Genomic DNA, 57177 nt, shown 5'->3' on the forward strand with positions numbered 1-57177 from the left:
ATGACAATGGAACAGGATCGCTGGTCACGCGTGAAGGGTCGGTTGCGCTCGAGCGTTGGCGAGGACGTCTACACGAGCTGGTTTGCACGCATGGATCTGGAAGGCGTGCAGGACGAGAGCGTGCGGCTGTCGGTGCCGACGCGGTTCCTGAAGAGCTGGATCCAGGCCCATTATGCCGAGCGCGTGCTGTCGTGCTGGCAGGCCGAGATGCCGGAAGTGCATCGCATCGACCTCACGGTGCGGTCCGCCGTGCGTCCGACGGCGCAGCCGAAGGAGGCGCCCGCGCCGGTCGAGGCGCGCCGCGCGCCGACACCGGAATTGCGCTCGACCGCGACCGCACCGGTCTCGGCCAATCACGACGCGCTCGGCGGCTCGCCGCTCGATCCGCGCCTGACCTTCGCGAGCTTCGTCGTCGGCCGCTCCAACACGCTGGCCCATGCGGCCGCGCGCCAGGTCGCCGAAGGACGTCGCGGCGACCCCGTGATGTTCAACCCACTCTACATCCATGCCGGCGTCGGCCTCGGCAAGACGCATCTGTTGCAGGCGGTGACCTGGGCCGGCAATTCCGGCAACGAGCGCAAGGTGCTGTATCTCACGGCGGAAAAATTCATGTACGGCTTCGTCGCCGCGCTGAAGACGCAGACGGCGCTGGCTTTCAAGGAAGCGCTGCGCGGCATCGACGTGCTGGTGATCGACGACCTCCAGTTCCTGCAGGGCAAGTCGACGCAGGCCGAGTTCTGCCACACGCTGAACGCGCTGATCGACGCCGGCCGCCAGGTCGTGATCGCGGCCGACCGTCCGCCGTCCGATCTCGAAAGCCTGGATGATCGCGTGCGCTCGCGGCTCGCCGGCGGGCTCGTGGTCGAGATGGGCTCGCTCGGCGAGGAGCTGCGCCACGGCATCCTGAAATCGCGCGTCGCGGCGGCCCGCGCCCATCACGCCACGTTCGAGGTGCCCGAGGAGGTGCTGCACTATCTGGCGCGCACCATCACCCATAACGGCCGCGACCTCGAAGGCGCGATCAACCGCCTGCTCGCGCATTCCAAGCTCAACAACCGGCCGGTGACGCTGGAGATGGCCGAGCACGAGGTGCGCGACCTGGTGCGGCCGCAGGAGCCCAAGCGGATCAAGATCGAGGACATCCAGCGCGTGGTGGCACGGCAATATAATGTCAGCCGCTCCGACCTGCTGTCCTCGCGCCGCACCGCCAACGTGGTGCGCCCGCGCCAGGTGGCGATGTATCTCGCCAAGACGCTGACCCTGCGTTCGCTGCCCGAGATCGGCCGCCGTTTCGGCGGACGCGACCACACCACGGTGCTGCACGCGGTGCGCAAGATCGAGGCGCTGGTCTCCAAGGACACCGCTTTGTCCGAGGAAGTGGAATCGCTGAAGCGCCAGCTTCAGGAATAAAGGCCTAGGGCTCCCGCCCTGCTCCCGCCGCCCCGGCTTGCCTGGGCGGCGGCCTTCGTTTGGGGCGGTAAATCGTGGGGAACTGGCCCCGATCCCTTGAATCGCCGGGGCATCCGCGGCACCTTGCGCGACCCAGGCGGCTTTGGTCATATCGGCAGGAATGATCCGGCCTTGCGGGGTCTTCGATGCCGTGGCGCGCGTCCCGCCGCCCGGCCTTCTCAACGCTGTGTTTTCCTTGGGGATCGGGCGAGTAGTGCAATGAAGGTTACGGTCGAACGCGCGCAATTGCTGAAGTCGCTGGGCCATGTCCACCGCGTGGTCGAGCGCCGCAACACGATCCCGATCCTCGGCAACGTGCTGGTGCGCGCCGAGAACGCGAAATTGTCGCTGAAGGCGACCGACCTCGACCTCGAGGTGACCGAGACGCTGCCGGCGGAAACCGCGACCGCGGGCTCCACCACGGTGCCGGCGCACATGTTCTACGACATCGTGCGCAAGCTGCCGGACGGCTCGCAGATCGTGCTGGAGGCCGATGGCGACCGCGCGGTGCTGGCAATCCGCGCCGGCCGCTCGCGCTTCACGCTGCAGACGCTGCCGGAGAATGATTTCCCCGATCTGGCGGCCGGCGACATGTCGCACTCGTTCTCGCTCGCCGCCAAGGACGTCAAGCGGCTGATCGACCGCACGCAGTTCGCGATCTCGACCGAAGAGACGCGCTATTACCTCAACGGCATCTATCTGCATGCCGCCGGCACGGCAAAGGCCGCCACCCTGCGCGGTGTCGCCACCGACGGCCACCGCCTCGCTCAGCTCGACCTGGTGCAGCCCAAGGGCGCCGAGGGCATGCCCGGCGTGATCGTGCCGCGCAAGACGGTCGGCGAGGTGCAGCGCCTGATCGAGGACACCGAGGCCGAGATGACGATCGAGCTGTCGCAGGCCAAGATCCGCTTCACCATCGGCAACGTCGTGCTGACCTCGAAACTGATCGACGGCACCTTCCCCGATTACGGCCGCGTCATCCCGCAGAACAACGACAAGGAGCTCGTGGTCGACAAGAAGGATTTCGAGAACGCGGTCGACCGCGTCTCGACGATTTCGAGCGAGCGCGGCCGCGCGGTCAAGCTGTCGCTGTCGGCGGGCAAGCTGGTGCTGTCGGTGACCAACCCGGATTCCGGCAGCGCGACCGAAGAGCTCGAGGTCGAATACGCCTCCGACGCCCTCGATATCGGCTTCAACTCCCGCTATCTGCTCGACATCGCCGCCCAGATCGAAGGCGACGTCGCAACGCTTCGCCTCGCCGACCCCGGCTCGCCGACGCTGGTGCAGGACCGCGACGACAAGAGCGCGCTGTATGTGCTGATGCCGATGCGGGTGTGAGGATATTTCCCCTCTCGTCATGGCCGGGCTTGACCCGGCCATCCATCAAACAAGATGACTTATTGGGTGTATATCCTCGCCAGCAAGCCCGGTGGAACACTCTACATCGGCGTCACCAACAATCTGGTCAGACGCGTCTACGAGCACCGGGAAGGGCTGGCGGACGGCTTCACCAAACGCTACGGGGTGAAGATCTTGGTCTATTTCGAGGCGCACGACACGATCGCCGCTGCCCTCCAGCGCGAAAAGAACATGAAACACTGGTCGCGCGAGTGGAAGATCGATCTGATCGTGAAGAGCAATCCCGCGTGGCAAGACCTATATGATGAAATTGCCCGCTGACGCGGGCGATGGATTGCCGGGTCAAGCCCGGCAATGACGAGCTATCATGACCCCCTCCCGCATTCATCGCCTGACGCTGACGCATTTCCGCAATTATCGGGCGGCGGGGCTCGAGACGGCGGCTGACCTGGTGGCACTGGTCGGGCCGAACGGGGCGGGCAAGACCAATTGCATCGAGGCGATCTCGTTCCTGTCGCCGGGCCGCGGCCTGCGCCGCGCGACGCTCGAAGACGTCGCCGACAACCAGGGCGACGGGTCCTGGGCGGTGTCGGCGCAGGTCGAGGGCGCGCTGGGGCTGGCCACGCTCGGCACCGGCATCGATGCGCCGCGCGCGGACGCCCCGGTGAGCCGGCGCTGCCGCATCGACCGCGAGCCGGTGGGTTCGGCCAGCGCATTCGGCGATCACATCCGCATGGTGTGGCTGACGCCGGCGATGGACGGGCTGTTCATGGGCGCGGCCTCGGAGCGCCGGCGCTTCTTCGATCGTCTCGTGCTCGCCATCGACAGCGAGCATTCCAGCCGGATCAACGCGCTCGAGCGCTCCTTGCGCTCGCGCAACCGCCTCTTGGAGACGCGCAATTACGACGACCATTGGTGCGACGCGATCGAGCGCGAGACCGCCGAGCTCGCAGTCGCGGTGGCGGCCACGCGCGGCCAGACCGCGGCAAGGCTGACCGGCATGCTCAACGCGCGCGCGCAAGCCTCCGCATTTCCGTCCGCGCAAATCGCGCTCGACGGCTGGATGGAGAACGCACTGCTGACGGAGACCGCGACCTCGGTCGAGGACCGCTACCGCCAGATCCTGCGCGACAACCGCCCGCGCGATGCGATCGCCGGCCGCACCACGGACGGCCCGCATCTCACCGACCTCGCGGTCCTCTATGCGCCGAAGAGCATGCCGGCGCGCGATGCCTCGACCGGCGAACAGAAGGCGCTCCTGATCGGCCTCGTGCTGGCGCATGCGAGCCTGGTCGCCGAGATGACCGGCATCGTGCCGCTGCTGCTGCTCGACGAGGTGGTTGCGCATCTCGATCCGAACCGCCGGGCGGCGCTGTTCGATGAGCTGAAGAAGCTCGGCGCGCAGGTGTGGCTGACCGGTGCGGATCCCGCCGCCTTCGCCGAGATCGGCGCAGGGGGCGAAGTGTTTGACGTCGAGAGCGGACGAGTCTCGGCCCGCAGCTAGGCCGCCGCATTGAACCCGCTTGTTTGCGGCCACGACTAGCTGCTTGTGGCTGCAAGAGGCGGCCATCGCGCAGGATTTCACAACTGGCGCGATATCCTTGGAGCATGAGCATGGCGACGGTGGGGCGTGGGGCGCAAGCTCCGGCACGATGGCAACTCATTGCGTGCGGCCTTGCTCTCCTCGCAAGCTGCCTGCTCGCGGCAAGCGCCGGCGCCTTCGTGTCGAACCTGCCGCCGCTGTTCCCGGCCGCGCTGACGCTGGATCCCGCGGCCAGGCTCCCCGCACCGACCCGCTATAGCTATCGGGGGATCCACACCACCGTGATGCCCGGCATCGAGGCGCCGCTCCGGACCAGGTTAGAGGCCCGCGTGCCTGCGGCGCTCAGTGACGTGCTCGCGTTCTATCGGACCGAGCTTGGAAAGCTCGGCTGGCAGGAGCAGCAGGATGACGCGGTGGTCGGCGCCGATCACGCGCGCCTCGCCTTCGTCTCCCCGATCGGGCCGGCAGCGCTGGAGCTCGACCGCAAGGAGGGCAGCACCGCGGTGCAGCTCGTGCAGAAGAATTCGCAGGCCGCGACCCGCGCCAACGTCCTGCCTGAACCCGGCCAGGCCAAGCTGGTGTTCAGCAATATCGGCGAGAACGAAGCCGTGCTCACGATCAACCAGCGGGCCATCCCGCGCCCCGCCGGCGCCAACGCCGTCGCGCTGGACCTTGTGCCCGGCACATACAGCTACGGACTAAGCGTGCCGGGCCATCCGGCCAGAACGAGCATGCTCGCGGTCGCAGCCGGCGATACCTGGGAGCTCACGATCGGGCGCGACGGCGAGGCGTGGCCACCGCTGCAGCTGTACTGAGCCGCTGTTCGGCCATGGCTGTTGAACCTGGCCGGTTCCTGCCGCGACTTCTGGTCTGAGGCCGCGCCGATGGGGGCGTCGCCTGCAAATGCGCGGGCATGACGACCCCGCGCCAATCCAGGAGCTTGACGATGTCGATGATCCCGCGCGGGACGCAAGTCCCGGCACGATGGCGGCTGCTGGCCTGCGGCCTTGCCCTGGTGGCGAGCTGCAGAATCGCGGCTGCCGCGGACGGCGGTATCGTCGATGTCCACGCGCTGCCGAAGCTCGAGGGCGCGGTGGAGGACACCTCGCGGTCCGAATCCTGGCGCCTCGAATATCGCACGCCGACGGCGGAAGCGGTGACGGCGCCGGCGTTGAAAAAGCTCCTCGGCGCCGACGGCTGGGTGCCCTATCTGCGGCCGCTCGACGAAAAGAGCACGACGCTGAATTTCAAGAAGGGACGTCAGGGCCTGTTGGTTCATTTCACGCAGGGCCTCGGCCGCCCGGATCAATCCATGGTCACCTACGCCTCCGACCGGATCTACGGCAACGTGCCGTTCCCTGACGGCGCGACCGACATCATGTTCGATGGCACGAGGCCTTATCTCGGCTGCATCGCGCCCACCGCGCTCGATGCGACGTCGGATTTCTTTGGCCGCGAGATGGCTGCGATCGGCTGGCAGAAGCTCACGGCGGAGACCGCCGCACGCTGGACCAGCAATCTGGATGAGACCATCCCCAACGGTCTGCGCGCGTATTACGCGCACCCTGATGACCAGGAGACCGGCTTCTCCAAGCAGAAGCCGGTGATGCTGACGCTGACCCGCCGTGACGATGGCCGCACCAATGTCGAAATCCGGGTCGCGCCGTTCGCGCTGCCGGAGGTGCTGGAGGCCGACAGCGAGATGGCCGGCCTGCCGCGGCCCAAGCCGACCAAATCCGCGCGGAGCCTCGGCAGCGCCAGCTCCAACAAGCGCGAGATCTCGGCCGCCGCGATGGCCGAGCTGCCCGCCGTGCTCGCCTTCTACCAGCGCGAGCTCGCCGCACGCGGCTGGCAGGAGGACGGCAGCGCGCCGCTCGCACCCGGCGACGAGGTGGCGATCAAGATCTCCAACCCCGATGAAACCGGCGTGCTGCGGCTCGGCCGCAAATATGATTTCACCATGGTCAGCCTCACCGCGCAGGTGAAGGACTCCGCGCTCGCCGCCCGCGCCAAAGCGAAGAAGGAGGCCGACGCGAAGTTCCTCGGCGATGCGCTTGGTGCGGCTCAGCAGCTCATCGCCGCTGACGAGGCGAGGCGCAAGGCGCAGGCCACCTCCCTGTCCGATGCGCCGCTCCGTGCGCTCGCCGACAGCAACACGCCAGTGCCGCTGCCCGAGAGCGCCGAAGGCGTGAAATTCGAAGGCGGCGACGGCCATCTCGAATTCTCATCCACCTCGAGCGTCAAGGCGCTTACCGCATTCTATCGCGCATCGCTCAAGCCCACCGGCTGGAAGGAGCAGCCTTCCGTCATCAGCCAACCCAACATGGCGGTGTTGGAATTTTCCAAGGGCGGCAAGTCGATCTCGATGACCGTGATGCAGATGGGACCGAAGGTGAATGTGAGCGCCAGCGGATCGGGCCTGGTGATGGCCGCGGCCAGGCCGGCGGCCGTCCCGGAGGTGCAGGCCAAATCCGCCGAGCCGCTGAAGCCGGATCCCGAATCCCCGCTGCCGGTGCCGACGCAGCGCTCGTCGAAATCGCTCGCCACCTCGAAGATGCCGGGCAGCGAGACGCCGGTCCGCCGCGAGCTGGAGGCCAGCATCCCCGCTTCGCTCGACGAGGTCCTCGCCTTCTACCGTGCGGAGCTTGCAAAGCTCGGCTGGCAGGAAAAGACCGGCGGCGCGGCCGCGTCCGCGGAACGCGCGCAGATCGACTTCACCTCGCCGCAAGGTCCCGCCGTGCTCAAGCTCGGCCGCGCCAAGGGCGAGACCATTGTCAATCTGGCGCAGAAGAACGCGGATGCCGCGGCCAAGGCCGACATCATGCCGAAGGCCGGACAGGCCCGGGTGATGATGGGCAACATGGGCGACAAGGAAGCCTCGCTCACGATCAACAAGCAAACCGTCAAGATCGCTGCCGGCGCCGGCGGCCCGCAATCACCGAAAGGCCCGATGCTCGACCTTCCGCCGGGCAAATACCAGTACGCGCTGCGCCTGCCCGGACGCCCGGCCCGCACCGAGACCCTCACCGTTGTCGCCGGCGAGGCCTGGGGCCTGCTGGTGGGCCCGAGCGGCGACGTGCTGCCGCTGCAGATGTACTGATCTCATGTCCGCGGGTGTATGGGCCTCGTTGAACCCGTCCGGTTCGTGGGGCGACTAGTCGTCGAGAAGGCGGCGGCGACCGTGTCGCAGCCGCTGCATCGCGCAGAGATCGCGGTATTCCTGGAGAGTGGGCATGACGACGGCAAGGCACGGGGCGAAGGTCCCGGCACGGTGGCGGCTGTTGATGTGCGGCCTCGCGCTTCTTGCAGGCTGCTCGCAGGAGCCCCTGACCGCAGCAGATCCCCACGCCGACATGCCCGTGCCGACGCGAGCCAGTCACTCCAGCTTCAGCACCATGCGCGCGTCCGGCATCGATGTCCCGTTCCGACGCGAGCTCAAAGCCCATGTACCCGCAGAGCTCAGCGAAGTCCTGGCGTTCTACCGCACAGAACTCGGAAAGCGCGGCTGGCAGGAGAGGCCTGATGGCGCGATGGTCGCCGCCGATCACGCGCGGCTCGTCTTCGCCTCCCCGAAGGGGCCGGGCACGCTGACGCTCGACCGCGTCAAAAGCGAGACCACAATCGACCTCGTGCAACGAAATACCGAGGTTGCGGCCAAGGCCAACTTCCTGCCGATCGCAGGACACGCGCGGCTGATCTTCGGTTATCTCGTACCTGATGTGGCCTCGCTCGCGATCAACGGCCAGACCATCGAGATCGCGGGCGGCGTCAACCATCCGCAAACGCTGGATCTGCCGCCCGGCACATACTCCTACGCGCTGCTGGTGTCGGGCCATCGGGTGCACACGGACACCATCACCGTGGCCGCCGGCGAGGCCTGGTCCCTCAGTTTGGGGGACGACGATAAGAAGCCGGACCAGATCTACTGAACCCGATGGCCCGTTCCGGGGCAGCACGGCGCCTTCGGAACAGGCATCCACGTCACCGCAAAAACCACGCCTTCCGCGGCCGAAAACCGCCCACGAATCGGGCTTTTTGCAGCGCCCGAAATCGCCCGGCAAAAGCCTTGAAAACTTGCCGAAAAACCCTATCTGCTCAAAGGGTTGCCGGGAGATACTTTGCGCTAGGCGCAAGCGGTCTTTCATGGCACAAATAGCCTCGCAAATCAGCGCCTTTTGCGCCGCTGATTCGGGCGACATCTCGAAGGCCTCTCATGACAGAACCTGCTCGGCAGCACGCTGCCGAAAACGAGCCCTCCAACGCGAGCGATTACGGCGCGGAATCGATCCGCGTGCTCAAGGGTCTCGACGCCGTCCGCAAGCGCCCTGGCATGTATATCGGCGATACCGACGACGGCTCGGGCCTGCACCACATGGTCTATGAGGTCGTCGACAACGCGATCGACGAGGCGCTCGCCGGCCATGCCACGCGTGTTGACGTCATCCTCAATGCCGACAATTCCGTCACCGTGCGCGACGACGGCCGCGGCATTCCCGTCGACATCCACAAGGGCGAAGGCATCTCGGCGGCCGAGGTCATCATGACCCAGCTGCACGCCGGCGGTAAGTTCGACCAGAACTCCTACAAGGTTTCCGGCGGCCTGCACGGCGTCGGCGTCTCCGTCGTCAACGCGCTGTCGAGCAAGCTCGGCTTGCGCATCTGGCGCGACAACAAGGAGCATTACATCGAGTTCGCCCATGGCGATGCCGTGGCGCCGCTGAAGGTCGTCGGCGACGCCCCGGGCAAGCGCGGCACCGAGGTGACGTTCCTGGCCTCGACCGAGACCTTCAAGAACATCGAATATGATTTCGCTACCCTCGAGCATCGGCTGCGCGAGCTCGCCTTCCTCAATTCCGGCGTCAACATTGCGCTCTCCGACATGCGCCACGCGGTCGAGAAGCGCGAGGAGATGTACTATTCCGGCGGCGTCGAGGAGTTCGTCAAATATCTCGACCGCAACAAGAAGGCGCTGGTGCCCGCCCCGATCATGGTGCGCTCGGAAGCCAACGGCATCGGCGTCGAGGCGGCGCTGTGGTGGAACGACAGCTACCACGAGAACGTGCTGTGCTTCACCAACAACATCCCGCAGCGTGACGGCGGCACCCATCTGGCCGGCTTCCGCGGCGCGCTGACGCGCCAGGTCAACGGCTATGCCGAGGCCAATGCCAAGAAGGAAAAGATCGCGCTGACCGGCGACGATTGCCGCGAAGGTCTCACCGCCGTGCTCTCGGTGAAGGTGCCGGACCCGAAATTCTCGTCGCAGACCAAGGACAAGCTGGTGTCCTCGGAAGTGCGCCCCGTGGTCGAGAACGTCCTCAACGAGGCGCTCCAGGCCTGGTTCGAGGAGCACCCGAGCGAAGCCAAGATGATCGTCGGCAAGGTGATCCAGGCCGCGGCGGCCCGTGAAGCTGCGCGAAAAGCGCGCGAGCTGACGCGCAAGAGCCCGCTCTCGGTCTCCTCGCTGCCCGGCAAGCTCGCCGACTGCCAGGAAAAGGATCCGGCCAAGTCCGAGCTCTTCATCGTCGAGGGCGACTCCGCAGGCGGCAGCGCCAAGCAGGGCCGCAACCGCGAATTCCAGGCGGTTCTGCCATTGCGCGGCAAGATCCTCAACGTCGAGCGCGTGCGTCCCGACAAGATGCTGTCGAGCGAGCAGATCGGCACGCTGATCACCGCGCTCGGCACCGGCATCAGCGACGAGTTCTCGGTCGAGAAGCTGCGCTATCACAAGATCATCGTGATGACGGACGCCGACGTCGACGGCGCCCACATCCGAACGCTGCTGCTGACGTTCTTCTACCGGCAGATGCGCGACATCATCGACGGCGGCTATCTCTACATCGCCCAGCCGCCGCTCTATAAGGTCTCACGCGGCAAGTCCGAGCAATACCTGAAGGACGAGCGCGCGCTGGAAGATTATCTGATCGACGCCGGCCTCGACGACTGCGTGTACATCCCCGGCACCGGCGGCGACCGCTCCGGGCGCGATCTGCGCGCGCTGGTCGACGACGCCCGAATCGTCCGCAGCATCCTGCGCAACCTGCACAGCCGCTATAACCGCAAGGTGGTCGAGCAGGCCGCCATCACCGGCGTGCTGAACAAGGAAATCTACGGCGATCCCGAGAAGGCGGCGGCCGCTGCGCAATACATCGCGAGCCGGCTGGACAACCAGGCCGAAGAGGTCGAGCGCGGCTGGGTCGGACAATTCGTCGAGGGCCAGGGTTTCCTGTTCGAGCGCACCGTGCGCGGCGTCAAGGAAGCCGCCGTCATCGACGACGCGCTGCTCGGCTCCGCCGAGGCCCGCAAGCTCGACGAGTACACGACCAGGCTCCAGGACGTCTATGCCCGCTCCGGCAAGCTGCGGCGCAAGGATACAGAGCACATGGTCCATGGTCCGGTCGATCTGTTCGAGGCCGTGACCGACGCGGGCCGCAAGGGCATCACCCTGCAACGCTACAAAGGCCTCGGCGAGATGAATCCGGAGCAGCTCTGGGAAACGACGCTGGACACCGAGGCGCGCTCGCTGCTGCAGGTGAAGGTCAAGGAGGTCGACGAGGCCGACGACATCTTCACCAAGCTGATGGGCGACGTGGTCGAGCCGCGCCGCGATTTCATCCAGGAACATTCGCTGAGCGCGACGATCGATATTTGATCGCCTCTCAAGCTCGTAGCTCTCGGTGCCAGCCAAGCACTCGCTGCACCTCTCCCGCTTGCGGGAGGTCGACACGCTCGCAGAGCGTGGCGGGTGAGGGCTTTCTCCTCTAGGGGATTGTCCCATTGCGGAGACACCCTCTCCCCCGCCCTCCCCCGCAAGCGCAGGGCTATCGCATATGACTTCTAGCGGCGGCCGGTGCGCACGCCTCGTCCTTCGAGACGGCGCTGGCGCGCCTCCTCAGGATGAGGCTCATCAGCGTCAGTGCCTCTTGAACTGTAGCCACGCACTCCGTCCTCATCCTGAGGAGCCCGCCTCAAGCGGGCGTCTCGAAGGATGGCCGCGGGGAAGGGCTCTCAAATGCGATTGCCCTGCCCGCAAGCGGGGGAGGGAGCGCACCGCCGTCCTGGCTACGAGCCCCACTGCACTCTAGGCCGCTCCTGAACCTCCCCACCCGCCATCGCGACGAAATGGCATGAACCCGCAAGGCCCATTCCGGCCGGGAAGTGTCGCGCCATGACCGCCTCTGCTACGACCAGCTCCGCTGCGCCCTCACGCCGCCTCGGCATCATCGGCAGCATCGTCGGTGTGCTGGCACTGATGGCGGCTGTGCTGCCGCATTGGGTCGTGCCGATCGTGTTTCCGCCGCCGCCGGCGGACAAGGTGATCGTCGACACCGGACACCGCATCAAGGACCGCATCGTCGCGAAGGTGAAGGGCGTGGAGTATCAGGCTCCGAAGGTCGAGAAATCGGCCGGACGAAGCTGGAGTGAAACCGCATCGGTCACGGCAATCTCGCTCGGCCTGCTCGCCATCCTGCTCTCGGTGCTCTCCCTGATCTTCCGGGAGGAGCGGCTCCTTGCCGCTGTCGCCGCCACACTCGGCACCGGCGCCATCGCCATCGAAATCTCCTTCTTCATGATGGGGGCCCTGATCCTGATCGCGATCCTCTACGTGATCGGGAATATCATCGGGCTGTTTTGAGGGGCGCTTTGACGGGTGCGGGTCCCAGCCTGCACAATTGCTCCCGCGGTCAAATCTCTGTAGCTTCCGCCCGAAACAGCCCACCCAACAGGACAGCGAGAACCCCGTGGCGCCCATCCAATACATCGTCGAGGGCGGTCACCGGCTCTCGGGCTCGATCGAGCCGTCCGGCAACAAGAATTCGGCGCTGCCGATCATCGCCGCCGCACTGCTGACCGAGCACCCGGTCGTGCTGGAGAACGTGCCGCGAATCCGTGACACCGAGACGCTGGTCGAGCTGGTCCGCTCGGTCGGCGCGTCGGCGGAATGGTCCGCGCGCAACACGCTTCACATCCACGCCAAGAGCATCCGTGCCGCCGATCTCGACCCCGAGCTGTGCGTGCGCATCCGCGCCTCGATCCTGCTCGCCGGGCCCCTGCTCGCCCGCTGCGGCGAGGTGATGCTGCCGCCGCCGGGCGGCGACGTCATCGGCCGCCGGCGACTGGACACGCATGTGCTCGCGCTGGAGCAGCTCGGCGCAAAGGTCACCGCGACCGACCGGCTCGAATTCCGCGCGCCCAAGCTCGCGGGCGCGGACGTATTCCTGGACGAGCCGAGCGTCACCGCGACCGAGAACGCGCTGGTCGCGGCGGTCGCCGCCGACGGCACCACCTATTTGCGCAACGCGGCCTCCGAGCCGCATGTGCAGGACCTCGCCAATTTCCTGGTCGCGCTCGGCGCCAGGATCGAAGGCATCGGCACCAACACCATGATCATCCATGGTCCAGCGACGCTCGGCGGAGCCACCTACCGGATCCAGCCCGACCATATCGAGGTCGGCTCGCTGATAGGGCTCGCCGCCGTGACGCGCTCGCCCTTGCGCATCACGCGCGCGGGCGTCGAGCATCTGCGCTCGATCCGCATGGGCTTCGAGCGGCTCGGCATCGTCTGCCGCATCGAGGGCGACGACCTCATCGTGCCCTCCAACCAGACATTGAAAATCCAGGACGATTTCGGCGGCCATGTGCCCAAGCTCGAGGACCAGCCCTGGCCGGCCTTCCCGGCCGACCTGATGTCGATCGCGATCGTCACCGCCACGCAATGCGAGGGCGTGATCCTGATGTTCGAGAAGATGTTCGAATCCAGGATGTTCTTCGTCGACAAGCTGATCGCGATGGGCGCGCGCATCGTGCTGTGCGATCCGCACCGCGCCATCATCGCCGGCCCCAGCCGCCTGCACGGCGCGACGATGACCTCGCCCGACATCCGCGCCGGCATGGCGATGCTGCTCGCGGCCGTCTGCGCCGAGGGCACCTCGACCATCAACAATGCCGACCAGATCGAGCGCGGCTATGAGCGCATCGAGGAACGGCTGAACGCGCTGGGTGCGAAGATCAAGCGCGTGCCGGAGCGGAAGGGCTGAGGCGTTCTCTCCGCGCCCCAGTATCGTAGGGTGGGCAAAGCGAAGCGTGCCCACCGCCTTATGTTGCGGTGTTGGGTAGGATGGTGGGCACGGCGCAAGCGCGCCTTTGCCCACCCTACGAGTCCGGGGTCCCGGCTCGCGCTTCGCGCGTCCGGGACACGAGCCATGTTTTCGTCGCGCGGCTGTGCTATTGAGCGCCATGCTCGACACCGTCCAACATCATGCGCAGCCGCATGCCGGCGTGCCGCCGAATCACCTTGCCGAAGAATTCGTCGAGACGCTGCGCCTCGCCGTGCCGATGATGCTGACCCAGCTCGGGCAGATCGCGATGATCACCACCGATCTCGCGATGATCGGCCGGCTCGGCGAGGAGGCGGTGGCGGCGGCGGCGCTGGCCCATACGGTCTATTTCGTCAGCTTCACGTTCGGGCTCGGATTGACCTCGGCAGTGTCGCCGCTGGCGGCGCAGGCGTTCGGCGCCGGCGACGTCAGGCGCATTCGCCGCTCGTTGCGCGTCGGTCTGTGGGCCGCGCTGCTGATCTCGCTGCCGATGATGGCCTCGCCGCTCTATGGCGAGCAGATTTTGCTCGCGCTGGGTCAAATGCCGCGAGCCGCCGCGCTGGCGCAGCACTATTTGAACGGCCTCGCCTGGGGCATCGCGCCGGCGCTCGGATTCATCGCGCTGCGCGGCATGATGAGCGCTGTGAACCGGCCGCAGGCGCCGCTGTGGATCACACTGGCGGCGATCCCGGTCAATGCCGCGCTGGTCTACGCGCTGATCCACGGCCTGTTCGGCCTGCCGGAGCTCGGCCTGTTCGGCGCGGGGCTTGCGACCACGCTGGTCAATCTCGGCACCTTTATCGCCGCACTCGCGATCGCCGGATTGCGCAAGCCGTTTGCGGACTATCGTCCGCTCGCCCGCCTGTGGCGGATCGACTGGCCGTTGATGCGCCAGCTGATCGCGATCGGTGCGCCGATCTCGTTTTCCCTGCTGCTGGAATATGGTCTGTTCTCCTCGGCGGCGCTGCTGATGGGACTGATCTCGACCGCCGCGATTGCCGCGCATCAGATCGCGCTCCAGGTCACCGCCGTGCTGTTCATGGTGCCGCTCGGCATCGGCATGGCGGCGACGGTGCGGGTCGGTCACGCCTACGGCCGCAAGGATCCGGCGGCGGTGAAGCGCGCAGGGCTCGTCGCAGCCGTGCTCGGCGTCGCGCTGGTCTCCGCGCTGACGATCGCCATCGTGATCGGTCGCTATCAGCTCGGCCGGCTGTTTTTCGGCAGCGGCAGCGAAAGCGCGGCAACGGTCGAGCTGACGGCAACGCTGCTGCTGGTCGGGGCCAGCTTCTTCATCGCCGACGGCCTGCAGACCATCATGGGCGGCGCGCTGCGCGGCATCAATGACACAAGGATGACGCTGCTATTCGCCGCGATCGGCTATTGGGGCGTCGCCTTTCCCATCGGCTGGATGCTGGCGTTCCACACAGGGCTCGGCGCGGTCGGCGTCTGGATCGGATTCTCGGTCGGCACGTTCGTCTATGCCGGGCTGTTGATCTTGCGCTTCCGGATGCTGGCGCGCAAACTGGCGGAATGATCGGGATGGTCCGCGAAGTCGCGCCTGAGGTCGATGCCAATGCGCTGCTCGCCGGCGCGCAGTTCATCGACGCGTTTCGCGTGGACGTCGGCGCTGCGGCGGTGAATGCCCGCGAAGCCTGCACCAGGATGGTGCTGCACGGGCCGCGCTGGATCGACGCGCTGCTGCGCCTGCGCAACATTCTGGTGAGGCCGTTCGGGCTGAAGTCCTCCGGCGAAGGCGAGCCGGCGCCGGGCGGCATGATCGGCCTGTTTCCGGTGGTCGACGAAACGCCCGAGCGGCTGGTGGCGGGCTTCGATGATCATCACCTCGACTTCCGCATCGTGGTCGACGTTTCAGGCAATGCCGCGAGCAAGCAGGTGACCTCGACCACGCTGGTGCGCACGCACAATCTGCTCGGCCGGACCTATCTCGCGCTGATCATGCCCTTCCACAAGCTCGTGGTCCGCAACATGATGGGACGAATCGTGGCGCCGGCCCGCTGAACTGTGCGGGCCGACATTGATGAACACGTCCGCGTTCAGCCCACCGGCCCCGGGGTCCAATTGTCTCCCGCGAGCGGACTGACTCTCACGTCAGGAATGACACCGCGGTCCATGCTCGGATCGAAATGGCGCATCGCCCGCTCATTGAGGTCGATGATGCGGCCAGGTCTGAGCGGTCCCACGTCGTTGATCTTGACGATGACCTTCTTGCCGACGGCCTCGACGAGGGCATATTTCGGCCTCGCGCCAAATTCGACCCCACCAAATTTCCGACGCAAGCTCGTCTTGATGGCAGCCGTCCAGGCAGAGGGATCATAACGCTCCCCGGAGGCTGTCTTCGGACCTCCCTCCTCCTTGCCGGGCTTGAACGGATTGTAGGTGGACGCCGCGCCAACGATCGCATTACCGGAAGCGGCATCGACGACGGCACTTGAGTGATCCCCACGCGTTTCACTTCGAGCAACTGAAACGGAAAAGGCAAGCGTAACCAGGGCGCCGCAAATTGCGGCGCTCGAGCGGAAGAGCATCATAAGTCCTGTGATTTTTTAGATTGTCCGGTTCCAGAACCGCAAAACTGGTCAAGCGAACGCAGCAGCGTTCATCAACTTGCGCCAATCGTTTTGCGGATTCGAGCCAACCCCTGGCTACGGAACCGCTGTGTGAACCGGCGTGGTCCTCACGTCGTGTTTACCGGTTAAGACAGAGATTGCGTCAGCAACATGACCCGATGGAACCTGGCGCGTGCAGCGTCAGAAGACGTAGGCAGCGATCACGGCTGAATCGCGCGACGTATGCATCGCGGTCGAAACGAGTCTACGAGGATGCGTTCGACTCACTCCGCCACCCGAACTGACTTGTCGGTTGCGGTTTCCGACCATTCGCCGACGACGCGGTCGAGGTCGCAGAGATTTTGGTGCATCTGCTCCAAGGAGAAGCCGAGCGCGAAGAAGCGCTCGGCGGTGTCGCTTGCGTGGCCGCGGATCAGGCCGTCCTGACGGACGGACGCGACCGCCTCGGCGTAGTGCTGGAGCGCGACATGCACGGGATGGATCGGCGGCGCGCCGGCGCCTTCGCGCAAGGCGCTAGCGGCCGCGCGCAGGAAGCGCGCGATCACGGTCGACACTTCCGTCAGCGGAGCAGCCAGCCGCAGCTGCACCTCGACCGGCAGCGGCACCACCGTGGCGCGGCCGATCATCACGACGTCGTGGCGCAGCCGCAGGATGGTTCGCAACAATGGACCGGTGTCCGGGCCGCTCGACAGCCGCGCGGCGCGCTCGCGCTCGGCCTCGGAGCCGATCGCATTCAGATTGACCATCGCGGAACCGATGCCGTCCTGGATCCGGTGCAGCGCGTCGTTGTCGCGGCCGCGCGTGAGGCCTGCCAGCAGCTCGGTGAAGGCATCGGCGATCAGCTCGAGCAGAACCGCCGCGCTGGCGCGGATCTGCCGTACCGCACGCGACGGCAGCACCAGGAATGAGACCAGCAATCCCGTGACGGCGCCGACGCCGACCTCGCTGACCCGATCGATCGCCGAGGTCAGGGGATCGGCATGATGCAGGGTCGGAACCAGGAGCACGATCACGGCGGTGACCGTGGCGGCGCTGAGACTCGGATTGATCGCGGCGATGAAGGCGAGCGGGGCGACGGAGAGGACCAGCAGGCCGAGCAGGCCCGCCTCGCTGGAATAGGGAATCAGGATCGCGATGGCGCCGCCATAGATCGCGCCGCCGATGGTGCCGAGCATGTAGTCGCGCGTCGCCTTCAGCGAGCGGCCGACGCTCATCTGGGTCACGATCAGCGAGGTCAGCACCGCCCAGAGCGGCAACAACAGATGCAGCGCGGTGGCGATCGCATAGGCCGCGGTCGCGGCGACCGTGACCCGGATCGCCAGCCCCAATTGCGTCCGCCGCGCTCGAACCCGGTCGAACAGCTGCCTTGCGCGCGTCATACGGAATATCCCGATCCTTTGCGCCAAGCCAAAAGCATGGCTGATCCCCGCCCCCGCAAGGCCGCTTGAAAGGCCAAATCGACCCGCCTAACTTGCGCGCCAAAACGAGGAAACACGATGGCTCACGAAACCGCAACGCTCGCCGCCTATGTCTTCAATCTGAAATACCAGGATATTCCCACCGAGGTGCTGGAGCGCGCCAAAGTGCTGACGCTGGATTTCCTCGGCAGCGCGATCAGGGCGCGGCGCGAGGCCGAATCGACCCCGTCGATGCTGAAGATGCTGGAGGCGCTGGCGCTGGACACCAAGGGCGAGTCCACCGTGTTCGGCGATACCAAGACCTGGACGCCTGCGGTCGCGGCGCTGCTCAACGGCGCGCTCGGCCATTCGCTCGATTTCGACGACACCCACGCCGATTCCTCGCTGCATCCGAGCGCACCGGTGGTGCCGGCCGCCTTCGCCGTCGGCGAGATGGTCGGCGCGTCGGGCCGCGACGTGCTGACGGCGATCGTTGCCGGTTACGAGGTCTGCTGCCGGCTCGGCAACGCACTCGACCCGACCTCGCATTATGCACGCGGCTTCCACCCCACAGCGACCGCCGGCACCTATGGCGCCGCCGCGGCGGCCGGAAAGCTGTTCGGCCTGTCCGAGAAGCAGCTGATCGCCGCGTTCGGTGTCTCCGGCAGCCAGGCCGCAGGCTCGCTGCAATTTCTGGTCAACGGCGCCTGGAACAAGCGCTACCAGGTCGGCGCCGCCGCGATGAACGGCGTGATCGCCGCGACGCTGGCGCGCAACGATTTCGTCGGCGCGACCGAGTCGGTCGAGGGCAAGCACGGCCTGCTCGCCGGCTACACCGACGATGCGCATCCGGACAAGGCGGTCGCCGAGCTCGGCAAGATCTATGAGACGATGAAGATCGGCGTGAAGCCGTATCCGAGTTGCCGCTATACCCATGCCGCGATCGATGCGCTGATCGCGATGCGGCGCGAGCACAATCTGACGCCGGAGCAGGTCAAGCGCGTCGAGATCGGCCTGCATCGCAACGGCATCACGCTGACCGGCGATGCCGCCACCAAGCGCCATCCGCGCTCGATCGTCGGCGGCCAGTTCTCGATGTTCTTCACCGGCGCGCTCGCACTCGACCAGGGCTCGTTCGGCTGGGACGATTACAACCGGCTCGGTGATGCCGCGATCGATGCGCTCGCCGACAAGTTCGACGTGGTGCAGGACGATCGGCTCGAGATAGGCCGCACCCATCCCTTTGGCGCGCGCGTGAGCATCACGACGGATGACGGCGTGCACGAGCGGCTCTATGCCGACCCGTCGGGCGAGCCGACCTCATTCCCGGAAACGCAGGCGATGCAGCAGAAATTCCTGACGCTGGCGCGCCCCGTGCTGAACGCCCGCGCGGAGAAGTTTGCGGATGCGATCATGACCTTGGAGCGGTTCGACCGCGTGGCGCAGGCGACGGAATTGGGGAGGTAGGGCTCTCTCTTTTCCCTCTCCCCGTTCTTACGGGGAGAGGGTTGGGGTGAGGGGCCTCTCTCCACACGTGAGATCGTCGAGGGACCTGTACCCCCTCACCCGGATCGCAAGAGCGATCCGACCTCTCCCCGCAAGCGGGGAGAGGTTGAGCTAATCCACTCCCGCCAGCTTCCCCTTTTCGCGCGTGGCTGCCACCACCTCGCGCACGAGATCGAACACGCCATCCGCCGCCGGCGGCCAGTTCGGCGAGCGTCCAAGGCGCACGATCACCAGTTGCTCAGACGGGATCACGATGGCGTATTGCCCGATCGTGCCCTTGGCGAAGAAGGCATCGCGCGGCCAGCCATGTTCCACGCGAAAGTTTGCGCCAAAGCTGTCGCCCTGGTTGGTCCAGAAGCCGGCGCCGATGCCGACCCAGGCATTCGGCGTGGCCGTCGCCGAATAGGTCACCCAGCCTTCCGGCAAGATGCGTTTGCCGCCGGCGACTCCGTCATTGAGATAGAGCTGGCCGAAGCGCGCCCAGTCGCGCGCAGAGGCGAGCATCTCGCTCGACCCTTCGATCGTGCCGGCGCCGTCGAGCTGGAGCACGACATGGCGCATGCCGAGCGGGGCGAACAATTCGCGGCGCGCAAAGCGCAGCGCGTCTTCCGGCGTGCCACCGGCCGCATCGCGGATCAGATGCGAGAGGATGAGGACGTTGCCGTCGTGATAATTCCACGCGGTGCCGGGCGCGGTCTGAAGCGGGATGGTCTCGGCATAGGCGGCCATGTCCTTCTCGGCGAATTTCATCCGGTTGACGGGCTCGAAGGCGGAGCCGAGCGAAGCCTGAAGCGAGCTGCCGAGCGCAAGGCCCGCGGTGTGACGCAGCAGCTGATCGACGGTGATGGCATGGCGGGGATCATCGGGATCTTTCCAGGCCGCGACCGGCGCGGGACCGTCGAGCTTCAGCTTGCCCTGGCGCACCAGCACGCCGATCAACGCCGAGATCACCGATTTCGTCATGGAGAAGCCGAGCAGCGGCGTCTCGGGGCCGATGCCGTCGGCGTAGCGCTCGGCGACGACGCGGCCGGCCTTCATCACGACGATGGCGCGGGTGCGGCGGTGAGGCGGCTGCGCGGGCTCGGCGAAGGCCCGGTCGAGCGCGGCGGCGAGCAAGGGGTTTTGCGGCGACACGATCGCGGGGCCGGCGATCTCGGGCAGCAAGGCGGGCCGTTTGTCGCCAGGCGGCGGCGCGACGGCGGCAATGCCAGTGCCGTGATCGAGCGTGCAGCCGAGGCCCTCGCGATAGACGGCACGGCTGCGGCCGAGGCCAAACAACGTCACCGTGACATCCTTGCGGACGGAATCGACCCTGTACTCCATCGCCCAGCCGATCAGGCTCGCTCCGGGCATGGCGTCGGTGGTCTCGGCGAAGTTACGGCTGGGATCGAGGCCGGAGACGAACGTCTCGGCGCACAGGATGTCGGCGACGAAGCCGGTGGCGACCTTCGGCACGTCGCGGGCCCGGGCCGCGCCGAGCGCGAGGCCGGCTGCGGCGATGGCGGTGGTGAGAAGGAGGATCTTGCGGCGGGTCACGGGCTTTCTCCGGCTGGGACGCATGCTGGAGGAAGCCGGAGCAGCCGGGGGTGCGCTCGCCGGATTTGGAAAATGGCCTTGTTGAAACCGAACTGACCTCGCCGATTCCAGAATTTCGGTGTGATTAGAATGGCTTGGAATTAGGCCGCACTTGTCTTCAGCCGCCGGTACTCCGTCGGGGTCACGCCCGTCACCGCTTTGAACGCCCGGTTGAACGGCCCCAGTGACTGGAAACCGGCGTCCATGGCGATGGTGATGACGGGGACCCCGGCCTGGGCGGGATCGGCGAGCGCGGCCTTGGCTTCCTCGATCCGATGGTTGTTCAGGAACACATTGAAGTTGCGATAGCCGAGCCGCTGGTTGATCAGCCGGCGCAGCCGGTATTCGGGAATCTTCAGCCGGCCCGCCAGCGCGCCGATGGTAATGTTCTCCTGGCGATAGATCCGCTCGTCCGCCATCAGGCGCATCAGGGCATCGACGAGTTTCTGGTCGGAGTCCTCGGCCGTGGGCTGGACCAGCGCGACCGGGAGTGCGGGCTCTGGCGCAATCGGAAACAGGTCGGCGCCATCGACGCGCATCATCGCGTAGGCAATCGCTGCAACGATGCAGGCGAGCACGCCTGTATTGATCGTGTTGGCGACATCGCCCACGCTGAAGGCAACGAGGATCTGGAGCACCGCATTCGACCCGCCATAGAGCACGGCAGCGCAGACGATGAAGACGCGCACGCGGCGGCGACGCTCGACCAGGTCGGCGGACCATGATCGAATCGTCTGCGCCACCGCGAGCACGATGAAACCGAGCACGATCAGGTTCACTGCAGTCACGGAGAACCGCGCGTTGCCACCGGGCGCGATCCAGAGACACCCGACGAAGCTGAAGGCGGTCACCGCAGCCCAGATCAAACCGTGCCACCAGCGCAGGCGAAAGGCGTCGTCGAACAGCGCGCGTGTGAACAGCCAGAATACGACGATATTGCCGGTCGACAGTGCAATCAGCGGCGCGTGCCAGACCGGAACGAGCGACGACACGCCGATGGAATAGCTCGCGGCATGCGCCGCCGAGCCGAGCCCGAAGGCCGCACCGAGCCGGGCTGCCAGCACATTGCGGAACTCGGAGAGCAATGATGCCGCCAGCACCAGCAGCAGCGCGACGCTGGCAGCGCGGAAGGCAAGCTCGGTTGTGGCAAGTGTCATCGGGTGATGCGACGGTGCGGTTGAAGGCAGCCGAACATCGTTCGTTGCGCTCGTTTTTTCAAGGACCATCCGTACGCAAGGGTTAGCGGCGCCCACCGCTGTCATCGCCCGGCTTGACCGGGCGATCCAGTACACCGAGACGCCAGTGATTGAATCGACGGGCTGCGGCGTACTGGATGCCCCGGTCAAGCCGGGGCATGACAGGGGAGTATGTGGTTCGGCCTTTGTCGCGACGGCGATGCGAAATCCTGCTACCCTCGGCTCCAACAAAGCCAAAAGGAGTCCCCCCAATGAGCTGGCAGCCCTCGAACGATCCCGTGCTCGGCGATCCCATGTCCTGCGATGCGCTCGATCTCGTCATCGTGCCGCGCACGCGCGACCTCGGCGATGGGTTCGCTGTGCGCCGCGCGTTGCCGCACGGCAAGCGGCAGATGGTCGGGCCCTTCATCTTCTTCGACCATTTCGGCCCGGTGCAGTTCGTCTCCGGCAAAGGCATGGACGTGCGGCCGCATCCGCATATCGGGCTTGCCACCGTCACCTATCTGTTCGACGGCGCGATCATGCATCGCGACAGCGAGGGCAACGTCCAGGAGATCGCGCCCGGCGCGATGAACCTGATGACGGCGGGGCGCGGCATCGCGCATTCCGAGCGCACGCCGGATGCACAGCGCGCCTCGGGCCAGAAGATGCTCGGCCTGCAAAGCTGGATCGCGCTGCCGGCGGGCTCCGAAGAGATCGCGCCGTCGTTCCAGCATTACGCGGCGGGCGACCTGCCGATGATCTCCGAGCGCGACTTCACCGCGCGGGTGATCGCGGGCTCCGCCTTCGGCATCACCTCGCCGGTGTCGATGGTCTCGCCCTGGTTCTACACCGAGGTCACGGCGGTCGCGGGCGCGAGCGTGCCGCTCGACCCCGATCACGAGGAGCGCGCGATCTATTTGGTCGACGGCGAGGTCGAGATCGCGAACGAGCGCTACGAGGGGCCGCGCCTCCTGATCTTCCGGCCCGGCGACCGCATCACCGTGAAGGCGCTGAAAGCGACGCGGATGATGTTTCTCGGCGGCGATGCGCTGGAAGGCCCACGCCACATCTGGTGGAATTTCGTCTCCTCCAGCAAGGAGCGGATCGAGCAGGCCAAGCAGGACTGGAAAACCGGCCGCTTCGCGGCAGTTCCGCAGGAACATGAGTTCATTCCGCTGCCGGAATAGGCTAATCCGGTCTCCGGTCGCGCCGTCAGACGCGGCCGGATGTCCTGTGCGAAGGCTTTGCCGATGACCACCATGCTCTCCAGCGACCTGCCTCTATCCAAGATCGGACGCGGCAAGGTGCGCGATATCTACGCCGTCGACGACGACCGCCTGCTGCTCGTCACCACCGACCGCATCAGCGCCTTCGACGTCGTGATGGGCGAGACCATCCCGATGAAGGGCGCGGTGCTGACGCAGATCAGCGCGTTCTGGTTCAACGAGCTCGAAGGCGTAGTGCCGCATCACATGATCAGCGCCGACACCGACGAGATCGTCGCGGCCGTGCCGGCGTTGCAGCCGCACCGCGCCGAGATCCTCGGCCGCGCCATGCTGTGCAAGCGGACCACCGTGTTTCCGATCGAATGCGTGATCCGCGGCTACCTCTCGGGCTCCGCCTGGAAGGAATACGCCGCCAGCGGCACGCTCGCCGGCGAGAAGCTGAAGACGGGCCTCGTCGAGAGCGAGAAGCTGGAGCCGGCGATCTTCAGCCCGGCGACCAAGGCCGAGAGCGGCCATGACGAGAACATCACCATCGCGAAGATGCGCGCGGTGGTCGGCGACGAGGTCGCCTACACGCTGGAGAGCATGACGCGGGCGATCTACACGCTCGGCGAGGAGCTCGCCCGCGAGCAGGGCATCATCATCGCCGACACCAAGTTCGAGTTCGGCCGCGACAAGGACGGCCGCATCATCCTGATCGACGAGGTCATGACGCCGGATTCTTCGCGCTTCTGGGCCGTGGACGCCTACAAGCCCGGCCAGCCGCAGGCGAGCTTCGACAAGCAACCCCTGCGCGACTATCTCGACGTCGAGCGCCGCGCCAGCCGCTGGAACGGCGACGCCCCGCCGCCGCCGCTGCCGGCCAGCGTGGTTGACGCGACCAGCAAGCGATATCTGGAAGCGTATCGGCGCGTGACGGGGAACGAGCTGAAGATTTAGGGCGCGGTTTGCTGTCGCGCTGCGTTCGCAGGGACGACAGCAGAGTATGAACACGCCTTTGGCGCTTTGCGCCGACCCAAGGGCTCCATTCGGGCTGCGATCTCGCCTCCATTGATCCAGATCAAGCCGGAAGCCAATGATAAGAGAAAGGTGATCACCTCGGCTTGATACAACAACGAGGGAGATCGCCATGGTCGGCACCAAGCGAATGTTACTTTTTGCAGCCGTCCTGGGCTGCGGAATTTTCGGCTCGACCAACTGGTCAAACGACGCCGGCATCGCGTTCGGCGTTCCCAGCGCTGAAGCCAGGGTCGGCCGGCCGGCAACCCCCGCGAGCGTTGCCGGCGTCGCACGTCGAACCACGCGACGCGCGGTCGTGGGGGGAGCGGCGGTGGGTGCGGCAGCTGCCGGCGCAGCATGCGTCCGTGTCTATGTGAACGGCGCCTACGTCTGCCGCTGACGCCATTCGCGCCGGCGAACTCAACTCGCCGGTCCGGGCTACGACGTCAGCTCCGTCATTGCGAGGAGCCCTTGCGACGAAGCAATCCAGGCTGCCTCTGCGGAGGGATTCTGGATTGCTTCGCTGCGCTCGCAATGACGTGGAGAGATGATGGTGGCTTACACCCCCGCCATCATCACGTATTTGATCTCGACATATTCTTCCATGCCGTGACGCGAGCCTTCGCGGCCCAAACCGCTTTCCTTGACGCCGCCGAAGGGCGCGACCTCGGTGGTGATCAGGCCGGTGTTGACGCCGACCATGCCTGATTCCAGCGCTTCGGCGACGCGCCAGACGCGGCCGATATCGCGGGAATAGAAGTACGAGGCGAGGCCGAACGGCGAGGCGTTGCACATCGCGATGACGTCGGCCTCGTCCTTGAAGCGGATCACGGGTGCGAGCGGGCCGAAGGTCTCCTCCTGCGACACCAGCGAGTCCGGCTTGACGTCGGCGAGCACGGTCGGCTCGAAGAAGGAGCGGCCGAGCTCGCTGCGCTTGCCGCCGGTGACGACCTTGGCGCCGCGCTTGACGGCATCCGCAATGTGGCGCTCGACCTTGTCGACCGCCTTCATGTTGATCAGCGGGCCCTGCGTGACGCCGCTCTCGGTGCCGTCGCCGATCTTCATCGCCGCGACCTTCTTCGTCAGCTTCTGCACGAACTCGTCGTAGATCTTGTCCTGGGCGTAGATGCGGTTGGCGCAGACACAGGTCTGGCCCATGTTGCGATACTTCGAGACAATCGCGCCTTCGACGGCAGCCTCGATGTCGGCGTCGTCGAACACGATGAAGGGGGCGTTGCCGCCGAGCTCGAGGCCGAGCCGCTTCACCCGGACCGAGGCCTGCTGATAGAGGATCTTGCCGACCGCGGTCGAGCCGGTGAAGCCGACAAAGCGCACCGCCGGATGCTCGCACAGCACCTTGCCGATCGGCGGCGCGTCACCCGTGATGATGTTGAGCACGCCCTTGGGGATGCCGGCCTTTTCGGCGAGCACGGCCAGCGCCAGCGCCGACAGCGGCGTCTCGTTGGCGGGCTTCAGCACCACCGTGCAGCCGGCGGCCAGCGCCGGCGAGACCTTTCGCGTGATCATCGAGTTCGGGAAATTCCACGGCGTGATCGCGCCGCAGACGCCGATCGGCTGCTTGATGGCGAGCAGGCGCGCATCAGGCCGCTGGCTCGGAATGGTCTCGCCATAGACGCGGCGGGCTTCTTCCGCAAAGAACTCGATATAGGCGGCGCCGATATCGACCTCGCCGAGCGCCTCGGTGAGCGGCTTGCCCTGCTCGGAGGTGAGGATCAGCGCGAGATCCTCGCGATTGGCGGTGATCAGCTCGAACCATTTGCGCAGGATGTTGGAACGCTGCTTGGCCGTGTGCTTGGCCCAACCCGGAAAGGCACGCTCTGCGGCTTCGACCGCTCTGGTGGTGTCGTCAGCACCAAGCTGCGGCACCTTTGCCAGCTCGACGCCCGTGGCGGGATTGTTGACGGCGAAGACCGGCGTACCGACCCAGGCGCCGTCGATGTAGCAGGCCTCCTTCAGCAGCGAGGGGTCCTTCAACCGGTCGCGCAGGGTGGCGGTGGATTGAGTGGCGCGGGCGGCGGCGGTCGGGGTCATGGCGTTCTCCCTGCGGGCGATCGGATTGGCCCGGAATATAGGGACAGGCGGCTCGCAATGCACCGCCCCGCAACGCACATCTGATGGGAATTAAACTCGGAGCCGCGAGGTTACGCCGCGCCGCTCATATAGGTCTCGCGCCGGCCGATCATGCGCTCGGCGGCCGCCTTGGCGTCGGCCTTGGAGGACGTCGCGCAGGTCCGGTATTCGAGATCGGGAACGTGGGAGGTGTCGCGACGGCCGAACCACGACTTCGAGCCGACCGGCAGCAGCGCCAGCGCCTGCGCCAGATTGTCGACCGCGCCGAAAGAATAGAGCGCGCCGGTGCCGGCAATGCGGACCTCGTAGATCCCGGGCGAAATCGGCGCCTCCAGGTTCTCGCCCCGTCCGGCACGGGGATAGCGTTTCCATTCGCTCCAGGTCGATATCATCTGAGGTCCCCCCTCGCCGCCCATGCACGGGCGGCGACATTTGCATCAAATCTTAATCAGCCCATGAGCCGGGCCGGGTGCTGAACGCGGCAGCTCACGAAATGTTTCAAGCTGCCGAAACTATATCGCCTCGAGCCCTTCCGAGGTGAGGCGACGTCCGGCAATCCACCGCAGATTGTGAGAGAGCGTCGCGGTTCAGTCCTGCTGTCGTCGTGCCTGGGACCAAGGCGGTCAAGTCACGACATCGCGACCAGTGCGGGCATCCGGACGCGTTCGCCGCGCGTGAAGGCAGTCGACTACTTCAAACAATAATCAAACCCGAGGAACGCCATGCAGACAGCAGAGTCCAAGGCGCGCATCTGCATCACCATCGTCATTGCGAGCCACGGGGTCCGCGCGAAGCGCGGCCCGATGACAGGCTCCGCGAAGCAATCCAGTCTGCCGCCATGGAGAGACTCTGGATTGCTTCGTCGCTGCGCTCCTCGCAATGACGGGGAGAGAGCCTTGCTCTACCCCGTCAACCCGCGCTGCTCCGCCAGCTCCTTAAGCGACACGAGCGGGCGGGCGCCGATGTGCTGGATGACTTCGGCGGCGGCGAGCGCGCCGAGCTCGCCGCACTGCTTGTAGCCGAAGTTGCGCGCGAGGCCGTAGAGGAAACCGGCAGCGAAGAGATCGCCGGCGCCGGTGGTGTCGACCACCTTCTCGACCGGGAAGGCCGGCGCTGCGACCGCGTCTTCCACGGACACGACCATGCAGCCCTTCTCGCTGCGAGTGACGATTCCGAGATTGACGTCGTTGCGCAGCTGCTTCAGCGCGGTGTCGAAGTCCGAGGTCATGTAGAGCGAGTGCAGCTCGGACTCGTTGGCGAACACGATGTCGACGGTGCCGCCCCGCATCAACGAGAGAAACTCGTCGCGATAGCGATCGACGCAGAAGGAATCCGACAGCGTCAGCGCCACCTTGCGCTTGGCGTCATGGGCGATCTTGGCGGCCTTGACGAAGGCCTCCTTGGCGTTCTTGGGGTCCCAGAGATAGCCTTCGAGATAAACGATGCCGGCAGCAGCAATCTCGGCCGGATCGATGTCGGCGGGCGACAAATCCTGCGCCGCACCGAGATAGGTGTTCATGGTGCGCTCGCCGTCGCCGGTGACCAGGATGTAGGAGCAGCCGGTGGCGGGGCCGTCCTTGGCGGCGGGCGTGTTGAAGGCGACGCCGGCTGAGCGGATGTCGTGAACGTAGAGCTTGCCGATCTGGTCGTCCTTGACCTTGCCGACATAGGCGGCGCGTGCCCCCAGGCTGCCGATGCCGACGATGGTGTTGGCGGCCGAGCCGCCCGAGACTTCGGTGGCCGGCCCCATGTCCTTGTAGATGGCCGCCGCCCGCGCCTCGTCGATCAGCGACATGCTGCCCTTGGTCATGCCATGCTTGGCCAGAAAGGCCTCGTCGGTCCGAACCAGCACGTCGAACAGCGCGTTGCCGATGCCGAGAACGTCATATTTCACGTCAGCCATTCACCTTGATCCTGTTTGCCGGATTGCGGACCTTACGGAAATCCGCTTCCTGTCGGCCTGAAATCCAAGCTCGCGGCCTATCACGACCGGGCCTTGGCGGGCAAGCAACGGTATTTTCGAGAGCATGATCCGCTCCTTCCTGACCGTCTCGACGGGAACGCTGGCCTCGCGCCTCCTGGGTTTTGCCCGCGATTCCCTGATTGCGGCGCTGCTCGGCACCGGTGCCGTGGCGGACGCGTTTCTGGCGGCGTTCCAGCTCGTCAACGTGGTGCGGCGGCTGCTCAGCGAGGGCGCGCTGAACGCGGCGCTGATCCCGGCCTGGTTGCGGGTGCGGGACCGCGACGGGGTGGCGGAAGCCGCGGCGTTCGCCGGGCGCGTGCTCGGCACGGTCAGCGCAGCGCTGGTCGCGATCTCGCTCCTGATCGCATTGTTGATGCCGCTGATCATGACGGTCATCGCGCCGGGATTCCTCGGCAGCGGCACGCTCGATCTCGCGGTTCAGAACGCGCGGCTGATGCTGCCTTACCTCGCCTTCGCCGGTCCCGTCACCGTGCTGATGGGACTGCTCAACGCGCAGGGACGCTTCGCGCTCACGGCATTCGCGCCGCTGCTGTTCAACATTGCGCTGATCGCCGCGATCGCGATGTTGCTCGTCGGGCGGGCAGAGGCCGGCTTCGCCGCGTGGATCCTGGCTGCGACCGTTGGTCTTGCCGGCCTGCTGCAACTGATGATGCTGCTGTCGCAGCGAAGCGCGCGCCTCGCGACGCCGCTGCGCGCCAGTTTCGACACGGAGATGCGCGGCTTTTTCGCCAAGGCGATCCCCGGCATGATCGCAAGCTCGGGGCCGCAATGGCTGATGGTGGCGGGCGCGATCATCGCGTCCGCGACGCCGTCCGCGGTGTCGTGGCTCTATTTCGCCAACCGCTTGATCGAGTTGCCGCTCGGCATCGTCGGCGTCGCCATGGGCACCGTGCTGGTGCCGGAGCTGACGCGCGCGGTGGCTAGCTCCGATCGCGACGCGGTGGCGCACGCCGAATCCCGTGCGCTGGAGCTTGCGACCGGGCTGGCGCTGCCGGCGACCCTCGGCCTGATCGTGCTCGCCGAGCCGATCGTGCGGCTGTTGTTCGAGCATGGCGCGTTCGGTGCGGAGGACAGCACGGCCACCGCGCGCGCGCTGATGTGGCTGGCGCTGGGCTTGCCGGCCCATGTGCTGATCAAGGCGCTGTCGCCGGCGTTCTATGCCCGCAGCGACACGATGACGCCGCTCATGGCCACCGCCAAAGGCTTTGTGGTCGCGGTCGCCCTCGCGGTCCTGCTCGGCCATCTCTTCGGCGCGAGCGGGATCGCGGCGAGCATCGCGGCGGGCGCCTGGAGCAGCGCGCTCTCGTTGCTCCGAAAGGGCACGCGCGAGTTCGGCTTCTCGGCGGACGATGCCGCGCGAAGACGGCTGCCGCGGATCGTGCTCGCCGCGGCCGCGATGGGCGCCCTGCTCTGGCTGTCCGCGGATCTGATGCCTGCGGAGGCGCGTGGCCTGATCCGCTTCGTCGTGCTGGGTGTGCAGATCGCGGCCGGGATCGCGGTCTACGGCCTGCTGCTGCAGATCCTCGGTGCCGCCTCCTGGCGCGAGGCACTTAACGCGCTGAAACGACCCGGCTGACCCACGGCCCGCGCGAAAGACCCTTGACGGGGCAGCGCCGCTGTTGGAAACGACGGCCGATACCTATGGGAAGGCTGACCATGCCATTCGTTGAACGGGTCTTTTCCGGCGTCCAGCCGACGGGCAATCTGCACCTCGGCAATTACCTCGGCGCCATCGTCAACTTCGTGAAGATGCAGGAAACCCACAATTGCATCTATTGCGTCGTCGACATGCATGCGATCACGCAAGGGGTGGACGTCTGGGGCGGACCGGTCGAGCTCGCGCGCAACACCCGCGAGGTGACCGCGGCGTTCATCGCGGCCGGCATCGATCCCAAGAAGCACATCGTGTTCAACCAGAGCCAGGTCTCGGGCCACGCCGAGCTCGCCTGGATCTTCAACTGCGTCGCGCGCATGGGCTGGCTCGGCCGCATGACCCAGTTCAAGGAGAAAGCCGGCAAGGACCGCGAGAACGCCTCCGTGGGCCTGTTCGACTATCCCGTGCTGATGGCCGCCGACATCCTGCTCTATCGCGCCACCCACGTGCCCGTGGGCGAGGACCAGAAGCAGCATCTCGAGCTCTCCCGCGACATCGCGCAGAAGTTCAACAACGACTTTGGTGACTCCATCCGCGCGCAGGGCGCCAATGACGGGCTGTTCTTCCCGCTGCCGGAACCCTTGATCACGGGTCCGGCGACGCGCGTGATGAGCCTGCGCGACGGCACCAAGAAGATGTCGAAGTCGGATGCCTCCGACAATTCGCGCATCAATCTCACCGACGATGCCGACACCATCGCGCAGAAGATCCGCAAGGCGAAGACCGATCCGGAGCCGCTGCCGACGGAAGAGAAGGGCCTGGAAGCGCGGCCCGAGGCCGACAATCTCGTCGGCATCTTCGCCGCGCTGGCCGGCCGGTCGAAGGCGGACGTGCTGCGTGAATTCGGCAACGGCCAGTTCTCCAGCTTCAAGAACGCGCTGGCAGAGCTGTGCGTGACAAAACTCGCGCCGATCGCCGGCGAGATGAAGCGCCTCGTCGCCGATCCCGGCCATATCGACACGATCCTGAACGAGGGATCCGACCGGGCGCACGCGATCGCCGACGAGACGATGAAGCTCTCCAAGGACATCGTCGGCTTCATCCGCCGGCGCTAAGGCAACACGTCAATGAGAGCGCCGGACCTTCATCACGACGGCTGGCGCCTCGACGACGGCGAGCAGCGTCATCGCGAGGCTCCCGCGACCTTCCACATTCCGGACCTTGCCCTTCGCAAGATGCTCCGGGTGGGCGACTACGCCAAGCTGATCTTCGAGATCACCGTTGAAGGCGACGAGTATCCGGCTGTCGAACGGATGTGGGTCATCATCCGCGGGCGCACACCGGATGGTTATGTCGGCATGCTCGCCAATGAACCGCATTCCGTGGCCGAGAATGATGAGTTCTGGTACGGAACTGAGTTTCCGTTCGAATATCGGCACATCATTGCGGTGGAGCCCGGCGACGCAGAAAGTGTTGCCGCCGCGAAGGCGCCGGTGCCGATTCCCTGGGATCGTTCGACCTAGGCGACGCGGCTTGTCGAAGGCGGCTGCCGCGTGGCAGCATGCTCCCGTGCACAATCCGGGACATGCATGACCAGCAAACGACTTTGCTACGAGCCGGGTCACAAGCCCAAATGCCTCGTCATCGTCGACGACAGCGCCGAGTGGGATCGCGCGGTCTATTACGCCAGCCGCTGGGCGATCCGCGCCGGCGGCGGCGTGGTGATGCTGCGCATCATCGAGCCGGAACAACAGAGCCAGGAATGGCTGGGTGTGGCCGACATCATGCGGGCCGAGGCGCAGGAAGCCGCCGAAGCCGCGCTCGACCGCGCCGCCGGGCGCGCCAACGGCATTGCCGCCATCACGCCGGAGCGGGTGATCCGCGAAGGCGAAGCGTTGGAGCAGCTGCTCGCTGTCATCGACGAGGACCCCGATATCGCCATGCTGGTGCTCGCCGCCAATCCCGGCGCGGAAGGGCCCGGTCCTTTGGTTTCGCTGCTCGCCCATGCGCTCGGCACGTTCCCGGTGCCGGTGACGGTCATCTCGGGCGCCCTGAGCGACCAAAGCGTGGATTCGCTGTCGTAGCTGCGCTGCTCTTACCCTCCCCTGGAGGGGGAGGGTCGGCTCGTGTCGAGCGAAGCGAGACATGAGACGGGGTGGGGTGACAGTCTCTCCACCTCGAACGCTGCCCGTGGGGAGAGATCACCCCACCCCGCTCGCGCTTCGCGCGATCGACCCTCCCCCTCCAGGGGAGGGTAAGCGGAGCCCCAACCCTCTGAAATTTATGGACTAATATCCCGCCTCCCCTTGATCGTGCGTTCGCCGTCGCCATCTGCTAGGGGATAGAGCACGCGCCGGCCTTGAACCGGCGACGTCTGGAGAAAATCATGTTCATTCAAACCGAAGCCACCCCCAATCCCGCCACGCTGAAGTTCATTCCCGGCCGCGTCGTGGTCGACGGCAGTCCGATGGAGTTTTCGAGCCGCGAATCGGCGGCGCGTTCGCCGCTCGCTGAAAAGCTGTTCGAGGTGCCCGGCGTCACCGGCGTGTTCTACGGATCGGACTTCATCACCGTGACCAAAGCGAGCGGTGAATGGCAGCAGCTCAAACCCGCAATCCTCGGTGCCATCATGGAGCACTACATGTCGGGCGCGCCGCTGCTGGCCGACGGCGCGGCCACAAGCGAGGCCGATCTCGACGACGAGGAGGACGAGTTCTTCGACGAAGCCGACGCCGAGACCGTGGACATGATCAAGGACCTGATCGAGACCCGGGTGCGGCCGGCGGTCGCCAATGACGGCGGCGACATCACCTTCCGCGGCTTCAAGGACGGTATCGTCTATCTCAACATGAAGGGCGCCTGCTCCGGCTGCCCGTCATCGACGGCGACGCTCCAGCACGGCATCCAGAACCTGCTCAAACACTTCGTGCCCGACGTGGTCGAAGTCCGGCCGATGTAAGCCGGTTACGCCGCCTTCTGCTTCGCGGTGATCAGCTTGCGGTTGATCAAGACTTCCGCGATCTGGATCGCGTTGAGGGCGGCGCCCTTGCGCAGATTGTCGGACACGCACCAGAGCACGAGGCCGTTCTCCACGGTCGCGTCCTCGCGGATGCGGCTGATGTAAGTCGCGTCCTCGCCGGCCGCCTCATACGGCGTGGCGTAGCCGCCGGGCTCCTGCTTGTCGATGACGAGGCAGCCCGGCGCCACGCGCAGGATGTTGCGCGCTTCATCGGCGGTGATGGGATTCTCGAACTCGATGTTGACGGCCTCGGAATGGCCGACGAACACAGGCACGCGCACGCAGGTGGCGGAGAGCTTGATCTTGGGATCCAGGATCTTCTTGGTCTCCGCCATCATCTTCCACTCTTCCTTGGTGTAGCCGTCCTCCATGAAGACGTCGATGTGGGGAATGACGTTGAAGGCGATGCGCTTGGGGAATTTCTTCGCGACCAGCTCGTCGTTGGTGTAGACGGCCTTGGTCTGCGAGAACAATTCGTCCATCGCGTCCTTGCCGGCGCCCGACACCGATTGATAGGTCGAGACCACGACGCGCTTGATCGTCGCCTTCTCGTGCAAGGGCTTGAGCGCGACCACGAGCTGCGCGGTCGAGCAGTTCGGGTTGGCGATGATGTTCTTCTTCTTGAAGCCTTCGGTCGCGGCCGCATTCACCTCGGGCACGATCAGCGGCACGTCCGGGTCCATGCGCCAGGCCGAGGAATTGTCGATCACCACGGCGCCGGCGGCGCCGATCTTCGGCGACCATTCCTTCGACACCGACCCGCCCGCCGACATCAGGCAGATGTCGACGTCGGAGAAGTCGTAATGCTCGAGCGCTTTGACCTTCAGGGTGCGGTCGCCATAGGAGACCTCGACGCCGACGCTGCGGCGCGACGCCAGGGCCACGACCTCGTCCGCGGGGAATTTGCGCTCATCCAGGATGTTGAGCATTTCCCGACCGACATTGCCGGTCGCGCCGACGACTGCGACTTTGTAACCCATCGTTCACTCTCCGATGAAAAAGCCCGTTCCCGAAGCTGACGCTTAAACAGGAAGAGCAGCGCTTCTATGCGAGAACCGGCCTCAAGACAACGTGGGACCATGCCTTAGGGACGTGGATGCAGTCGCCTGAGGCCAGCACGGCCGTTAGCCCTACCCAGATCCAGCTGACGCTTTTGGCTATCGCCGATGAGGTGGTCGGCACGCTGGCGCATCTGGTCGTGTATGTGGGGGCGCTCGCCCTGTTTGCCATCCTCGCCCTCGCAGGCCTGGGACAGCTGCCTGACCTGCGCGGTGACGGTCCCGCGGACAAGCCAAGCTGGACTACGGCAGACCGCTCGCATCCGCGCTTCGCCGTCAGTCGGATCGATCCATCAGAGAAAACAGCCTCTTACACCATCTTTCGGCATCCCGAAGGCGGCCGCAGGGACGTGCTGCGCTGGACCGACGCGGCGGACAAGCCGGTGGCCGAGCTCGAAATCTACCGCCAGGGCGCCGAATTCGACGTGACGCGGCCGGCAGCCGCAGGCTTGGCCGCTCAGATGGGTTTGGGTGCGGATGCCCCGCTCGAGCAGGCCGGCCTGATCGACACCAAATTAGGCCCCGTTGCCCTGTTCCGACCGGTCGGCGCGGCGGAGGGGACGCGGGCCTGCCTCGGCTATCTCAAGCGCTATGAGGAGCCAGGCTTGCAGATCTCCGGCTTCTCTTGCCAGGGCGACAGCTTGCCCGCCCGCCGCGCGGCGATCGCCTGCACGCTGAACCGGCTCACGCTGCTGGCCTCGGGCAACGAGCCGAAGCTGGCCGAATTGTTCGCCCATGCCGAGCTCAGGCGCCGCGGCTGTGCCCCGCAGGGCTCGCCGGACTGGCTGCTCGGCGCCGCGAACGCGCAATTGCGCGGAGCGCTTTGACCTGCATCAAGGATTCTGCATCAAGCTCAAGTGGCTGGTTTGCATGCAACTTTTGCCGGCGCGCACGATTATTCCGGGCTGGTGTGACCCAATTGACCTAGTTGCATCCGCCCTGGCCGGGCTAGTATGGGGTGAAATCGACTGGCGGCCTGCCGCCTGAAGGGGACGTGATGAGCTTGAAATTTTCTGCCGCGAACAAACTGGCGACATTGCTTGCGGCGGGCGCCGCAATGGCCATCGCGTTCGCGACCCCGGCTTCCGCCGAGACCAGGACCAAGCAGCGCTATGACGAGCGCGGCCGGCCCTATTACGGCCCGAGCGGCCCCAACGCGGTCTACCAGCAGGGCCGCACCCGCATCTATGTGAGCAAGCGCTCCTGGCTCGACGGCGGCACCGAGGTCAATCCGGGCGACCGCAAGTTCACCGACTACGCCTTCCCGCCGGCCGTGGGCTATCCGTCCTTCGCCCGCGAGAACCTCAACCGTCCGATCGACCGCCAGCCGCTCTCGCCGCCGCAGGATGTCGGCGGCTATCCGCAGAACTTCCCGCTGTACTGAGGCGGGTCGACTTGAAGTCAAAATGGCCGGGCCGAAGCCCGGCCATTTTTGTTTTGGCGAGATGCCGTAGGGCACACCTGCCTCTCCCTCGTCATTGCGAGCGCAGCGAAGCAATCCAGAATCTCTCTGCGGGCCGATTCCGGATTGCTTCGTCGCTTCGCTCCTCGCAACGACGGCTTGAGGCTACGCGTTGGCCGCCGGGTCATAGCGCCGGCAAAATTCTTCGATGGCCTCGGAGCGGAAATCGCTGAGGCGCTCGAAGATCAGCTCATCCGGCCAATCCCACCAGGCAATGCGGCGCAGGCTTGCGGCAACGGCATCATCGAAGCGCTTGCGGATCGGACGGGCGGGAACGCCGCCGACGATGGTGTAGGGCGCGACATCGCGGCTGACGACCGCGCCTGCGGCGATCACCGCGCCGTCGCCGACGCTCACGCCCGGCAGCAGGATGGCGGCGTGGCCGATCCAGACATCGTTGCCGACGATCACCCGGTCGCCGCGCCTACCTGCGAAGAAGTCGCGGTCGCGCGTCGCGCCCGCCTCGTAATATTCGGGGACATAGGTGAAGCGGTGCTGCGAGGGACGGCCCATCGGATGGTTCGGCGCACCGATCCGCACCGAATTGGCGATCGCCGTGAACTTGCCGATCACGGCGTCGGCGACGTCGCAATTCTCGCCGAGATAGGAGTAGTCGCCGAGCGAAGCATATTCGATGCGCGTGCCCGCGAGCACCTCGCAGCGCCGCCCGATCTGCGCCTCGCGCAGGCGCACCGTCTCATGGATGATGGTCTCCGCGATCTTGGGGCGGGGTGAATCCATGAGGTGGCTCCTGAGATTACGGACAGTGCCGTAGCAACCATTAAAGCGGCGCCCGATTGCCTTGAGCATGACGCCGCGCTTGCGACCGTCAAGGCGTGGCCTGGCGGCAGCGGATGTGAGGCGAGATTTGAGCGACGGCCAGCCTTGACGGCCGCCGCGCGCGGCGTCGTTGTGGCGGCAGGTCGGGACGAAGAAACGGTCGCCTGATCGAACAAAGAAACGCGGTCAGACGGCGGGCAGCTTGGCGCGTTGAGGCACCTCGGCCACCCAGGGAGTTCCGCGGGCGACGACGGCGTTGATGGTGACGAGCAGCTTTCTGGCGCAGGCGATGCGCGCGCATTTGTGGCGTTTGCCGGCTGCGATCAGGCGGGCGTACAGAGCCTTGAGCTGCGGATTCCAGCGGAAGGATGCCGCGAGAGCCGCGTTGTAGAGCGCCCGGCGCAGGCGTTCGCGGCCACCCTCGATGTGACGGGCGCCGGCGTGATTGCCGCTGTCGTCGTCATAAGGCGCCAGCCCGCCGAGAGCTGCAGCGGGCCCGCGCGTGATGTTGCCGACCTCGGGCATCCTGACCAGGACGGCAACGGCGGTCGGCAGGCCGCAGCCGGCGACGCTATAGATCAGATCGAGCCGTGCGGCCAGATCAGGGTGCTGGCGGATCGCCGCCAGCAGCGCTTTGAGTTCGGCTCGTTTGGACTTGGCCAGGAGCGCGATCTGCGCCTTCCAAATCCCTTGAATCCGCGTGTCGCGGCAACTCTCGAGCCGGTTCTTCAGTCTTGCGATGTCCTCCGTGATCTGGTCGATCATCGTCAGATGCTCGGCAAAGGGCTGCAGGCGCGGATCCGGAGCGGGATGGATCGTCTTGACCGCAGCAGTGCACATCGCGATCAGCGCCGCGTCGATCTTGTCGTTCTTGGCCAACAGCTGATGGAACGTGGCATAGGCACAGACCTGCTTCGGCTGAAACAGGATGACGACGAACCGCTTGCGCCGCAGCTCGGCGACCACCGCCTGCTCGTAGCCTCCCCTGGCCTCGATCCCTATCCGCTTGACCTTGCGGCGCTTCAGCCACTCCACCAGCGCCTGGTGGCCTTCTACCGTGTTGTCGACCTGCCATTGCTCCGAGCTGCCGTCGACCGCCACGTCGAGCTTATGTTTGCCGGTATCGATCCCGGCACAGATCGTGATACGCTTGGCCATCTTCCTCGACCCTCCCTTGTGAATGCGAACCTGAAGTTCGTTCAACCATGCGGGTCCCGATGAAGTGCCGACCGCGATCTTGCTACGAAACGCAGCCCTTCAAGGCTTCGATGGGCATCGATCCGATCGATCGGCGGCCCAGCTCGGGCGGCCACCCGGGCTGGGCCATTCCTCACGGAACGGGGCCATCCTAACCCGGCGCGCTAATACAAGGGTGGGCAAAGGCGCAACGCGCCGTGCCCACCATCTCTCTCTAACTAATCGCGATCGACTGGTGGGCACGCTACGCTTTGCCCACCCTACGATTGCTACGATTCTGTGCTTGCCGCTTACGCGTGCAGCTTTTGCAATTCCTTCAGGATCGCTTCGCCCATCTGCGTGGTCGAGGCGGACGTGGTACCTTCCGACTTGATGTCGGCGGTGCGCAGGCCGCTGGCGAGCACGGCGGCGATGGCCTGGTCGACCTTGTCGGCGAGATCGCCCATGTCGAAGGAATAGCGCAGCGCCATGCCGAAGGACGAGATCATCGCGATGGGATTGGCGAGGCCCTTGCCGGCGATGTCTGGCGCCGAGCCGTGCACGGGCTCGTACAGCGCCTTGCGCTTCTTGGTCTTGACGTCGACCTCGCCGAGCGAGGCCGAGGGCAGCATGCCGAGCGAGCCGGTGAGCATCGCCGCGATGTCGGACAGCATGTCGCCGAACAGATTGTCGGTGACGATGACGTCGAACTGCTTCGGCCATTTCACCAGCATCATGCCGCCGGAATCGGCGAGCTGATGCTCGAGCGTGACATCGGGGTATTCGCGCTTGTGGACCTGAGTCATGACCTCGTTCCAGAGCACGCCCGACTTCATGACGTTGCGCTTCTCCATCGACGTCACCTTGTTCTTGCGCTTCCTGGCAAGCTCGAAGGCGACGCGGCCGATGCGCTCGATCTCATAGGTGTCGTAGACCTGGGTATCGATGGCACGCTTCTGGCCGTTGCCGAGATCGGTGATGGTCTTCGGCTCGCCGAAATAGACGCCGCCGGTGAGCTCGCGCACGATGACGATGTCGAGGCCCTCGACCGCCTCGCGCTTCAGGCTCGAGGCATCCGCCAGCGCCGGGTAGCACACGGCCGGGCGGAGGTTGGCGAACAGGGCGAGATCCTTGCGCAGACGCAAGAGGCCGGCTTCCGGGCGCACCTCGTAAGGCACGGCATCCCACTTCGGGCCGCCGACCGCACCAAAAATCACAGCGTCGGCGTCCTTGGCCTTGGCCATGTCGCCCTCGGAGATCGAGACCTTGTGCGCGTCATAGGCGGAGCCGCCGACGAGGCCGGTGTCGGTCTCGAACTTGGCGATCCCGGCCGCATTGAGCCAGTCGATCAGCCGCTTCACCTCGCCCATCACCTCGGGGCCGATACCGTCGCCGGGGAGCAGCAGCAGTTTGTGGGTCGCCATGGTCGTGTCCTTCTTGATCCTCTCTCGTCATTCCGGGACGCGCCGCCGACCTCGGGTTTACCCGAGTTCGGCATCTTGGTTGTCCAAGTCGGCAACAGCCGACTTGGATGCGCGGGCCCGGAATCCATAACCACCAGCCGGGGTTATGGATTCCGGGCTCGCCCGCTTCGCGTGCGCCCCGGAATGACAGGTCGGCCGGAGTGCTAGAGCGGCGTTGCACGCTTGGCAAGACACCATTGCCGGGGTGCGGCTGTGCAAGGCGGGCGGGGCCTGCCACACTGGGCAGGCCGGAGTACCCCTTGCACGCACCTGATCGCCCCCTGCCCGACGCACACCCCGCGCGGCTGATCCTGACCCTGTCGCTGGCCGCGACGGTCGGGCTCGGCATCGGCCGCTTTGCCTATGCGCTGGTGCTGCCGGACATGCGGGAGGACCTCGGCTGGTCCTACTCGGCGGCCGGTTTCATGAACACGATCAACGCCGTCGGCTATCTCGTCGGCGCGCTGGTGGCGTCCCGCCTGATCCAGCGCGTCGGCTGGGCCGGCGCGATCCGCGGCGGAACCCTCGCCTGCGTCGCCGCGCTCGCGACCTGCGCACTGACCGGCAATTTCGTGGCACTGAGCCTGGCGCGCCTGGTGCTGGGCCTGGGCGCGGCGGCCGGCTTCGTCGCCGGTGGCGCGCTTGCCGCCACCATCGCCCAGTCGCGTCCGGAGCGGGCCAATTTCCTGCTGAGCCTGTTCTATGCCGGGCCCGGCATCGGCATTCTGTCCTCGGGGCTGATCGCTCCGTTCACGCTGCAATATTTCGGGCCGGGCTCGTGGTGGATCGTCTGGTGGGCGCTGACGCTGCTGTCGGTCGCGATGACCGTGCCGCTGTTCCTGATCCGCATCGAGAGCGGCGCGCGCTTCTCGGAAGGCAGCCACACCTCGTTCGCGATCCTGCCGGTGCTGATTTATCTCGCCGGCTATTTCCTGTTCGGCGCGGGCTACATCGCCTACATGACCTTCATGATCGCCTATGTGCGCGACGGCGGCGGCGGAGCCGCGGCGCAGGCGGCGTTCTGGAGCCTGATCGGCCTGTCCGCCTTCGTGACGCCCTGGGCCTGGCGCGCCGTGCTGGCGCTCGATCGCGGCGGACTTGCCACTGCCATCATCCTCGGCACCAACGCGCTGGGCGCAGCCCTGCCGATGCTCGGGCATTCGCCGGCTTGGCTCGCGGTCTCCGCGGTTGTGTTCGGCGTCGCCTTCTTCGCCGTGGTCGGCTCGACCACCGCCTTCGTCCGCTTCAACTATCCGCCGCCTGTGTGGCCGACCGCGATCGCGGCGATGACCATCTCGTTCGGCGTCGGCCAGACGCTCGGGCCGATCGTGGTCGGCGCGATCACCGATGCGCTGGGAAGCTTGAGCTACGCGCTGAATGTGTCGGCGGCGCTGCTGGCGCTGGGGGCGGTAGCGGCGCTGTGCCAGCGCAAGGTGGGCCCAGCCAAATAGACGGTGCCGTAGGACCTCCTACCCTTGGTCAAGGGGAACGTCCTTATAGGGCAATATGGTAGCGCCGTGCTCGATGCAGTCCAGGACGCTGCGCGCCGGCTTTGCCGGTGCCTTCGGCATCCTGGACAGCATCTGCGGGCGGCGCTCTGGCGCTCGGCAGGTCGGGACGAAGGAATGGTCGCCCGGCCGAACAAAGGAATGGGGCTCACCCGTTCGCGGAGTTCTTTGTGCCGTTATGGTCCGCATCGTATGGGGTCTGTCGCTTGAGCGTCGTGCACAGGGCAAAAAGCAAGCGATCTCCCACGCTGCGCAGAGCCCGCGCGTGACCGTGTCCTTTTCTGCGCAAGGCATCATACCGTCGCCTGCTGGCAGCGTCGTGTTGGATGGCGACACGCGACCAGTGATGGACGGCGCTCTGTAGCCGCCTGTTGCAGGCGAGGCGGCGGATCACGAAGCGTTGTTTGCCGCTTTGCCGCGTCACCGGCGCAGCCCCTGCCAAGGCGCGCAGAGCATGGTAATCTCGTCTGCGCAGGGGCTCTGCGGCCTCGGCGAGCAGTGTGGCGAGATTGATCCTGCCGATTCCTGGCCAGGAGCGTAGGATCGTCACGTCGCACTGCTCCGAGCTCTGCCCCGACGGCTTCTCCTCTCCTTCGAACTCGGCACATAGCCGGTCCAGGTTCTGATGAGCCTCTTTGATCTGCCGATTGACCAGGTGCAGACGTGCCGCCAGGCTGCGGATGTGAGCGCAGGCTGCCTCCGTCGTGCCGGGGGCTACGAACAGCGGTGCCTCGCGCAAAGTCCCGAGCACCGTCGCCGCATTGAGACGGCGGATACGATAGTCCCTGAGAACACCTGCGATGGCCTTCTCGCTGGCCTTGACCGCACTGGCGGGGGTCGGCACCTTCTGCCAAAGCGCCAGGAACCATTCGTCGGCGACATCGTCGGTCAACTTGGTGGCCTGGGGATAATATCGCCACAACTGCTGACGCAAGCGGTTGGCAAGCCGCGTGCGTTCCTGCTGCAGTTCGTCCGCCAGGCGCGACCACTCCCGCAGCTCAATCATCGCCGCATCGTCTGCCACAAGCCGACGGAAAGCAGCACGGTCAGTGCGCAGCGAGGCGCCGAGCACATGAGCATCGCGGCGGTCGTCCTTGGCACCGGCCACCGTGAAGCGATCGCGGAAGCGATCCAGTTGCTTGGGATTGATGGCAAACACCGCAAACCCGTGCTCGAGCAGCATCTCCACCACCGGGCCGTGCGGCATCTCGATCGCCACGGCGATCTGTCCCGGTGCGGCCTTGGTCTTCTCCAGCAGCCAGTCACGCAACTCCGTCAGCCCGGCGCCGCCATGGTCGAACTCGTGCTGCGCAACCTGTCTTCCCGCGGCATCCAGCAGGCAAACGCTATGGCTCCGCGTTGCCCAGTCGATCCCGACGAACCAGCGTACATCTTCGATCATTGTTGAGACCTCCTTGCTCGCAAGGCGGGCCACCACGATCCTGATCAGTCCCTGTACCGGCGCTCTTGGCGCGACCTCCTACCGGATCTCGATCGCGGTCGCTCCGCCGGGGCGCGGTTCCTACGTCGGTGCTCGAGGCACAGGTGGACAAGGCTGCTCCCGGCGGATCGGCCCGGACGGCCAGTCTACATCCGAAGGCCGCCACGAACCCCACAAGGGTACAGGGTGGATTAGCGAAGCGTAATCCACCAACTTCGTTCGGCAAGCGCGGACGCATGGCGGATTACGCTTCGCTAATCCGCCCTACGGCAGTGGAGTTCGCCTCAACTCCCACTGAACGAATTATACCCCTGGTCTTCCCAATAGCCGCCCTTGTAGTCGTTGGTGACTTCCATCGAGACCACGTATTTCGGATTCTTGAAGCCGAGCTTTGTGGGCACGCGGATCTTCATCGGGAAGCCGTAGGCGCGCGGCAGGATCTCGTTTGCGTATTTGAACGTCATCTGCGTCTGCGGATGCAGCGCGCTGCGCATGTCCAGCGGGGAGTTGTAGCCGTCCTTGTCGGCGCACTGGAACCAGACATATTTCGCGCGCGTGTCGGCGCCGATCAGTTTCAGGAAATCGCGCAAGGGCGTGCCGGTCCAGCTGCCGATCGCGCTCCAGCCCTCCACACAGATGTGTCGCGTGATCTGCGTCACCTGCGGGAGCTTGTAGAGCTCCTCCAGCGTCCAGGACTTCTTGTTGTCGACGAGGCCGCGCACCTCGAGCTTCCAGTCCGCGGCCAAGACCTCGGGCGCGTCGTCGAGGTCGTAATAGGCGTTGAACGGGAACGGTTTTGTGATCGCGCTTTCGGGGAAGGTCGGCGCCAGCGCGTCGGGATTGAAGATGAAGGCCTGCACCGCGTCGTTGAACTTCGAGACGCTCTTCAGCATCTCCTCGGCCGAGGACGAGTCGACGACGTCGCAGCCGGTGAGCAGCGTCAGCGCACCCAGGCTGGCGCCGCCGGCGATGAAGCGGCGGCGGGTGAGGTCGGGCATGGTCTTGATGGAGTCCTTGATCAGCAGCCGCTTGTCGACGCCGGGGATCAGAAACGGACGCTTGGCCATGACGGGTCTCCTAATCAGCGGCCAATGATCATCGCACGCAGGCTCTTCGGCACCAGCAGCGCGAGCAGGACGTGAATGACGAGGAAGGCACAAATCGCGGCCATGCAGAAGAAGTGCACGTAGCGCGCGGTCGGATAGTCGCCGAACAGCATCACGAGATAATAGAGCTGCACTGGCTTCCACATGCCGAGGCCGGAGAGCACGATCAGCACGCCGACCACGATGATGCCGGCATAGAGCAGGCGCTGCACGTAGTTGTAGACGGTGAGATCGTCATGGCCGAGCTTGAAGGTCAGCGCCGCCCTGACGTCATGGAGCACGCCCGCCGGCGTGATCGGCAGCAGTTTTTTGCGGAAGCGGCCGGTGGCGAAGCCGGTGATGAGATAGGCGAGGCCGTTGATCATCAAGAGCCACATCGCCGCAAAGTGCCAGAGCAGGCCGCCACCGAGCCAGCCGCCGAGCGTGTACTCGCGCGGAAAGCGGAAGTCGAACAGCGGCGAGGCGTTGTAGATCTGCCAGCCCGACAGGATCATCAGGATCATGGCGAAAGCGTTGACCCAGTGCATGACCCGCACCCAGGCCGGCTGGATCACTTTGGACTTGATAGCCGTGACCTGCTCGTCGGTGACTGTGAGGCTCGCCATGGCGGGTTCCATTCTGAGGTCGTGTGACAGCAATTATACGCCGGTGTTTCGGCTTTCGTTACATCCCGCCCGCCATCGAATCGATGCCGCGAGGCTATTGTGGTCACAAAAAAGCGAGCCGGGTATCCCCGGCTCGCGGTCTGAGACCATCCTGTTCGGGGATGAAACAGGATCGCGCGGTGTTACGAGGCCGGCATCAGCACGGTGTCGACCACATGGATCACGCCGTTGGACTGGTTGACGTTGGAGATCGTCACCATGGAGGTGCCGCCCTTGGCGTCGACGATCCAGACCTTGCCGTCCATCTTCTTGACCGTCAGCTCCTCGCCTTCGGCGGTCTTCAGCTTCTTGCCGTCGGTGAGGTCGGAGGCCTCGAGCTTGCCGGGCACGACGTGGTAGGTGAGGATCTTGGTCAGCGTCGCCTTGTTCTCGGGCTTGACGAGGCTGTCGACGGTGCCGGCCGGCAGCTTGCCGAAGGCGGCGTTGGTCGGCGCGAACACGGTGAACGGGCCCTTGCTTTCGAGCGTCGGCACGAGGCCCGCGGCCTTCACCGCCGCCACCAGCGTGGTGTGGTCCTTGGAGTTGACCGCGTTCTGGACGATGTTCTTCGAGGGGAACATCGCGGCGCCGCCGACCATGACGGTCTTTTCCTCGGCGCTTGCGGGCGCGACGACGGTCGCGGTGATGGCCAGGACGCTGAAGGCGGCGGCAGCGAGATAGGCAATGCGCTTCGACATGAGAAAGTCTCCCGATTGAATTGAGACCGGCGATGGCCGGCGTTGAGTTGGGGCAACAACGGCGCCTGCGACAGTCGAGGGGTGATGCAGCAGTGCCGTCGTTGGACCGAACTACGGGAGGGTTCGGGGTGCGGTTTCGAGGAAAAATTCTTTGTGATGGGTGAAACTATCGGCGGGGATGTCCGTGTGGGCCCATCCGCCGTCATTGCGAGGAGCCCTTGCGACGAAGCAATCCAGACTGTCTCCGCGGGCACATTTCTGGATTGCTTCGCTTCGCTCGCAATGACGAGTTTGCGGCTCCGCCTCGCCTCAATCCCTGTTGTTCGGGGTCTGGATGAATCCGCGATTATGCGTCGGGCTGATCAGCACTTCGTTGATGCAGACTCTGGCCGGCATGCCCGCGATGAAGGCGATGGTGCGGCCGAGGTCTTCCGATTGCAGCATCTTCGCCTGCTCCGCTTCGCTCGGCACCACCGGACGCAGCTTCAGGATCGGCGTCGCCACCTCGCCCGGCATCAGGCAGCAGGCGCGCAGGCCGTTGACGCATTCGTCCATGTTGAAGGAATGCGTCAGCGCCAGCACCGCATGCTTGGTGGTGGTGTAGGCCGGGCCCGGCATCTTGGAGACGTGACGGCCGGCCCAGGACGAGACATTGATGATGGAACCGTCCTGCTGCTTGCGCATCGTCGGCAGCACCGCGCGCATGCAATAGAGCACGCCGTTGAGATTGACCTGGACCAGTCTGTCCCAGCCTTCCAGCTCCATGTCCTTCCAGCTGCGCTTGGGAACATTGATGCCGGCATTGTTGACGAGGAGGTCGATGCGGCCGTGCTTTGCGACGATCTGGTCGGCTGCCTTCTGGGCTGCGGCCGCGCTGGAGACGTCGAGTGCAATGGCCTCGGCCGCCCCACCGTCCCTGGTGATGTTCGCCACCACGGCCTCCAGCGCATCCTTGCGCCGGCCGGACACCACTACCGTCCAGCCGTCGGCAGCTAGCGCCTCGGCGCCGGCCTCCCCGATCCCGCTGCCACCGCCCGTGACCCAGGCCACGCGTTTCCCGCTTTTTGACATGCAAACTGTCTCCGTTGCTTCATCGGGGCGGTTTTTGCTAATCCAGCCCTCGGTTTTGACCGGCCTGTGCCGGCGAGGAATGTTGCATGAACCAAGCTGCCAACGCCAACCTGTTTTCCCGCCTGTTCGAGGGCCTCGCCGGTCAGAAGCGGCTCGCGATCGAGACGCATGACGGCGCCCATATCAGCTATGGCGATCTGATCGCGCGCGCGGGCCAGATGGCGAACGTGCTGGTCGCCCGTGGCGTGAAGCCCGGCGACCGCGTCGCGGTGCAGGTGGAGAAGTCGGTCGCCAACATCGTGCTCTATCTCGGCACGGTGCGCGCCGGCGCGGTCTATCTGCCGCTGAACACGGCCTATACGCTCAACGAGCTCGACTACTTCATCGGCGATGCCGAGCCGTCGCTCGTGGTCTGCGATCCCGCCAAGGCGGAAGGGCTCGCCCCGATCGCCGCAAAAGTGAAGGCAAAGGTCGAGACGCTCGGGGCTGACGGCAAGGGCTCGCTGACGGAGGCCGCCGACAGAGCGAGCCGCGAGTTCACGACAGTGCCGCGTGAAAACGACGATCTCGCCGCGATCCTCTACACCTCGGGCACCACCGGCCGCTCCAAGGGCGCCATGCTGACCCATGACAATCTGGCGTCCAACTCGCTTTCGCTCGTCGACTATTGGCGCTTCACCGATAGGGACGTCCTGATCCACGCGCTGCCGGTCTACCACACCCACGGCCTGTTCGTGGCGACCAACGTGACGCTGTTCGCGCGCGCCTCGATGATCTTCCTGCCGAAGCTCGATCCGGACCTGATCATCAAGCTGATGGCACGCGCGACGGTGCTGATGGGTGTGCCGACCTTCTACACCCGCCTGCTGCAGAACCCCGCGCTGTCGCATGAGACGACCAAGCACATGCGGCTGTTCATCTCGGGCTCGGCGCCGCTCTTGGCCGAGACGCATCGCGAATGGTCGGCGCGCACCGGACATGCCGTGCTCGAGCGCTACGGCATGACCGAAACCAACATGAACACGTCGAATCCCTATGACGGCGAGCGCGTGCCCGGCGCGGTCGGCTTCCCGCTGCCGGGCGTCTCTGTGCGCGTCACTGATCCCGAGACGGGGAAAGAGCTGCCGCGCGACGAAATCGGCATGATCGAGGTGAAGGGGCCGAACGTCTTCAAGGGCTATTGGCGCATGCCGGAGAAGACCAAGGCCGAGTTCCGGCCTGATGGCTTCTTCATCACCGGCGATCTCGGCAAGATCGATGCGAAGGGTTACGTGCACATCCTCGGCCGCGGCAAGGATCTCGTGATCTCGGGCGGCTTCAACGTCTACCCGAAGGAAATCGAGAGCGAGATTGACGCCATGCCCGGCGTGGTGGAGTCCGCCGTGATCGGCGTGCCGCATGCCGATTTCGGCGAAGGCGTCACCGCGGTGCTGGTGCGCCAGCCCGGCGCGAGCATCGATGAAGCAGCCGTGTTGAAGGGCCTCGAAGGGCGCCTCGCGAAATTCAAGATGCCGAAGCGGGTGTTCGTGGTCGACGAGCTGCCGCGCAACACGATGGGCAAGGTGCAGAAGAATGTCTTGCGCGAGACGTACAAGGATATTTACGCGAAGAAGTGAGGGGGCAAATGCTCCAGTGCGGGGAGATGCATGAAGCGCGAGCAGGCTGTCCGGATCAACGATCATCTCCTCGATGCTTATAGGGCCCTCGACGAGGCTCGAATGGCGATCGCGGCACTTGGCAAGGCTGAGCGGATCGAGCTCGAAGATTGGCTTGAGGAAGTCGTTGTCGCCTTAGAGGACGAGCTGCTCCAGCCAATCTACGATCAGTACCCGGATCTAGAGCCGCCGAAATCTGATCGAGAACCGCTAAGATATATCTGCGAACTCACGTGGGATGAGGTGCAACTCCCGGCGTCGGTGACCGAAAAGCAGCTCGACGAGATCATTTTCTCGGTCATGGAGCCGACTTGGCGGAAAACCGCGATGATGGTCAGCTATGTGTTGGATCGCTGCAAAGAGCTTGGATTGCCGATCGAAGGCGAAGTGATTGCTGCGCGATTGAAGGTACTTTCCGATTCCGGTCGCATCGAAGGCATCGGCGATCTCCGATCATGGTTCCACAGCGAGGTGCGATTGAAGGACTAGTTCGTAGAGTGGGTTAGCGGAGCGTAACCCTCTGCGGAGACAGAAGCGGTGGATTACGCTCCGCTAACCCACCCTACCACTGGATTGCTTCGCTTCGCTCGCAATGACGGAGGTCGTGGCGGCTACTGCCCGCCCACCAGACTCAGCACAAACCGGCTGCCGACGATCAACAGATAGCACCCGAACGCCATCTCCAGCGTGCGCTTCGACATCGCATGTGCGGCCTTCACGCCCAGCGGCGCGGTGACGAGGCTCATCGGCATCACCAGCACGGCGCCGATCAGCGAGACGTAGCCGAGCGCGAATGGCACTTGCAGCGCTGCGACGGCCGGATAGTTCGCGGCAGCAGGCCGGCCGGCATAGATGTAGCCGAGCGCGCCGGGGATGGAGATCAGCACCGCGAGCGCGGAGGAGGTCGCGACCGCCTGATGAATGGGACGGCTGTAGAAGGTCATCAGCAGGTTCGAGAACAGGCCGCCGCCGATGCCCATCAGGGTCGAGAGAATGCCGACGCCGAAGCCGTAGACGCGCATCAACGGGCCCTTCGGCAGATCATCGCCAAGCTTCCAGGTCTCGCGGGCGAAGATCAGCCGGACCGCGGCTGACCAGGCGACGGCGACGAACACGATCTTGAACAGCCGCTCCGGCGCGAAGCGCGCGACCACGCTGCCGGCGATGACGCCGATCAGGATCGGCAGCCACCAGACCCGCAGGATCGCCATGTCGACGGCGCCGCGCTTGTAATGCGCCTGGAAAGAGCGGATCGAGGTGGGGATGATCACGGCGAGCGAGGTGCCGACGCAGAGCGGCATCCGCACCTCCAGCGGCACGCCGGCGATGCGGAAGCATTCGTAGAACACCGGCACGAGAATCGCGCCGCCGCCGATGCCGAACACGCCGGCCAGGAATCCCGAGAGCGCGCCGGTTGCGATCAGCAGCAGCGCGAGCTCGACAAAGTCCCTGATATCAAGACCTGCAATCACCCCAGACCTGCCCGGCCTGCCGGCCCGATACGCACGTTCAGAGCCGGCCGCGTCGGCAAGCTGTAGGCGATCCGATCCAGCCGGTCGACACGTCGCGGGGCCCGGCTGGGGTGGAATGCAGGCTGCGCATGTCCGCCCGCGCTGCAGGAACCGTTGCGCGCGACGAGAACCGCGGTCGGGCGGTGGCCGGGCCGGCTCACCCTCGGCGATGCCCCTCGCGAGTTGCGATCACGGGGCCCGAGGCGGCTTAGAGGCGTTCCAATAGTGATTTCAATGCGCCATACGCTCGGAATAAAAGAGTGAACTTATATTCACACTTTCGTTGGCGGACCGATATGCTGGTATACCAAGACCTTGATTGGCCTTGGTTCATCAAGGCCATAGAGCTGAACCCGGGTTCCGTTTATGGCGATTTGGTGATTGCGCAGGCCAAATCGACTCCGTAAATAGAGCCGACCTCTCGCGATCCCCGCGCGCCCCATGCTGGGCCGCAACAAACATCAAAAGCCGCCCATGACCGCACGGATCGAACGACCGCTTTCGCCGCACATCCAAACCTATCGCTGGACGCTGACGATGGCCCTGTCCATCGTCCATCGTGCCACCGGTATCGCCCTCTATGTCGGAACCCTGCTGCTGGTCTGGTGGCTGGTTGCCGCGGCCTCCGGCCCGGCCGCCTATGCCCATGTCCAGGCCTTCTCCGGCAGCATCATCGGCCGGCTGATCGTGTTCGGCTACACTTGGGCCCTGATGCACCATATGCTCAGCGGCATCCGGCATTTCGTCTGGGATCTCGGCTACGGCTTCAAGGCCAATGAGCGCGAAGCGCTGACCTGGGGCGCCCTGATCGGCGGCATCGCGCTGACGGTGCTGATCTGGATCATCGCCTATGCGAACGGAGGCGGCCGATGAGCTTTGACGAATCCCACGGCTCTCCGAAGCGGCCCTCGATGCGCACGCCGCTCGGGCGCGTCCGCAATCTCGGCGCCGCGCATTCCGGCACGACCGATTTCTGGCGCCAGCGCATCACCGGCGTTGCCATGACGCTGCTGATGATCCCCGCGCTGGTGATCATCATGATGCTGCTCGGCCGCAACCAGGTCTACGCGGCGCAGACCCTGAGCTCCATTCCCGTTGCGGTGATCCTGCTCCTCTTCATCTTCGCCAGCGCCTGGCACATGAAGATCGGCATGCAGGTGGTGATCGAGGACTACGTCCATAACGAGAAGCTGAAGCTCACCGCGATCATGCTCAACAATTTCTTCTCGGTCGCCGTGGCGCTCGCCTCGACCTATGCGATCCTGAAGCTTTCTTCCGGAGTGTAACCCATGGCCGCTGAGACGAATGGCAAGGGCAACGGCGCTCCCGCCACCAACGGAAAAGCCTATCCGATCGAAGACCACACCTATGACGTCGTCGTGGTCGGCGCCGGTGGCGCGGGCCTGCGCGCGGTCGTCGGCTGCAGCGAAGCGGGCCTCCGCACCGCCTGCATTACGAAAGTGTTTCCGACCCGGTCGCACACGGTCGCGGCGCAGGGCGGCATCTCCGCTTCGCTCGGCAACATGCACAAGGATGACTGGCGCTGGCACATGTACGACACCGTGAAGGGGTCGGACTGGCTCGGTGACCAGGACGCGATCGAATACATGGTGCGCAACGCGCCCGACGCGGTCTACGAGCTCGAACATTGGGGCGTGCCGTTCTCGCGCACCGAGGACGGCAAGATCTACCAGCGTCCGTTCGGCGGCATGACCACCGAGTTCGGCAAGAGCCAGGCGCAGCGCACCTGCGCCGCCGCCGACCGCACCGGCCACGCCATGCTGCACACGATGTACGGTCAGTCGCTGCGCCACGCGGCTGAGTTCTTCATCGAGTTCTTCGCCATCGACCTGATCATGGACGACCAGGGCACCTGCCGCGGCGTCATCGCGCTCAAGCTCGACGACGGCACGCTGCATCGCTTCCGCGCCCAGACCACGATCCTGGCGACCGGCGGCTACGGCCGCGCCTATGCCTCCTGCACCTCTGCGCACACCTGCACCGGCGACGGCGGCGGCATGGTGCTGCGCGCCGGCCTGCCGATGCAGGACATGGAGTTCGTCCAGTTCCACCCGACCGGCATCTACGGCTCGGGCTGCCTCGTCACCGAGGGTGCGCGCGGCGAAGGCGGCTATCTCGTCAACTCCGAGGGCGAGCGCTTCATGGAGCGCTATGCGCCGTCGGCCAAGGACCTCGCCTCGCGCGACGTGGTCTCGCGCGCGATGACCATCGAGATCCGCGAAGGACGGGGCGTCGGCAAGAAGAAGGACCATATCTTCCTGCATCTCGACCATCTCGATCCCGCGGTGCTCGCCGAGCGCCTGCCGGGCATCTCGGAATCGGCCAAGATCTTCGCCAATGTCGACGTGACGCGCGAGCCGATCCCGATCGTGCCGACCGTGCATTACAACATGGGCGGCATCCCCACGAACTATCACGGCGAGGTGCTGACCAAGAAGGACGGCGACGACAACGCGGTGATCCCCGGCCTGATGGCGATCGGCGAAGCCGCCTGCGTCTCCGTGCACGGCGCCAACCGCCTCGGCTCCAACTCGCTGATCGACCTCGTCGTGTTCGGCCGCGCCGCCGCGCTGCGCCTCGCCGAAAAGCTCACGCCCAACGCCAAGCAGCCCGAGCTGCCGGCGAACTCGGCCGAGATGGCACTCGGCCGTCTCGACCATTACCGCTATGCCTCGGGCGGCACGCCGACCGCAAAGCTGCGCGAAGGCATGCAGCACGTGATGCAGAACAATTGCGCGGTGTTCCGCACCGGCGAGGTGCTGAGCGAAGGCCAGAACCTGATTGCGAAGGTCCACAGCGGCATCACCGACATCGCCGTGTCCGACCGCTCGCTGGTGTGGAATTCGGACCTCGTCGAGACGCTGGAATTCGACAACCTGATCTCGCAGGCGGTGGTGACGATGAACTCGGCCGCCAACCGCACCGAGAGCCGCGGCGCCCATGCCCGCGAGGACTTCTCGGAGCGCGACGACATGAACTGGATGAAGCACACGCTGGCCTGGCTGGACGATGCCGGCAAGGTCAGGATCGAGTATCGCCCGGTTCACAACTACACCATGACCAACGACGTTCAGTACATCCCGCCCAAAGCTCGCGTTTACTAAACGTCGCGCTTGTATTGATCGAACAGCGAAGGCCTTAATCGAATGGTTGAATTCGCACTTCCGAAGAACTCCAAGATATCAGGCGGCAAGACCTGGCCGAAGCCTGCGGGCGCGACCGAGCTCCGCGAGTTCAAGGTCTATCGCTGGAATCCGGATGACGGCAAGAATCCGAGCGTCGACACCTATTACGTCGACACCAATGATTGCGGTCCGATGGTGCTGGACGGCCTGATCTGGATCAAGAACCACATCGACCCGTCGCTGACCTTCCGCCGCTCCTGCCGCGAAGGCGTCTGCGGCTCCTGCGCCATGAACATCGACGGCCAGAACACGCTGGCCTGCACCAAGTCGATGCACGACGTGAAGGACGGCGCGGTGAAGATCAACCCGCTGCCGCACCAGCCGGTGGTGAAGGACCTCGTCCCCGACCTCACCAATTTCTACGCGCAGTACGCCTCGGTCGAGCCCTGGCTGAAGACCACCTCGCCAACGCCGCAGAAGGAATGGCGCCAGAGCCACGAGGACCGCGAGAAGCTCGACGGCCTCTACGAGTGCATCCTCTGCGCCTGCTGCTCGACCTCCTGCCCGAGCTATTGGTGGAACAGCGAGCGCTATCTCGGCCCCGCCGCGCTGCTCCAGGCCAACCGCTGGGTGTCGGATTCGCGGGATGAGGCGACCGGCGAGCGGCTCGACAATCTCGAGGATCCGTTCCGGCTCTACCGCTGCCACACCATCATGAACTGCGCCAAGGCCTGCCCGAAGGGCCTCAACCCGGCCGAAGCCATCGCCGAGCTCAAGCTCAAGATGGTCGAACGGCAGATCTGAGGCGAAGTCCCCCCTTTTGCGCCCCGGCCAAACGGCCGGGGTGTCCTGCATTTGCCGTCAATTCGAGCAGAAGTTTCTCTGACCCGCTAGGCGCGCAAGTTTCCGGCTCGCAACCAGCGGTTCCAGCACAAGCTGCTTCCTTCCTCACGCGGGATTCAGTTAAGCTCCCGGCAGGGACGGAGCGACTGTGCAGAGGGCGCAACGCAACTCGCTGAGGCTGTTGCAGTGGATGATGGCGGCATCCCTGGCGCTGCCGATTGCGCTGTTCGCCGTCGCCGCCGCGATCTCCTACACATCGATCAAGGATACCGCCGACCGCGAGATCGAGCGCACGGTCGATGTCGCCCATGAGCACGCGCTCAAGGTATTCGAGACCATCGATCGCAGCCTCGCCGAGCTCAACGAGGTCGTGCGCGGCCTGCCCGACGACACCATCCGCGCCCGGGAGCCGACGCTGCATCGCCGGCTGAAGCGGCTGAGCGATTCGCTGCCGCAGCTCAAATCGGCCTGGATCTTCGATGCGAACGGGAAGGCGCTGGTCAACAGCCTCGTCTCGCCGCCGCCGGACCTGAGCTTTGGCGACCGCGACTACTTCTATGCCCATGTCGACCAGAGCATCGGCACGTTCATCGGCACGGCCCTGACGCCACGGCCGCCCTATCAGGGCGCCCGCTTCTTCGGGGTCAGCCGCCGCCGCGAGTCCGACGACGGCCGCTTCATCGGCGTGATCCAGGCTTCGGTGCTGCCGGAATATTTCGAGAGCTTCTACGCCAGAATCGGGTCCGATCCCGGCAGCTTCCTTGCGATGGGCCGCACCGACGGCGCCATGCTCACGCATTTTCCCCGGCTCGACCACGAGCTTCGGCTCGATCCGACCGGACCGGTGGGCCAGAAAATCGCGGCCCAGCCCCAGCACGGCCTGATCACCGTCGCCTGGCCCTCGGACGGGATTGAGCGGCGCATCGCCTACCGGCGCGTCGCCGAATATCCGATCTATGTCAGCGCCGGACTCGAGACCTCGGCGATCCGCGCCCGCTGGCTCGCCACCATCGGCCAGCATCTGGTGTTCGGCATCCCCGCCACCGCGCTGCTGTTCCTGCTGCTGGCGCTCGCTCTGCGGCGCACCCAGCACCTCCAGGCGGAGGCTGCAAAGCGGCGCGAGGCCGAGGAGGCGCTGAAGCACAGCCAGCGCCTGGAAGCGCTCGGCCAGCTCACCGGCGGCGTCGCGCACGACTTCAACAATCTGCTGACGGTGATCCGCGCTTCGGTCGATCTCTTGAACCGTCCGCAGCTGACGGAGGAGCGGCGACAGCGCTACATCACGGCCATCGCGGATTCGGTGGCGCGCGCGGCCAAGCTGACCTCGCAGCTGCTCGCCTTCGCGCGGCGCCAGACCCTCAAGCCGGAGGTGTTCGACGTCGGCGCGCGGGTGCAGTCGCTGCACGACATGCTCGCCACGCTGCTGGGCCCCGCGATCGAGATCGTCATGCAGCTGCCGGCGGAGCCGTGCCTCGTCAATGCCGATGCCAGCCAGTTCGAGACGGCGCTGATCAACATGGCGACCAATGCGCGCGATGCCATGCAGGGCCAGGGGCGAATCGTCTTCAAGGTCGAGGCCACGACGGCCGTTCCGGACACGCTGGCATCGACTGGCCCGGGCATGGCAGGCCACGGCTTCGTCCGCGTAACCGTCAGCGACACCGGTGTCGGCATTCCCGCCGCGCGGCTCGGGCGCATCTTCGAGCCGTTCTTCACCACCAAGCAGGTCGGCCACGGCACCGGCCTTGGCCTGTCCCAGGTGTTCGGCTTCGCCAGACAGTCCGGCGGCGAAGTGACTGTCACGAGCGAGGTGGGGCGCGGCAGCACCTTCTCGCTCTATCTACCGCGCGTGCCGCCGGACCTGCTGCCGCAGCGCCAGGCGCCCAACACGGCGCCGGCGGTGGCCGGCAGCGGCATGTCGGTCTTGGTGGTCGAGGACAATATCGAGCTGGCGAATTTCGCCGCCGACGGCCTCACCGAGCTCGGCTACAGCATCACTCTGATCGACAACGCGACCGATGCGCTCGCCGAGCTCGTCGTGGACGCCGACCGCTTCGACGTCGTGTTCTCGGACGTGGTGATGCCCGGGATGACCGGGCTCGATCTGGCGCAAGCGATCCGCGACCGCAGCATCGGCGTGCCGGTCGTGCTGACCACCGGCTACAGCCAGGCCCTGTCGCAAGAGGGCGTTGCCGGCTTCGATCTCGTGCAAAAGCCCTATTCGATCGAGGAATTGTCGCGCGTTCTGCATCGGGCAGCCCGGATCAGGCGCGTCAGGGACGGCGCCGCCGAATAGGGGCCCGCGGAACCTCACGGGAACCGGCTGAGTTCCCTTCGCGTTGTCCGCTCATGCACAAACCGGCCGCGACGCGCGAACAGGGCAAGAAGCCGCCCATCATCGATATCCAAGGCGAGAACGGCGACGACGTGACACCGCCGCCGCCCGAGCTGGTCGAACCCGACCCCGAACTGTCACCGGAGGAAGCCGAGCAGGTCCGCAAGGATTATCTGCTGACGCGGTTCTGGATCAGCGCCCGCGGTTTCTGGGGCCGCAACGGCGACCGCCTAGCCTGGCCGTTCTCGATCGGTCTCGTCCTGCTGATCGTGCTGACCGTCGGCTTCCAATACGGCATCAATGTCTGGAATCGTGCGATCTTCGACGCCATCGAGAAGCGCGATGCGGCGAGTGTCTTCCATCTCACCGCAATGTTCTTCCCGCTCGCGATCGGCAGCATCGTGCTCGCAGTCGTGCAGGTGTTCGCGCGCATGGGCATCCAGCGGCGCTGGCGCGCCTGGCTGACCGCGAGCGTGCTGACACGGTGGCTCAAGAACGGGCGCTACTACCAGCTCAACCTCGTCGGCGGCGATCACGGGAATCCGGAATACCGGATCGCGGAGGATCTTCGCATTGCCACCGACGCGCCGGTCGATTTCATTGCCGGCGTCACCTCCGCGCTGCTGTCGGCCGCGACCTTCATCGTCGTGCTCTGGACCATCGGCGGCGCGCTCACCGTCACGCTCGGCGGCTCGTCGGTGACCATTCCCGGCTTCCTCGTGATCGCCGCGATGCTCTACGCCGCGATCGCATCCGGATCGATCACGGTGATCGGCCGGCGCTTCGTGCAAGTCTCGGAGGATAAGAACCAGGCCGAGGCCGATTTCCGCTACACCCTGACACGCGTACGCGAGAACGGCGAAAGCATCGCACTGCTCGGCGGCGAAGAGGAGGAGCGCGACGGCCTCGATCGCAACTTCACGAACGTGCTGCGGCAATGGGCGCGGCTCGCCGGCCAGCACATGCGCACCACGCTGGTGTCGCAAGGATCGAGCCTCGTTGCGCCGGTCGTGCCGCTTCTGCTCTGCGCGCCAAAATTCCTCGACGGCTCCATGACGCTGGGGCAGGTGATGCAGGCCGCATCCGCCTTCACCATCGTGCAGAGCGCGTTCGGCTGGCTCGTCGACAATTATCCGCGGCTCGCCGACTGGAACGCCTGCGCGCGCCGCATCGCCTCATTGATGATGTCGCTCGACGGCCTCGAGCGCGCCGAGCAGGGCGATGGCCTCGGCCGCATCAAGCGCGGCGAGACCAGCAGCGAGGCCATGCTGGAGCTGAAGGATCTCTCGGTCACGCTCGACGACGGCACCGCGGTGGTCGGCGAGACCGAGGTGGTGATCGAGCCCGGCGAGCGGCTCCTGGTCGCCGGCGAATCCGGCACCGGCAAAAGCACGCTGGTGCGCGCCATCGCCGGCCTATGGCCCTGGGGCGGCGGCAGCGTGAATTTCCATGCCGACCGCCGACTGTTCATGCTGCCGCAGCGGCCTTATGTGCCCTCCGGCTCGTTGCGGCGGGCGGTCGCCTATCCCGGCGCGGCCGACCACTGGACCTTGGACGAAATCGGCGAAGCCCTGCACAAGGTCGGCCTCGATCATCTCAAGGAAAAGATCGAGGAGGAAGGACCATGGGACCAGACCTTGTCGGGCGGCGAGAAGCAGCGCCTCGCCTTTGCGCGGCTGCTGCTGCACAACCCCGATATCGTCGTGCTCGATGAGGCGACCTCCGCGCTCGACGAGAAGAGCCAGGACAAGATGATGAAGATGGTCACCGACGCGTTGCCCAAGGCGACCATCGTCAGCGTCGCGCACCGCGCCGAGCTGGAGGCTTTCCACAGCCGCAAGATCGTGCTGGAGCGGCGCAAGGGCGGCGCCAAGCTCGTCAGCGATATCGACCTGATTCCGCGCAAGGGCAGGCGTCGGCTGCTCGGGCGATTCTTGCGGCAGCGCAAGGCTCCAAGGAAGGCGGCGTGAGGCTCTCTCCGTCGTCCCGGACAAGCGCGCCCCAAGCGCGCAGATCCGGGACCGATACCCACAGGAAGGAAGTTTGACGAAGACTCGGAGTGAGCGGGTCGCATCACACTCCTCCCTGGGGTTATGGGTCCCGGGTTCGCTTCGCGCCCCGGGACGACACCGGTGATCGAGCGTTGGAGTCCCCCGCAAAACCGGCTATGCATGCGCCGCCTGCAACGAGGATCTGCTGCTTGACGTCCGACAATGCCCCTTCGTCCGCGCCGTTCGGCGCGTTCGCGCCCAATGCGGCGCAGGCCGCAATCATCCGCCTCGCTCAACGATCCGGGCTGAAGCGCGGCGCGTTCCGGCCCTGGATGTCGCGGCTGGTCAACCTGCTGCGCAGCGGCCCTGTCGACGTGCAATACCAGGGCGCCTCGTTCCGCCTCCATCACCAGGGCAGCGCGACCGAGCGCGGCGCGCTGTTCAATCCGGACTACAATCTCGACGAGCTCGACTTCCTGCGCCAGCACACCCCCGCGGGCGGCGTGTTCGTCGATGTCGGCGCCAATGTCGGCACGTTCGCACTGGTGATGGCACGGCAGGTCGGGCCATCAGGAAAAGTGGTGGCGATCGAGCCGCATCCGCTGACCTTCGCACGGCTCTCCTTCAACCACGCCGCATCGAAGACGCCGCAGGTTCGCCTGGTCCAGGCCGCCGCGGGCGACAGC

Annotated in this window: 50 protein-coding genes (1 of these 50 only partly in view); 33 read left to right on the forward strand and 17 right to left on the reverse strand. The window is 65.7% G+C overall.

All coding sequences use genetic code 11. The features are described from left to right. The 12 genes from dnaA to N2602_RS00060 all read left to right on the forward strand — a co-directional run bounded on the left by dnaA (nucleotide 1) and on the right by N2602_RS00060 (nucleotide 15465). A complete protein-coding gene (dnaA, locus tag N2602_RS00005; protein WP_172787963.1) occupies nucleotides 1-1410 on the forward strand; it encodes a chromosomal replication initiator protein DnaA in 1410 nt (469 codons plus the stop codon). A gap of 258 nt (nucleotides 1411-1668) precedes the next feature. Further along, nucleotides 1669-2787 (forward strand): DNA polymerase III subunit beta, encoded by a 1119-nt coding sequence (gene dnaN, locus N2602_RS00010; RefSeq protein WP_172787964.1) that lies wholly within the window; start codon nucleotides 1669-1671, stop codon nucleotides 2785-2787. Nucleotides 2788-2841: 54 nt separating this feature from the next. Beyond that, nucleotides 2842-3129 carry a GIY-YIG nuclease family protein gene (locus N2602_RS00015; protein WP_172787965.1) on the forward strand — a complete coding sequence of 96 codons (288 nt, stop codon included), beginning with the start codon at nucleotides 2842-2844 and terminating at the stop codon, nucleotides 3127-3129. 46 nt (nucleotides 3130-3175) lie between these two features. Next, entirely contained in the window at nucleotides 3176-4312 is a 1137-nt protein-coding gene (gene recF / locus N2602_RS00020; protein WP_260381368.1) for a DNA replication/repair protein RecF, read from the forward strand. Between the two features lie 110 nt (nucleotides 4313-4422). Further along, nucleotides 4423-5166 carry a hypothetical protein gene (locus tag N2602_RS00025; protein ID WP_260381369.1) on the forward strand — a complete coding sequence of 248 codons (744 nt, stop codon included), beginning with the start codon at nucleotides 4423-4425 and terminating at the stop codon, nucleotides 5164-5166. Between the two features lie 131 nt (nucleotides 5167-5297). Further along, on the forward strand, nucleotides 5298-7451 hold the full coding sequence (locus N2602_RS00030; protein WP_260381370.1) for a hypothetical protein: 2154 nt from the start codon (nucleotides 5298-5300) through the stop codon (nucleotides 7449-7451). Nucleotides 7452-7584: 133 nt separating this feature from the next. Beyond that, nucleotides 7585-8280: a hypothetical protein gene (locus N2602_RS00035; protein ID WP_260381371.1), complete on the forward strand. Its 696-nt coding sequence runs from the start codon at nucleotides 7585-7587 to the stop codon at nucleotides 8278-8280. A 284-nt stretch (nucleotides 8281-8564) separates the two neighbouring features. Then, the gene (gene gyrB / locus N2602_RS00040; RefSeq protein WP_260381372.1) at nucleotides 8565-11000 is read left to right on the forward strand and encodes a DNA topoisomerase (ATP-hydrolyzing) subunit B; all 2436 of its coding nucleotides are present in this window, start codon (nucleotides 8565-8567) and stop codon (nucleotides 10998-11000) included. A gap of 516 nt (nucleotides 11001-11516) precedes the next feature. Beyond that, complete coding sequence (locus N2602_RS00045; protein WP_260381373.1) at nucleotides 11517-11984, forward strand: hypothetical protein; 468 nt, start codon at nucleotides 11517-11519, stop codon at nucleotides 11982-11984. A gap of 106 nt (nucleotides 11985-12090) precedes the next feature. Then, the gene (gene murA / locus N2602_RS00050; RefSeq protein WP_172787972.1) at nucleotides 12091-13386 is read left to right on the forward strand and encodes a UDP-N-acetylglucosamine 1-carboxyvinyltransferase; all 1296 of its coding nucleotides are present in this window, start codon (nucleotides 12091-12093) and stop codon (nucleotides 13384-13386) included. Nucleotides 13387-13585: 199 nt separating this feature from the next. Next, nucleotides 13586-14980: an MATE family efflux transporter gene (locus N2602_RS00055; protein WP_260381374.1), complete on the forward strand. Its 1395-nt coding sequence runs from the start codon at nucleotides 13586-13588 to the stop codon at nucleotides 14978-14980. Next, the gene (locus N2602_RS00060) at nucleotides 14977-15465 is read left to right on the forward strand and encodes a DUF2867 domain-containing protein (protein ID WP_260381375.1); all 489 of its coding nucleotides are present in this window, start codon (nucleotides 14977-14979) and stop codon (nucleotides 15463-15465) included. Before N2602_RS00055 ends, N2602_RS00060 begins: the two co-directional genes overlap by 4 nt. 35 nt (nucleotides 15466-15500) lie before the next feature. On the opposite strand, the gene N2602_RS00065 is transcribed toward N2602_RS00060, so the two are convergent. Then, entirely contained in the window at nucleotides 15501-15995 is a 495-nt protein-coding gene (locus tag N2602_RS00065; protein WP_172787975.1) for a septal ring lytic transglycosylase RlpA family protein, read from the reverse strand. Between the two features lie 302 nt (nucleotides 15996-16297). Next, nucleotides 16298-17413 (reverse strand): aromatic acid exporter family protein, encoded by a 1116-nt coding sequence (locus N2602_RS00070; RefSeq protein ID WP_260381377.1) that lies wholly within the window; start codon nucleotides 17411-17413, stop codon nucleotides 16298-16300. Nucleotides 17414-17530: 117 nt separating this feature from the next. Here N2602_RS00070 and N2602_RS00075 point away from each other — a divergent pair, with 117 nt between their 5' ends. Next, nucleotides 17531-18898, forward strand: a complete 1368-nt coding sequence (locus N2602_RS00075) for an MmgE/PrpD family protein (protein ID WP_260381378.1) — start codon at nucleotides 17531-17533, stop codon at nucleotides 18896-18898. Between the two features lie 150 nt (nucleotides 18899-19048). Here the strand turns inward: N2602_RS00075 and N2602_RS00080 are convergent, their stop codons facing one another. Together N2602_RS00080 and N2602_RS00085 are read right to left on the reverse strand one after the other, a co-directional pair. After that, nucleotides 19049-20473 carry a serine hydrolase gene (locus N2602_RS00080; protein ID WP_311738838.1) on the reverse strand — a complete coding sequence of 475 codons (1425 nt, stop codon included), beginning with the start codon at nucleotides 20471-20473 and terminating at the stop codon, nucleotides 19049-19051. A gap of 140 nt (nucleotides 20474-20613) precedes the next feature. After that, nucleotides 20614-21669, reverse strand: a complete 1056-nt coding sequence (locus tag N2602_RS00085) for a helix-turn-helix domain-containing protein (RefSeq protein WP_172788012.1) — start codon at nucleotides 21667-21669, stop codon at nucleotides 20614-20616. Nucleotides 21670-21959: 290 nt separating this feature from the next. Here N2602_RS00085 and N2602_RS00090 point away from each other — a divergent pair, with 290 nt between their 5' ends. From N2602_RS00090 to N2602_RS00100, 3 genes are all read left to right on the forward strand, one after another. Next, a complete protein-coding gene (locus N2602_RS00090) occupies nucleotides 21960-22877 on the forward strand; it encodes a pirin family protein (protein WP_172787979.1) in 918 nt (305 codons plus the stop codon). 63 nt (nucleotides 22878-22940) lie between these two features. Further along, on the forward strand, nucleotides 22941-23855 hold the full coding sequence (locus tag N2602_RS00095) for a phosphoribosylaminoimidazolesuccinocarboxamide synthase (protein ID WP_260381380.1): 915 nt from the start codon (nucleotides 22941-22943) through the stop codon (nucleotides 23853-23855). Nucleotides 23856-24045: 190 nt separating this feature from the next. After that, nucleotides 24046-24315: a hypothetical protein gene (locus N2602_RS00100; protein ID WP_409241881.1), complete on the forward strand. Its 270-nt coding sequence runs from the start codon at nucleotides 24046-24048 to the stop codon at nucleotides 24313-24315. Nucleotides 24316-24473: 158 nt separating this feature from the next. On the opposite strand, the gene N2602_RS00105 is transcribed toward N2602_RS00100, so the two are convergent. The 3 genes from N2602_RS00105 to N2602_RS00115 all read right to left on the reverse strand — a co-directional run bounded on the left by N2602_RS00105 (nucleotide 24474) and on the right by N2602_RS00115 (nucleotide 27909). Continuing rightward, nucleotides 24474-25967, reverse strand: a complete 1494-nt coding sequence (locus tag N2602_RS00105; RefSeq protein ID WP_260381381.1) for an NAD-dependent succinate-semialdehyde dehydrogenase — start codon at nucleotides 25965-25967, stop codon at nucleotides 24474-24476. A 110-nt stretch (nucleotides 25968-26077) separates the two neighbouring features. Further along, nucleotides 26078-26398, reverse strand: coding sequence for a hypothetical protein (locus N2602_RS00110; protein WP_172787983.1), 321 nt, complete (start codon nucleotides 26396-26398; stop codon nucleotides 26078-26080). Between the two features lie 509 nt (nucleotides 26399-26907). Next, nucleotides 26908-27909, reverse strand: coding sequence for an adenosine kinase (locus tag N2602_RS00115; protein ID WP_260381382.1), 1002 nt, complete (start codon nucleotides 27907-27909; stop codon nucleotides 26908-26910). 124 nt (nucleotides 27910-28033) lie between these two features. Between N2602_RS00115 and murJ the strand changes: the two genes are divergently transcribed. The 5 genes from murJ (at nucleotide 28034) to N2602_RS00140 (ending at nucleotide 32543) form a co-directional block, all read left to right on the forward strand. Next, nucleotides 28034-29566 carry a murein biosynthesis integral membrane protein MurJ gene (gene murJ, locus N2602_RS00120; RefSeq protein WP_260381383.1) on the forward strand — a complete coding sequence of 511 codons (1533 nt, stop codon included), beginning with the start codon at nucleotides 28034-28036 and terminating at the stop codon, nucleotides 29564-29566. 80 nt (nucleotides 29567-29646) lie between these two features. Continuing rightward, entirely contained in the window at nucleotides 29647-30699 is a 1053-nt protein-coding gene (trpS, locus tag N2602_RS00125) for a tryptophan--tRNA ligase (protein ID WP_260381384.1), read from the forward strand. 12 nt (nucleotides 30700-30711) lie between these two features. Beyond that, the gene (locus N2602_RS00130; RefSeq protein ID WP_260381385.1) at nucleotides 30712-31107 is read left to right on the forward strand and encodes a hypothetical protein; all 396 of its coding nucleotides are present in this window, start codon (nucleotides 30712-30714) and stop codon (nucleotides 31105-31107) included. Between the two features lie 66 nt (nucleotides 31108-31173). Next, nucleotides 31174-31668, forward strand: a complete 495-nt coding sequence (locus tag N2602_RS00135; protein WP_260381386.1) for a universal stress protein — start codon at nucleotides 31174-31176, stop codon at nucleotides 31666-31668. A 302-nt stretch (nucleotides 31669-31970) separates the two neighbouring features. Continuing rightward, nucleotides 31971-32543 (forward strand): NifU family protein, encoded by a 573-nt coding sequence (locus N2602_RS00140; protein WP_260381387.1) that lies wholly within the window; start codon nucleotides 31971-31973, stop codon nucleotides 32541-32543. A gap of 5 nt (nucleotides 32544-32548) precedes the next feature. On the opposite strand, the gene N2602_RS00145 is transcribed toward N2602_RS00140, so the two are convergent. Further along, entirely contained in the window at nucleotides 32549-33583 is a 1035-nt protein-coding gene (locus N2602_RS00145; protein ID WP_036002717.1) for an aspartate-semialdehyde dehydrogenase, read from the reverse strand. Between the two features lie 116 nt (nucleotides 33584-33699). Here N2602_RS00145 and N2602_RS00150 point away from each other — a divergent pair, with 116 nt between their 5' ends. Further along, a complete protein-coding gene (locus tag N2602_RS00150; RefSeq protein WP_260381388.1) occupies nucleotides 33700-34488 on the forward strand; it encodes a hypothetical protein in 789 nt (262 codons plus the stop codon). Nucleotides 34489-34658: 170 nt separating this feature from the next. Beyond that, a complete protein-coding gene (locus N2602_RS00155; protein WP_172787991.1) occupies nucleotides 34659-35045 on the forward strand; it encodes a hypothetical protein in 387 nt (128 codons plus the stop codon). Between the two features lie 183 nt (nucleotides 35046-35228). Here N2602_RS00155 and N2602_RS00160 read toward each other — a convergent pair whose 3' ends face one another. The 3 genes from N2602_RS00160 to leuB form a co-directional block, all read right to left on the reverse strand. Next, on the reverse strand, nucleotides 35229-35864 hold the full coding sequence (locus tag N2602_RS00160; protein ID WP_260381389.1) for a DapH/DapD/GlmU-related protein: 636 nt from the start codon (nucleotides 35862-35864) through the stop codon (nucleotides 35229-35231). Nucleotides 35865-36089: 225 nt separating this feature from the next. Then, nucleotides 36090-37061 carry an IS110 family transposase gene (locus N2602_RS00165; protein ID WP_260381390.1) on the reverse strand — a complete coding sequence of 324 codons (972 nt, stop codon included), beginning with the start codon at nucleotides 37059-37061 and terminating at the stop codon, nucleotides 36090-36092. A gap of 329 nt (nucleotides 37062-37390) precedes the next feature. Beyond that, complete coding sequence (leuB, locus tag N2602_RS00170) at nucleotides 37391-38503, reverse strand: 3-isopropylmalate dehydrogenase (RefSeq protein WP_260381391.1); 1113 nt, start codon at nucleotides 38501-38503, stop codon at nucleotides 37391-37393. A gap of 299 nt (nucleotides 38504-38802) precedes the next feature. Between leuB and N2602_RS00175 the strand changes: the two genes are divergently transcribed. After that, the gene (locus N2602_RS00175; RefSeq protein ID WP_260381392.1) at nucleotides 38803-39993 is read left to right on the forward strand and encodes an MFS transporter; all 1191 of its coding nucleotides are present in this window, start codon (nucleotides 38803-38805) and stop codon (nucleotides 39991-39993) included. Nucleotides 39994-40198: 205 nt separating this feature from the next. Here N2602_RS00175 and N2602_RS00180 read toward each other — a convergent pair whose 3' ends face one another. From N2602_RS00180 to N2602_RS00200, 5 genes are all read right to left on the reverse strand, one after another. Continuing rightward, nucleotides 40199-41452 carry an IS110 family transposase gene (locus N2602_RS00180; protein ID WP_172789764.1) on the reverse strand — a complete coding sequence of 418 codons (1254 nt, stop codon included), beginning with the start codon at nucleotides 41450-41452 and terminating at the stop codon, nucleotides 40199-40201. Between the two features lie 323 nt (nucleotides 41453-41775). Further along, on the reverse strand, nucleotides 41776-42558 hold the full coding sequence (locus tag N2602_RS00185; protein WP_260381393.1) for a molybdopterin-binding protein: 783 nt from the start codon (nucleotides 42556-42558) through the stop codon (nucleotides 41776-41778). A 14-nt stretch (nucleotides 42559-42572) separates the two neighbouring features. Continuing rightward, a complete protein-coding gene (locus N2602_RS00190; protein WP_260381394.1) occupies nucleotides 42573-43202 on the reverse strand; it encodes a cytochrome b/b6 domain-containing protein in 630 nt (209 codons plus the stop codon). A gap of 182 nt (nucleotides 43203-43384) precedes the next feature. After that, the gene (locus tag N2602_RS00195; RefSeq protein WP_260381395.1) at nucleotides 43385-43939 is read right to left on the reverse strand and encodes a fasciclin domain-containing protein; all 555 of its coding nucleotides are present in this window, start codon (nucleotides 43937-43939) and stop codon (nucleotides 43385-43387) included. A gap of 309 nt (nucleotides 43940-44248) precedes the next feature. Beyond that, nucleotides 44249-45010 (reverse strand): SDR family oxidoreductase, encoded by a 762-nt coding sequence (locus N2602_RS00200; RefSeq protein WP_260381396.1) that lies wholly within the window; start codon nucleotides 45008-45010, stop codon nucleotides 44249-44251. Between the two features lie 86 nt (nucleotides 45011-45096). Between N2602_RS00200 and N2602_RS00205 the strand changes: the two genes are divergently transcribed. Both N2602_RS00205 and N2602_RS00210 read left to right on the forward strand, forming a co-directional pair. Then, a complete protein-coding gene (locus tag N2602_RS00205) occupies nucleotides 45097-46626 on the forward strand; it encodes a malonyl-CoA synthase (protein WP_260381397.1) in 1530 nt (509 codons plus the stop codon). Nucleotides 46627-46656: 30 nt separating this feature from the next. Further along, the gene (locus N2602_RS00210) at nucleotides 46657-47154 is read left to right on the forward strand and encodes a DUF3658 domain-containing protein (protein WP_260381398.1); all 498 of its coding nucleotides are present in this window, start codon (nucleotides 46657-46659) and stop codon (nucleotides 47152-47154) included. Between the two features lie 122 nt (nucleotides 47155-47276). On the opposite strand, the gene N2602_RS00215 is transcribed toward N2602_RS00210, so the two are convergent. After that, nucleotides 47277-48137 carry a sulfite exporter TauE/SafE family protein gene (locus tag N2602_RS00215; RefSeq protein WP_260381399.1) on the reverse strand — a complete coding sequence of 287 codons (861 nt, stop codon included), beginning with the start codon at nucleotides 48135-48137 and terminating at the stop codon, nucleotides 47277-47279. A 513-nt stretch (nucleotides 48138-48650) separates the two neighbouring features. Between N2602_RS00215 and sdhC the strand changes: the two genes are divergently transcribed. The 7 genes from sdhC to N2602_RS00250 form a co-directional block, all read left to right on the forward strand. After that, the gene (sdhC, locus tag N2602_RS00220) at nucleotides 48651-49049 is read left to right on the forward strand and encodes a succinate dehydrogenase, cytochrome b556 subunit (protein ID WP_172788002.1); all 399 of its coding nucleotides are present in this window, start codon (nucleotides 48651-48653) and stop codon (nucleotides 49047-49049) included. After that, nucleotides 49046-49462 carry a succinate dehydrogenase, hydrophobic membrane anchor protein gene (gene sdhD, locus N2602_RS00225; RefSeq protein WP_246504571.1) on the forward strand — a complete coding sequence of 139 codons (417 nt, stop codon included), beginning with the start codon at nucleotides 49046-49048 and terminating at the stop codon, nucleotides 49460-49462. Before sdhC ends, sdhD begins: the two co-directional genes overlap by 4 nt. Nucleotides 49463-49465: 3 nt before the next feature. Beyond that, entirely contained in the window at nucleotides 49466-51301 is a 1836-nt protein-coding gene (gene sdhA / locus N2602_RS00230; protein ID WP_260381400.1) for a succinate dehydrogenase flavoprotein subunit, read from the forward strand. 42 nt (nucleotides 51302-51343) lie between these two features. After that, nucleotides 51344-52126: a succinate dehydrogenase iron-sulfur subunit gene (locus N2602_RS00235; protein WP_172788004.1), complete on the forward strand. Its 783-nt coding sequence runs from the start codon at nucleotides 51344-51346 to the stop codon at nucleotides 52124-52126. 187 nt (nucleotides 52127-52313) lie between these two features. Beyond that, nucleotides 52314-54461 carry a hybrid sensor histidine kinase/response regulator gene (locus N2602_RS00240; protein WP_260381401.1) on the forward strand — a complete coding sequence of 716 codons (2148 nt, stop codon included), beginning with the start codon at nucleotides 52314-52316 and terminating at the stop codon, nucleotides 54459-54461. A gap of 53 nt (nucleotides 54462-54514) precedes the next feature. After that, a complete protein-coding gene (locus N2602_RS00245; protein WP_212255552.1) occupies nucleotides 54515-56470 on the forward strand; it encodes an ABC transporter ATP-binding protein/permease in 1956 nt (651 codons plus the stop codon). Between the two features lie 230 nt (nucleotides 56471-56700). Further along, nucleotides 56701-57177, forward strand: partial view of an FkbM family methyltransferase gene (locus tag N2602_RS00250; protein WP_260381402.1) — the 5' portion only. 348 nt of this gene lie beyond the right edge of the window; the window shows 477 of its 825 coding nt (coding positions 1-477); its start codon is at nucleotides 56701-56703; the stop codon falls past the right edge of the window.

Origin of the sequence: Bradyrhizobium sp. NC92, assembly GCF_025200865.1 — a bacterium.
Classification (GTDB): domain Bacteria; phylum Pseudomonadota; class Alphaproteobacteria; order Rhizobiales; family Xanthobacteraceae; genus Bradyrhizobium.

Bases quoted from the DNA above. Each gene is read 5' to 3' on its own strand.
- N2602_RS00160 (WP_260381389.1), bottom strand. From the start codon at position 35,864: ATGGATTCACCCCGCCCCAAGATCGCGGAGACCATCATCCATGAGACG.
- sdhA (WP_260381400.1), top strand. From the start codon at position 49,466: ATGGCCGCTGAGACGAATGGCAAGGGCAACGGCGCTCCCGCCACCAAC.
- N2602_RS00075 (WP_260381378.1), top strand. From the start codon at position 17,531: ATGGCTCACGAAACCGCAACGCTCGCCGCCTATGTCTTCAATCTGAAA.
- N2602_RS00210 (WP_260381398.1), top strand. From the start codon at position 46,657: ATGAAGCGCGAGCAGGCTGTCCGGATCAACGATCATCTCCTCGATGCT.
- N2602_RS00115 (WP_260381382.1), bottom strand. From the start codon at position 27,909: ATGGCTGACGTGAAATATGACGTTCTCGGCATCGGCAACGCGCTGTTC.
- N2602_RS00180 (WP_172789764.1), bottom strand. From the start codon at position 41,452: ATGATCGAAGATGTACGCTGGTTCGTCGGGATCGACTGGGCAACGCGG.
- gyrB (WP_260381372.1), top strand. From the start codon at position 8,565: ATGACAGAACCTGCTCGGCAGCACGCTGCCGAAAACGAGCCCTCCAAC.
- N2602_RS00015 (WP_172787965.1), top strand. From the start codon at position 2,842: ATGACTTATTGGGTGTATATCCTCGCCAGCAAGCCCGGTGGAACACTC.
- N2602_RS00205 (WP_260381397.1), top strand. From the start codon at position 45,097: ATGAACCAAGCTGCCAACGCCAACCTGTTTTCCCGCCTGTTCGAGGGC.
- N2602_RS00085 (WP_172788012.1), bottom strand. From the start codon at position 21,669: ATGACACTTGCCACAACCGAGCTTGCCTTCCGCGCTGCCAGCGTCGCG.
- N2602_RS00025 (WP_260381369.1), top strand. From the start codon at position 4,423: ATGGCGACGGTGGGGCGTGGGGCGCAAGCTCCGGCACGATGGCAACTC.
- N2602_RS00105 (WP_260381381.1), bottom strand. From the start codon at position 25,967: ATGACCCCGACCGCCGCCGCCCGCGCCACTCAATCCACCGCCACCCTG.
- N2602_RS00165 (WP_260381390.1), bottom strand. From the start codon at position 37,061: ATGGCCAAGCGTATCACGATCTGTGCCGGGATCGATACCGGCAAACAT.
- N2602_RS00190 (WP_260381394.1), bottom strand. From the start codon at position 43,202: ATGGCGAGCCTCACAGTCACCGACGAGCAGGTCACGGCTATCAAGTCC.
- dnaN (WP_172787964.1), top strand. From the start codon at position 1,669: ATGAAGGTTACGGTCGAACGCGCGCAATTGCTGAAGTCGCTGGGCCAT.
- N2602_RS00065 (WP_172787975.1), bottom strand. From the start codon at position 15,995: ATGATGCTCTTCCGCTCGAGCGCCGCAATTTGCGGCGCCCTGGTTACG.
- N2602_RS00070 (WP_260381377.1), bottom strand. From the start codon at position 17,413: ATGACGCGCGCAAGGCAGCTGTTCGACCGGGTTCGAGCGCGGCGGACG.
- N2602_RS00145 (WP_036002717.1), bottom strand. From the start codon at position 33,583: ATGGGTTACAAAGTCGCAGTCGTCGGCGCGACCGGCAATGTCGGTCGG.
- N2602_RS00060 (WP_260381375.1), top strand. From the start codon at position 14,977: ATGATCGGGATGGTCCGCGAAGTCGCGCCTGAGGTCGATGCCAATGCG.
- sdhC (WP_172788002.1), top strand. From the start codon at position 48,651: ATGACCGCACGGATCGAACGACCGCTTTCGCCGCACATCCAAACCTAT.
- N2602_RS00045 (WP_260381373.1), top strand. From the start codon at position 11,517: ATGACCGCCTCTGCTACGACCAGCTCCGCTGCGCCCTCACGCCGCCTC.
- N2602_RS00130 (WP_260381385.1), top strand. From the start codon at position 30,712: ATGAGAGCGCCGGACCTTCATCACGACGGCTGGCGCCTCGACGACGGC.
- N2602_RS00035 (WP_260381371.1), top strand. From the start codon at position 7,585: ATGACGACGGCAAGGCACGGGGCGAAGGTCCCGGCACGGTGGCGGCTG.
- sdhD (WP_246504571.1), top strand. From the start codon at position 49,046: ATGAGCTTTGACGAATCCCACGGCTCTCCGAAGCGGCCCTCGATGCGC.
- N2602_RS00055 (WP_260381374.1), top strand. From the start codon at position 13,586: ATGCTCGACACCGTCCAACATCATGCGCAGCCGCATGCCGGCGTGCCG.
- N2602_RS00110 (WP_172787983.1), bottom strand. From the start codon at position 26,398: ATGATATCGACCTGGAGCGAATGGAAACGCTATCCCCGTGCCGGACGG.
- N2602_RS00155 (WP_172787991.1), top strand. From the start codon at position 34,659: ATGAGCTTGAAATTTTCTGCCGCGAACAAACTGGCGACATTGCTTGCG.
- N2602_RS00185 (WP_260381393.1), bottom strand. From the start codon at position 42,558: ATGGCCAAGCGTCCGTTTCTGATCCCCGGCGTCGACAAGCGGCTGCTG.
- recF (WP_260381368.1), top strand. From the start codon at position 3,176: ATGACCCCCTCCCGCATTCATCGCCTGACGCTGACGCATTTCCGCAAT.
- N2602_RS00200 (WP_260381396.1), bottom strand. From the start codon at position 45,010: ATGTCAAAAAGCGGGAAACGCGTGGCCTGGGTCACGGGCGGTGGCAGC.
- N2602_RS00235 (WP_172788004.1), top strand. From the start codon at position 51,344: ATGGTTGAATTCGCACTTCCGAAGAACTCCAAGATATCAGGCGGCAAG.
- N2602_RS00195 (WP_260381395.1), bottom strand. From the start codon at position 43,939: ATGTCGAAGCGCATTGCCTATCTCGCTGCCGCCGCCTTCAGCGTCCTG.
- N2602_RS00030 (WP_260381370.1), top strand. From the start codon at position 5,298: ATGTCGATGATCCCGCGCGGGACGCAAGTCCCGGCACGATGGCGGCTG.
- N2602_RS00150 (WP_260381388.1), top strand. From the start codon at position 33,700: ATGCAGTCGCCTGAGGCCAGCACGGCCGTTAGCCCTACCCAGATCCAG.
- N2602_RS00245 (WP_212255552.1), top strand. From the start codon at position 54,515: ATGCACAAACCGGCCGCGACGCGCGAACAGGGCAAGAAGCCGCCCATC.
- N2602_RS00135 (WP_260381386.1), top strand. From the start codon at position 31,174: ATGACCAGCAAACGACTTTGCTACGAGCCGGGTCACAAGCCCAAATGC.
- N2602_RS00100 (WP_409241881.1), top strand. From the start codon at position 24,046: ATGGTCGGCACCAAGCGAATGTTACTTTTTGCAGCCGTCCTGGGCTGC.
- trpS (WP_260381384.1), top strand. From the start codon at position 29,647: ATGCCATTCGTTGAACGGGTCTTTTCCGGCGTCCAGCCGACGGGCAAT.
- N2602_RS00140 (WP_260381387.1), top strand. From the start codon at position 31,971: ATGTTCATTCAAACCGAAGCCACCCCCAATCCCGCCACGCTGAAGTTC.
- dnaA (WP_172787963.1), top strand. From the start codon at position 1: ATGACAATGGAACAGGATCGCTGGTCACGCGTGAAGGGTCGGTTGCGC.
- N2602_RS00090 (WP_172787979.1), top strand. From the start codon at position 21,960: ATGAGCTGGCAGCCCTCGAACGATCCCGTGCTCGGCGATCCCATGTCC.
- murJ (WP_260381383.1), top strand. From the start codon at position 28,034: ATGATCCGCTCCTTCCTGACCGTCTCGACGGGAACGCTGGCCTCGCGC.
- N2602_RS00095 (WP_260381380.1), top strand. From the start codon at position 22,941: ATGACCACCATGCTCTCCAGCGACCTGCCTCTATCCAAGATCGGACGC.
- leuB (WP_260381391.1), bottom strand. From the start codon at position 38,503: ATGGCGACCCACAAACTGCTGCTGCTCCCCGGCGACGGTATCGGCCCC.